Annotated in this window: 32 protein-coding genes, 1 tRNA gene and 3 pseudogenes (1 of these 36 only partly in view); 12 read left to right on the top strand and 24 right to left on the bottom strand. The window is 70.1% G+C overall.

What is annotated here, in order from left to right:
- Window positions 1-501: 501 nt before the first annotated feature.
- Complete coding sequence (locus tag J7E89_RS41810) at window positions 502-1,296, top strand: FCD domain-containing protein (RefSeq protein ID WP_308315475.1); 795 nt, start codon at window positions 502-504, stop codon at window positions 1,294-1,296.
- Window positions 1,297-1,451: 155 nt separating this feature from the next.
- Window positions 1,452-2,849, top strand: a complete 1,398-nt coding sequence (locus J7E89_RS14740) for an aspartate aminotransferase family protein (protein WP_214973643.1) — start codon at window positions 1,452-1,454, stop codon at window positions 2,847-2,849.
- Here J7E89_RS14740 and J7E89_RS14735 read toward each other — a convergent pair.
- A complete protein-coding gene (locus J7E89_RS14735; protein WP_214973641.1) occupies window positions 2,834-3,313 on the bottom strand; it encodes a VOC family protein in 480 nt (159 codons plus the stop codon). The genes J7E89_RS14740 and J7E89_RS14735 overlap by 16 nt on opposite strands.
- A gap of 160 nt (window positions 3,314-3,473) precedes the next feature.
- Here J7E89_RS14735 and J7E89_RS14730 point away from each other — a divergent pair, with 160 nt between their 5' ends.
- A complete protein-coding gene (locus J7E89_RS14730) occupies window positions 3,474-4,004 on the top strand; it encodes a SigE family RNA polymerase sigma factor (RefSeq protein WP_214973639.1) in 531 nt (176 codons plus the stop codon).
- On the top strand, window positions 3,997-4,665 hold the full coding sequence (locus tag J7E89_RS14725; protein WP_214973637.1) for a hypothetical protein: 669 nt from the start codon (window positions 3,997-3,999) through the stop codon (window positions 4,663-4,665). Before J7E89_RS14730 ends, J7E89_RS14725 begins: the two co-directional genes overlap by 8 nt.
- A 36-nt stretch (window positions 4,666-4,701) precedes the next feature.
- Here the strand turns inward: J7E89_RS14725 and J7E89_RS41805 are convergent, their stop codons facing one another.
- Window positions 4,702-5,874 (bottom strand): amidase domain-containing protein, encoded by a 1,173-nt coding sequence (locus tag J7E89_RS41805; RefSeq protein ID WP_214973635.1) that lies wholly within the window; start codon window positions 5,872-5,874, stop codon window positions 4,702-4,704.
- A 225-nt stretch (window positions 5,875-6,099) separates the two neighbouring features.
- Window positions 6,100-6,187 (bottom strand) — tRNA-Leu (locus J7E89_RS14715).
- A gap of 181 nt (window positions 6,188-6,368) precedes the next feature.
- Here J7E89_RS14715 and J7E89_RS14710 point away from each other — a divergent pair.
- On the top strand, window positions 6,369-7,697 hold the full coding sequence (locus J7E89_RS14710; RefSeq protein WP_214973633.1) for a DUF2254 domain-containing protein: 1,329 nt from the start codon (window positions 6,369-6,371) through the stop codon (window positions 7,695-7,697).
- A 12-nt stretch (window positions 7,698-7,709) separates the two neighbouring features.
- Here J7E89_RS14710 and J7E89_RS14705 read toward each other — a convergent pair whose 3' ends face one another.
- From J7E89_RS14705 to sucC, 3 genes and pseudogenes are all read right to left on the bottom strand, one after another.
- Entirely contained in the window at window positions 7,710-9,248 is a 1,539-nt protein-coding gene (locus J7E89_RS14705) for an aldehyde dehydrogenase family protein (protein ID WP_214973631.1), read from the bottom strand.
- A 373-nt stretch (window positions 9,249-9,621) separates the two neighbouring features.
- Complete coding sequence (gene sucD / locus J7E89_RS14700) at window positions 9,622-10,500, bottom strand: succinate--CoA ligase subunit alpha (protein ID WP_214973630.1); 879 nt, start codon at window positions 10,498-10,500, stop codon at window positions 9,622-9,624.
- 12 nt (window positions 10,501-10,512) lie between these two features.
- A pseudogene (sucC, locus tag J7E89_RS14695) lies at window positions 10,513-11,645 on the bottom strand (ADP-forming succinate--CoA ligase subunit beta).
- Window positions 11,646-11,796: 151 nt separating this feature from the next.
- Between sucC and J7E89_RS14690 the strand changes: the two are divergent.
- From J7E89_RS14690 to J7E89_RS14675, 4 genes and pseudogenes are all read left to right on the top strand, one after another.
- Entirely contained in the window at window positions 11,797-13,479 is a 1,683-nt protein-coding gene (locus J7E89_RS14690; RefSeq protein ID WP_214973629.1) for a thiamine pyrophosphate-binding protein, read from the top strand.
- A gap of 16 nt (window positions 13,480-13,495) precedes the next feature.
- Window positions 13,496-14,725 (top strand): formyl-CoA transferase, encoded by a 1,230-nt coding sequence (gene frc, locus J7E89_RS14685; protein ID WP_214973628.1) that lies wholly within the window; start codon window positions 13,496-13,498, stop codon window positions 14,723-14,725.
- Window positions 14,725-16,862 (top strand): annotated as a pseudogene (locus tag J7E89_RS14680) (acetate--CoA ligase family protein). The gene frc and the pseudogene J7E89_RS14680 overlap by 1 nt, the downstream one beginning before the upstream one ends.
- 120 nt (window positions 16,863-16,982) lie before the next feature.
- A pseudogene (locus J7E89_RS14675) lies at window positions 16,983-18,372 on the top strand (OFA family MFS transporter).
- Window positions 18,373-18,384: 12 nt separating this feature from the next.
- Here the strand turns inward: J7E89_RS14675 and J7E89_RS14670 are convergent.
- The 18 genes from J7E89_RS14670 to J7E89_RS14585 form a co-directional block, all read right to left on the bottom strand.
- Complete coding sequence (locus tag J7E89_RS14670; protein ID WP_214973627.1) at window positions 18,385-19,434, bottom strand: sugar phosphate isomerase/epimerase; 1,050 nt, start codon at window positions 19,432-19,434, stop codon at window positions 18,385-18,387.
- A 17-nt stretch (window positions 19,435-19,451) separates the two neighbouring features.
- Complete coding sequence (locus tag J7E89_RS14665) at window positions 19,452-20,843, bottom strand: nucleotide pyrophosphatase/phosphodiesterase family protein (RefSeq protein ID WP_214973626.1); 1,392 nt, start codon at window positions 20,841-20,843, stop codon at window positions 19,452-19,454.
- Window positions 20,840-22,009: a metabolite traffic protein EboE gene (gene eboE / locus J7E89_RS14660; protein WP_214973624.1), complete on the bottom strand. Its 1,170-nt coding sequence runs from the start codon at window positions 22,007-22,009 to the stop codon at window positions 20,840-20,842. The genes J7E89_RS14665 and eboE overlap by 4 nt, the downstream gene beginning before the upstream one ends.
- A 17-nt stretch (window positions 22,010-22,026) precedes the next feature.
- A complete protein-coding gene (locus tag J7E89_RS14655) occupies window positions 22,027-22,878 on the bottom strand; it encodes a TatD family hydrolase (RefSeq protein ID WP_214973620.1) in 852 nt (283 codons plus the stop codon).
- Window positions 22,879-22,884: 6 nt separating this feature from the next.
- Window positions 22,885-23,646, bottom strand: coding sequence for an EboA domain-containing protein (locus J7E89_RS14650; RefSeq protein WP_214973618.1), 762 nt, complete (start codon window positions 23,644-23,646; stop codon window positions 22,885-22,887).
- Window positions 23,640-24,575, bottom strand: coding sequence for a sugar phosphate isomerase/epimerase (locus J7E89_RS14645; protein WP_214973615.1), 936 nt, complete (start codon window positions 24,573-24,575; stop codon window positions 23,640-23,642). The genes J7E89_RS14650 and J7E89_RS14645 overlap by 7 nt, the downstream gene beginning before the upstream one ends.
- Window positions 24,572-25,711 carry an SCO3242 family prenyltransferase gene (locus tag J7E89_RS14640; RefSeq protein WP_214973612.1) on the bottom strand — a complete coding sequence of 380 codons (1,140 nt, stop codon included), beginning with the start codon at window positions 25,709-25,711 and terminating at the stop codon, window positions 24,572-24,574. Before J7E89_RS14640 ends, J7E89_RS14645 begins: the two co-directional genes overlap by 4 nt.
- On the bottom strand, window positions 25,708-26,850 hold the full coding sequence (locus J7E89_RS14635; protein ID WP_214973610.1) for an inositol-3-phosphate synthase: 1,143 nt from the start codon (window positions 26,848-26,850) through the stop codon (window positions 25,708-25,710). Before J7E89_RS14635 ends, J7E89_RS14640 begins: the two co-directional genes overlap by 4 nt.
- A gap of 118 nt (window positions 26,851-26,968) precedes the next feature.
- On the bottom strand, window positions 26,969-30,661 hold the full coding sequence (locus J7E89_RS14630; RefSeq protein ID WP_308315474.1) for a ThuA domain-containing protein: 3,693 nt from the start codon (window positions 30,659-30,661) through the stop codon (window positions 26,969-26,971).
- 379 nt (window positions 30,662-31,040) lie between these two features.
- Window positions 31,041-32,045, bottom strand: coding sequence for a sugar phosphate isomerase/epimerase (locus J7E89_RS14625; protein WP_214973608.1), 1,005 nt, complete (start codon window positions 32,043-32,045; stop codon window positions 31,041-31,043).
- 14 nt (window positions 32,046-32,059) lie between these two features.
- Window positions 32,060-33,292, bottom strand: a complete 1,233-nt coding sequence (locus J7E89_RS14620; protein WP_214973606.1) for a Gfo/Idh/MocA family protein — start codon at window positions 33,290-33,292, stop codon at window positions 32,060-32,062.
- Window positions 33,293-33,350: 58 nt separating this feature from the next.
- The gene (locus tag J7E89_RS14615; protein ID WP_214973599.1) at window positions 33,351-34,391 is read right to left on the bottom strand and encodes a substrate-binding domain-containing protein; all 1,041 of its coding nucleotides are present in this window, start codon (window positions 34,389-34,391) and stop codon (window positions 33,351-33,353) included.
- A 69-nt stretch (window positions 34,392-34,460) separates the two neighbouring features.
- Complete coding sequence (locus J7E89_RS14610) at window positions 34,461-35,507, bottom strand: ABC transporter permease (protein WP_214973597.1); 1,047 nt, start codon at window positions 35,505-35,507, stop codon at window positions 34,461-34,463.
- Window positions 35,504-37,036, bottom strand: a complete 1,533-nt coding sequence (locus tag J7E89_RS14605) for a sugar ABC transporter ATP-binding protein (protein ID WP_214973590.1) — start codon at window positions 37,034-37,036, stop codon at window positions 35,504-35,506. The genes J7E89_RS14610 and J7E89_RS14605 overlap by 4 nt, the downstream gene beginning before the upstream one ends.
- Before the next feature lie 172 nt (window positions 37,037-37,208).
- Window positions 37,209-38,390, bottom strand: coding sequence for an ROK family transcriptional regulator (locus J7E89_RS14600; protein ID WP_138901409.1), 1,182 nt, complete (start codon window positions 38,388-38,390; stop codon window positions 37,209-37,211).
- Window positions 38,391-38,585: 195 nt separating this feature from the next.
- Window positions 38,586-38,870 (bottom strand): hypothetical protein, encoded by a 285-nt coding sequence (locus J7E89_RS14595; RefSeq protein ID WP_214973588.1) that lies wholly within the window; start codon window positions 38,868-38,870, stop codon window positions 38,586-38,588.
- 54 nt (window positions 38,871-38,924) lie between these two features.
- The gene (locus J7E89_RS14590) at window positions 38,925-39,599 is read right to left on the bottom strand and encodes a GntR family transcriptional regulator (RefSeq protein WP_214973586.1); all 675 of its coding nucleotides are present in this window, start codon (window positions 39,597-39,599) and stop codon (window positions 38,925-38,927) included.
- Between the two features lie 185 nt (window positions 39,600-39,784).
- On the bottom strand, window positions 39,785-40,732 hold the full coding sequence (locus J7E89_RS14585; protein WP_214973584.1) for a beta-ketoacyl-ACP synthase III: 948 nt from the start codon (window positions 40,730-40,732) through the stop codon (window positions 39,785-39,787).
- Between the two features lie 261 nt (window positions 40,733-40,993).
- Here J7E89_RS14585 and J7E89_RS14580 point away from each other — a divergent pair, with 261 nt between their 5' ends.
- The 3 genes in view from J7E89_RS14580 to J7E89_RS14570 are tightly spaced (each overlapping or abutting the next) and all read left to right on the top strand, a layout consistent with a single transcriptional unit that may run on beyond the window.
- Complete coding sequence (locus tag J7E89_RS14580; RefSeq protein ID WP_214973582.1) at window positions 40,994-41,986, top strand: 2-dehydropantoate 2-reductase; 993 nt, start codon at window positions 40,994-40,996, stop codon at window positions 41,984-41,986.
- Window positions 41,983-43,914, top strand: a complete 1,932-nt coding sequence (locus tag J7E89_RS14575; protein ID WP_214973580.1) for a molybdopterin oxidoreductase family protein — start codon at window positions 41,983-41,985, stop codon at window positions 43,912-43,914. Before J7E89_RS14580 ends, J7E89_RS14575 begins: the two co-directional genes overlap by 4 nt.
- Window positions 43,905-45,915 carry the 5' portion of an NAD(P)H-dependent oxidoreductase subunit E gene (locus tag J7E89_RS14570; RefSeq protein WP_214973574.1) on the top strand. Its footprint extends 107 nt past the window's final position, so the window shows 2,011 of its 2,118 coding nt (coding positions 1-2,011); it begins with the start codon at window positions 43,905-43,907; its stop codon lies off the right edge, out of view. Before J7E89_RS14575 ends, J7E89_RS14570 begins: the two co-directional genes overlap by 10 nt.

Below are 45,915 nucleotides of genomic sequence, written 5' to 3'. Positions count from 1 at the left end.
CTGCGGGGGGCTTGTTCCCCGACCCGCCCCTTCCCGAACTGGGGCGCTGCCCCAGACCCCCCTCAAACGCCGGAGAGGCTGGGTCGTGCGGCGGAGTTCAGCCCGTCCGGCGTTTGAGGACACGCCCGCAGGGCGTCCCGGGGGTCTGGGGGCTTGCCCCCAGTTTCGGGAAGGGGCGAGGTGGGGAAGGAGCCCCGCGCAGCGGCCGGCACTCAACCACCCACGGTGGTCAGCCGGCAGCCGAGCCCTCTGCCACCGCCCCAGCACCCCGACGCGCCGGGTCGCAGGCCACACCTGTGGCTGTGCTCATGCGCGTACTCCTTCACGGCCACCCCAATGCGGAGTCAAACATTGGGTTCAGCGGGGACCCGAAACGAATGCGGCGACGCGATGAGCCACCTGTACGGTGCGTCAATAGGGTCCGGCCAAAGTCCAATAACATGGCTGCGAGAGGGGCACGACGGGAGGCGCGTGGCCCAGGCGACCGGGGAGCGCGCGCACGTGAGCGGTAGCAAGAGCAGCGACGAGCAGACGACACCGCAAACGCCGCCGCAGGCGCCGGCGAACGGCAGTCGGCACGCGGCGTCGCACGCGGTGGTGGCCGAGGCCCTGCGCCAGCGCATCGCGCTCGGCGGTTTCGAGCCGGGCGACCGGCTGCCGACCGAGCGCGAGCTGGCCGCCACTTTCGGCGTGGGCCGCAATACCGTGCGGCAGGCGCTGCGCGAGCTTGCCGAAGAAGGCCTGGTCACGACGACCCTGGGGCGCTCCGGCGGCACCCGGGTGACGCCCGCGCGGCCGGGCGGCCGGGACGGCGCGCGGGCCACGATCAGCGCGGGCATCCGGGCATCGCTGCGGGACTACATGGAGTACCGGCAGGCGATCGAGCCGTTCGCGGCGCGGCTGGCGGCCGAACGCGGGGCGGGGGCGGACCGACGCAAGCTCGTATCGCTGCTCGACACCAAGGTCGCGGACCTGGGCGAGTACCACCGCGTCGACACGGCCTTCCACCTGGGCATCGCGGCCGCGGGCGGCAATGAGGTGCTGACGGAGGCGGTGACTCGGGCGCGCACGGAGATGTTCGTGGGCGGCAACGCACTGTGGCTGGGCTCTGACTGGAGCCGGGTCTACCCGACGGACCGTGACTTCGGCTTCGCTTTCCGCGAGGAGCACGAGGCGATCGCGCTGGCCGTACTGTCGGGCGACGGGGACGCCGCCGAGGCCCGGATGCGGGAGCACCTGCGCGACTCGCACCGCCAGTTTTTGACGCTGCTGGAGCAGTTCGCCGCCCAGGACTGAGAGCCCGTCCGCCCGCCTCGACGATTGACGCACGCGCCGAAGCCACCTAGCATCCATCAAAATGGATCCACTCCAAACCCAATAAATCCCCGGCAGCGCCCCGACAGACCGACCAGCCAGAACAGCCAGAACAGACCGACAGGAGAGGCCGCCCCGTGCACTCTTACGACGAGGACCTCACCCAGCAGGTCATGGACCACCTCCTGCACCGGCTCCGGCTGGACCCGCCGCCGCTCGGCCGCCTGGGCGACCACCAGGAACTGACGCTGGCTCTGAAGGACGCGATCGGCCCGGCCCCGCAGCCCCCGGCCGACGTACTGCGCACGTACACCGGCGCACTCGAACCCACCGTCGTCTCCTGCGACCACCCGGCGTTCCTGGCCTTCATACCCGGCGCCCCGACCAAGGCGGCGGCCCTGTTCGACATGGTGCTGTCCGCGTCCTCCCTGCACGGCGTCTCCTGGCTGGAGGCCTCGGGCGCGGTCGCCGCCGAGAACCAGGTGCTGGCTCTGTTCGCGGACCTGGCGGGCATGCCGCCCTCCGCCGGCGGCTGCTTCGTCAGCGGCGGCTCGGCCGGCAACCTGTCGGCCCTCGTCGTCGCGCGCGACACCGGGCGTCACCGGCTGGGCCTGGACGAGCGCGCGCCGGTCCGGGTCGCGGTGAGCGACCAGGTCCATTCCTCGGTCGGCAATACGCTGCGCATCCTCGGCGTAGAGGCGCTGGTGGTCCCGACCACGGATCACCGCCTGACCGGCGAGGCCCTCCGCTCAGCCCTGGACGCCGCGGAGCGGGACGGCGGCGCACCGGTAGTGGCCGCTGTCGCGACAGCGGGCACCACGAACGCCGGCATCATCGACGACCTGGCGGGCGTGGCCGAGCAGACCCGGGCCCGGGGCCTGTGGCTGCACATCGACGCGGCGTACGGCGGCGGAGCGCTCTTCGTCCCCGAGCTGCGGGAGCGTCTGGGCGGCATCGAGCACGCGGACTCGCTGGTGGTCGACCCGCACAAGTGGATGTTCGCCCCCTTTGACTGCGGCGCGCTGCTCTACCGCGACCCGAAACTGGCCCGCGCCGTGCACACGCAGGACGCCTCGTACCTGGACGCCATCCACGGCGCCGACGACGAAACGGAGCCGTGGAACCCGAGCGACTACGCCTACCACCTCACGCGCCGCCCGCGCGGCCTGCCCCTGTGGTTCTCCCTGGCCGTACACGGCACCGACGCCTACCGCGACGCGGTGGCCAAGGGCGCGGCCATGGCGCAGCGAACGGCCCGCCTGGTAGACGGAACGCAAGGCCTGGAACTACTCCGCGAACCCGAACTGACGGTGGTCCTGATCCGCCGCACAGGATGGCAGCCCGAGGACTACTACACCTGGTCGAAGAGGCTCCTGTCCGCGGGCACGGCCTTCATCACCCCCACCGTGTGGGAGGGCGAGACGATAGCCCGCCTCGCCTTCCTCCACCCGGACATAACCGAGGAAACGGTCCGCGAAATCCTCGCCTCACTGCTCACCGAGGACCCCTCCCGTACGGACTACTCCCCCGCATAGGCCCTGTTCAGCGCCGCGATGTCGAACTTGACCATCGAGAGCATCGCCTCGGTGGTCCGCTTCGCCTTCTCCGGATCCGGGTCACTGATCCTCTCCTGGAGCCCGTCGGGGACGACCTGCCAGGACACCCCGTACTTGTCCTTCACCCACCCGCAGGCGACCTCCGCGCCGCCCTCGGAGAGCCTGCTCCAGTAGTAATCCAGCTCGTCCTGGTCACCGCAGAAGATCTGGAACGAGATGGACTCGTTGAAGGTGAACTGCGGCCCGCCGTTGAGCCCCATGAACTTCTGCCCGTTGGCCTCGAACTCGACGAACATGACGTCGCCGACAGGCCCGGGCCCGGCCTCGGAGTAGCGCCCGACCCGTCCGAGCTTGGAGTCCTTGAAGACCGAGACGTAGTGGTTCGCCGCCTCCTCGGCCTGCCCGTCGAACCACAGACAAGTGGTGAATCCCTTGCTGACCATCGGTTCCTCCAGCACATGAACGGTGTGTACCCATAGAGACCGGTCCCGCGCCACACAAACTCATCGGCCCCAGCCGGACCCATGGAACCTCATCGCACCCCCAGCGCCTCTGATGAGTGAGGGTGGCCCGTGTTGGTGTCGGCGAGTGAGGGGCGTAGGGATGCGGAACGGCAGGGATGAGGCGTTCACGGCCTTCATGGCCGCGCGCTACGGCTCGCTTCTGCGTACGGCCACGCTGCTGACCGGCGGTGGCCGTACGCGGGCCGAGGACCTGGCGCAGGAGGCATTGCTGCGCACGTACCGCGCCTGGAACCGGATCGGGCGGCTGGAGGCGGCCGAGGCGTACACGCGTACCACGATGGTCCGGCTGCTCATCAAGGACCGCCGCAGGCAGTGGAGTGCGGAGATACCGGCCGAGCAAGTGCCGGAGACGCTCCGTCCGGGCCACGAGGAGCAGGTGACGACCGCCGTCGCGGTGCGTGAGCTGTTACGGACCGTCCCTCCGGCGCAGCGGGCAGTCCTCGTACTGCGCTTCTACCACCAGCTCACCGAGCGGGAGATCGCCGACGTGCTGGGCTGCTCACCCGGCACGGTCAAGAGCCGTTCCGCCCGCGCCCTGTCCACCCTGCGCGACCAGGGCTTCCTCAGTGCATCCTTGCTCGACCGCGAGAGGGGTTCCGCCGATGACTGACCAGCAGCTTCCGAGCGAGGACGAGCAGATTCGGCGGCTGCTGGCGGCCGCCGCCGAGCCGCCGCAGGGCCAAGTGGTCACACCCGGCGCGGCGTTCACCGCCCGCGCCCGGCGCGGGCTGCTGCGCCGCCGCCTCGCCGTCGCGACAGCCGCGGCCGCTGTCGTCGCTGCCGCGGTGGCCGTCCCCGCCGTGTTCGGGGGCTTCGGCAGGGACGACGAGCCGGCCCCGACCGCCTCCGCCGACTGCCTGCGGACCGCCGCGCAGAAGATCAGGGACCGTCAGGAGCAGGGCTACCGACCGGTGTACGGCACGCTGCGCGCCGGACGCATTGATGTCGACGACGGCGTCACCAAAAGCTCCGCCTTCCGCTTCGACGTCGAGGGCGCGCTGACGGACGGCGGCACCGGCGTGCCGTCCTCCGGGTCGGTCACCGTCTGGTACCCGGTGGCACAGGTCCAACTCCCGCCCTCCGGCCGCTACGTACTGCTCCTCGACCCGGCGGAACGCCCCGACAGCCGGAAGGGAAACGACCTCTTCCACTTCGCCCCGGAGCAGGCGCTGCCGCTCGGCGACGACGGCCGGGTGCTGCTGAAGTGCGCCGACGGCGGGAAGGGCGCCGTGGAACGGGAGCGGCTGCGCGCCGCGGTGACCGAGCCGTAGCCGCGCCCACCGCGGCGCACGCGCCGCGCGCCGGGATCAGGTACGGAAGTACCAGAACTTCTCACCGGTGCTGTGCTCCGCGATGATCTCGCTGAGCGGTTTGTTGAGCGTGTCGTTGGAGTGGTAACTCATCTTCGGCATCCAGTCGGACGTGAAGTCCGTGACCATCATGGTGTGACCCGGCTGCCCCGGAGGGCTGTAGTCGAAGATCTCGAACTGCACCACGTCGGCGATGGCGAGGCTGGAGGGCCCGGACAGCTCGTACACCCGCTCGGACTCGTCGCGCGCGAAGCGCTGCCAGTTGGGCGCGCCGCCCCAGGTCCAGCTGTGCCTGGGGAGCGGCCACGGATTGCCGGTGTACCACCAGGCCGAGTCGCTCCGGTACCAGCCGAGGACCCGCTCCCAGCCGCCGGCTTTCAGCGCGTGCGAGATGAAGTTTGTGCAGTCGTTCGTGTCCCGCTCGTAGGGGACGTTGTCCTCCGGCACCGGCTTGGCGTACTTCGTGGCGAAGTCCACCATCGCGCTGTAGTCGTACGCCGCGGCCACCCGCACCCCCGTCCCCGAGGACGCCTTCTTCGCCGGGTCGGTGATCTTCTCTCCCTTGGCAGCCCCGGCGCGGAGCTCCTTGGCCGCCTTCCGGGCCGCGCTCAGCTCCGCCGGGTCGAGCTTCTCCGGGGTGGAGAGGTTCGCCGGGCCGTCCTGCGTCGCGATCTTCGAAAGGACCCAGCCGCCGTCGGCTCGCGCGAAGGACAGGTCGTGCCGCACGGTGTAGCTGTACGGCTCGTCCTTGCTGCCCGCGAAGGTGTACTGCGTGTCCTCGCGCACGCTGAGGCGCGCGGTGTCCCCCTGGGTACGGGCCCGGCCGACCGGAGTGAGCTCCGTATCGACGGCCGAATAGCGCACGCCGGCCAGTTCGTTGATGCCGTGCAGCTGCTCGCGGGCCTCCATGCGGTTGTCCCGTACGGCGCGGAAGGTCGCGGCCACCTGAAGGTCCTGGGCCTCGCGGGTCGCGTTCGCGGCGGTAGCACCACCCTCCACGGTGATCGCGTTCTCCCCGGCGAAGTAGGTCCTGGCAGCTTCGATCAGTGCCTTGTCGTCTGCGGGCGCGGCCTGCGCGGCCTGCGCCGGGCTGCTCGCGAGGACGGAGGCGGCCAACCCCGTAACGGCAGCGGCAATGGCCGCCCGCCGCATAGCTGTGCGGATGATCACTGGTACTCCCCTGTGTCGACTGCGTCCCGCTGCGCGGCGCCTGCGCCACGGGAGTTGACGGCGTACGCCAAGTGGTCGGGCACGACGCTAGCGACACCAGGGGCCACCTTGAGGTGCACTCATCAATCGGGGCTGAAAAGCAGCGGTGCTGCTCGCTGGGGCTGTGGAACACGCATGACCCGGAAACGCAAAAAGACCCCAGATGAACTGGGGTCTCTTACTTGCTGGTGTCCGAGGGGGGACTTGAACCCCCACGCCCGATAAAGGGCACTAGCACCTCAAGCTAGCGCGTCTGCCATTCCGCCACCCGGACTAGGTGGTCGGCCCCGGTTTCCCGCGGCGACATGGAAAACAATACCAGGGGTTGGGGGCGCGTTTCACCCGCGTATCCCGTGGTCAGTGGCTTGCGGAGGCCTTGATCGGTGGGAGCTGGCCGGCGCCGGGCGGTGGCGCGCACGGAGTGTTGCCATGCGTGTACGCGTAGCGTTCGCGGGGTGAGTTTCGGATACGGATTCGGGCGGCGCGGGCGTGGGTTTCGGCGGCCGCGAGCGCTGTCGCCGTTGCGGGAGCATCTGCGGGATACGTTCTGGTTCGCGCCCACGCTGGGCCTGGTGTGCGTGTTCGCCGTGTGGTGGGCGGCCTCGGCGCTCGATGCGGAGATCGTCGAGTATCTGCAGGGCGAGGAGGCGTACGACGCGGTCAGCGATCTGATCGGGATCGTCGAGGACACCAAGACGATCGTCACCACGATCAGCTCGGCGATGATGACCTTCATCGGTGTGGTCTTCAGCATCTCGCTGGTGGCGGTCCAGATGGCCAGCGGGGGCTTCACGCCCCGGGTTGTGCGGATCTTCGTCCGGAGCCGGATCACCAAGCTCACGCTCACGGTGTTTCTGGCCACGTTTCTGTTCTCGCTGCTGGTGCTGACGCAGTACGACAGCAAGTCCGATCCGCGGCTGGTGACCACGGTGCCGCTCGTGCAGAGCGTCCTGGTGATGACCATGGTCGTGCTGAGTTTGTTGTTGTTCATCGCTTATGTGTCTTCCACGCTGCGGCTGATGCAGGTGGGTCCCGTCGTCGACCGTATTGCGCGAGAGGCGTTCCGGGTGCTGGGCAGGCAGCCGGGCGGGGAGTCAGGTTCGCAGCCGCTCGTGCCCGAGAGTCGACGGATCGCGTATCAGGGGCGGGCCGGTGTGCTGCGGGATGTGAATGTCGCTCGGCTGGTGCGGGCCGCCAGGCGGGAGGGGGTGGTTTTGCGGCTCATTCCCCGGATTGGGGATTTTGTCGTGCCCGGGACGCCGGTGCTGGCTGTGCACGGTGAAGGCGCGCCGTCGCGGCGGGCGCTTCGGTACACCGTGCACGTCGGGGTGGAACGCACTTCTCATCAGGATCTCGGGTTCGGGCTGCGGCAGCTGTCCGATATCGGGCTGCGGGCGCTCTCGCCCGCCGTCAATGATCCGACGACCGCCGTGCAGTGCCTGGACCGGATCGTTCAGTTCCTCGCCGCGGTGGTGGAGATGCCGCTGGGGGCCGTGCATCACCGGGACGGCCGGGGTGCGGTGCGGTTGGTGCAGGACGTACCCGAGTGGGGTGATCTGGTGGATCTCGGGTTCGCCGAGATCAGGGGGTACGCGGTCGGCAGTCCGCAGGTGTCGCGGCGGCTGCTCGCCGGGATCGACGATCTGTTGCTGCTGGCGCCGGAGAGCAGGAGAGAGCCGCTGGTGCGGCACCGTACGCTCCTCGTTCAGGCCGTGGAGCGTACGGTGCCGGAGGCGGCCGAGCGGGCATTCGCCCTGCTTCCCGATCACCAGGGCATCGGCTAGCTAGGGCATCGGCTAGGGCATCAGGTGGTAATCGGGGAAGTTGCCCGGGAGGCGTTCGTCGTCCTGTGGGCCCTCGGTCACCGATCGGATCAGGAGCTCTCCGCCTACGAACGCGCCTCGCCAGGATGCGCCGAAGCCGCCGAAGAGTTCGTCGCGGTCACCTCGCGAACGGGGTTTTCCGTGGCCGACCTTGAAGGAACGGATCTGGGGAGCCAGCCGTTCATACGTCGAGGGGTCGTCGGTGGAAAGCGTCGCCACCAGGGCTCCGTTGGAGGCGTTCATCGCGGCGAGGAGTTCCGCCTCCGTGTCTACGAGGACGATCGTGTCCACCGGGCCGAAGGGCTCCGCGTGGTGGAGGGGGGACGATGGGGGCGGGTTCAGGAGGGTGACGGGCGGCAGGTAGGCGCTGGTGTCCTGGCCGGGCAGGAAGCGGGCGTCGGTGAGGGAGCCTCGGTGGAGCGGGACCGCGCCCCGGTCTATGGCCTCGGTTACCTGGTCGGCCAGTTCCTTCGCCTTGGCCGCGTTGATGAGCGGGCCGAAGTCCAGGGTGGGGAGCGGGTCTTCGGGGTTCTCGACGGCCAGGGGGTGGCCGGTGCGGACGGAGCGTACGGCGGGCAGGTACGCCGCCAGGAACTCGTCGAACAGCGTCCGCTGGACGACGAAGCGCGGGTAGGCGGTGCAGCGCTGCTTGCCGTAGTCGAAAAGCTTGGGGATGAGGGAGGTCAGGGTGGGCCAGTCCGAGTAGTTCCAGATGCCCCAGGTGTTCAGGCCCTCCTGTTCGAGGATGTGGCGCTTGCCGAGGTCGGCCACGGCGGTGGCGATACGGGCGCCCGTGTCGCGGCCTCCTACGAACGAGACGCAGCCGATCTCCGGCGAGCGGACCAGGGATGCGGAGAGTTCACTTCCGCTGCCGCTGAGGAGGGTGACGGGGATGCCTTCGCGGGCTGCCAGGGCCGAGGCGAGGGTGAGGCAGGCCACGCCGCCGTCGGTGGGGGTCTTGGCGATGACCGCATTGCCGGCGAGGGCCTGCACCAGCATGGCGTGGACCAGGACGGACATCGGATAGTTCCAGCTGGCGATGTTCGAGACCGGGCCGGAGAGCGGGGTGCGGTCGGCGAGCATGGGCTCGATGCCGTCGACGTACCAGCGCACACCGTCGATCGCGCGGTCGACGTCGGCCTGGGCGAGGCGCCACGGCTTGCCTATCTCCCAGACGAGGAGGAGCGCGAGGAGCTCGCGGTGTTCGGTGAGGGCGTCGAGAGTGGCCGCCACGCGGGCGCGGCGTTCGGGCAGTGGGACGTGGCGCCAGGCTCGGTGCTGATCGAGTGACGCGCGTACGGCCTGGTCGGCGGTGGGGGCGTCCAGGCGCGGCGGGCCCGCGATGGGACTGCCGTCCAGGGGTGAGGTGGCCGGGAGTGCGCGGCCGTCGGCCTTCCAGGCGGACGCCCAGAGGTTGAGCACGCGGTCGCCCTGGAAGGCCTCGGGGGCGGTGGCCTGGCAGCGCTGCCAGGTGTCCGACCATGCGGTGCCGGGCTTGAGGGTGGATGCCATCTGTTCTCTCCGCTCTGTATGGGGCGGGGCTGAGTGGCGCGGGACCGCGCGGGCGTGTGAGTGTGTCCGGCGGAGCCTTTCCCCTACCCGCCCCTTGAGGGTTGCCGCAGGGCGGGCTGGACCGTCCCGCAGGCGGGAGTTTTGCGGCCCTGGCCGCAAAACTCGCCCCTGCCCTGCAACTCCAGCCGCTGCGGCGTTTGAGGAGCGGGGTCTGGGGCAGCGCCCCTCACGCGGCGGATCCGCAAAATGTCACAGCGGGAAGGGGCGGGTAGGGGAAAGAGCACTCTGCCGGCACGCCCTCGGGGCGGTCCTGCTTGGACCGTAGTGACGTCGGCCGGACCGAGGTATCACCGGCGCTCAACTGTGCGCGAAGTCACGCCAGTTGGGACAGTGCGAGCAACGCCGTCTCGGAGGGGGTCGAGCCGACCCGTACACCCGCTGCTTCCAGGGCTTGTTTCTTCGCCTCTGCCGTGCCCGACGATCCCGAGACGATCGCGCCCGCGTGGCCCATCGTCTTGCCCTCAGGGGCGGTGAAGCCCGCTATGTAGCCGATGACCGGCTTCGTGATGTGGGAGGAGATGTACGCCGCCGCCCGCTCTTCCGCGTCGCCACCGATTTCGCCTATCAGGATGATGAGTTCGGTGTCGGGGTCGTCCTCGAAGGCGGCCAGGCAATCGATGTGGGTGGTGCCTATCACCGGGTCGCCGCCGATCCCGACCGCCGTCGTGAAGCCCGTCTCGCGCAGTTCGTACATGAGCTGGTAGGTGAGCGTGCCGGACTTGGAGACCAACCCTATGCGGCCGGGCTTGGTGGCGATGTCCGCCGGGATGATGCCGGCGTTGGATTGGCCGGGACTGATCAGGCCAGGGCAGTTGGGGCCGATGATGCGGGTGCCACGTGTCTTCGCGTACGCGTGGAAGGCGACCGCGTCGTGGACCGGGACGCCTTCCGTTATGACTACCGCCAGGCCGATTCCGGCGTCCGCCGCCTCGATGACGGCAGCCTTCGCGAAGGGTGGAGGGACGAAGATGATCGTGACGTCGGCCGCTGTGGCGGCCATCGCTTCGGACACCGCGGCGAAGACCGGGACCGTACGGTCGTCGAAGTCCACGACCCGGCCGGCCTTGCGCGGGTTGACGCCGCCCACGACATCGGTGCCCGCCGCGAGCATGCGGCGGGTGTGCTTCATGCCCTCGGCCCCGGTCATGCCCTGGACGAGGACCTTGCTCTCCTTGGTCAGGTAGATGGCCATGTCGGTCTCTCCTCAGGCAGAGATGGCTAGTTGGGCGGCTTGGCGGGCGGCGCTGTCCATCGTGGTGGCCTGGTGGACGAGGGGGTGGGCGCGGTCGTCGAGGATGGCGCGGCCCCGGGCGGCGGCGTTGCCGTCCAGGCGTACGACCAGGGGGCGGGTCAGCCGTACCGTCTCCAGGGCCTGGACTATGCCGTCGGCGACCGAGTCGCAGGCGGTGATGCCGCCGAAGACGTTGACGAAGACGGACTTCACCGCCGGGTCGGAGAGGATGACGGACAGGCCGTCGGCCATGACCTGGGCGGACGCCCCTCCCCCGATGTCGAGAAAGTTCGCGGGGCGGGCGCCGCAGCCGGCGACCACGTCCAGGGTCGACATGACGAGGCCCGCACCGTTGCCGATGATGCCGACCTCGCCGTCGAGCTTGACGTAGTTGAGGCCCTTCGCCGTCGCCGCGGCTTCCAGCGGGTCCGAGTGCTGGTCGGACGCATAAGGCCCCACCGCGCCTGGCGGAAGCGGGCGTTGTCGTCGACCGTGACCTTGCCGTCGAGCGCGAGGATCCGGCCGTCGGTGGTCCGTACGAGCGGGTTGACCTCCACCAGGAGGGCGTCCTCCTGGGTCAGGACCTGCCACAGCTGCTGGAGTACGGGCGCCGCCTCCGGCGGGAGTTGCGCCGCCGCGGCGATTTCGGCGGCCTTGGCGGCGGTGACGCCCTCGTCCGGCTCCACGGGAATGCGGGCCACCGCGTCGGGGCGGGTCGCCGCCACCTCCTCGATGTCCATGCCGCCCTCGGCCGACGCGATGGCCAGGAAGCGGCCGACGGTGCGGTCGAGGACGTACGAGGCGTAGAACTCCGTCTCGATGCCGACGGGTTGCGCCAGCATGACCTTGCGGACCGTGTGGCCCTTGATGTCCATGCCGAGGATCTGGCGGGCGGTCAGTTCGGCCGCCGCCGGGTCGACTGCGAGCTTCACCCCGCCCGCTTTGCCGCGGCCCCCGGTCTTCACCTGCGCCTTGACGACGACGCGGCCGCCCAGGCGCTCCGCCGCGTCACGCGCCTCGCGTGGCGTGTCCACCACCTCGGCGTCCGGCACCAATACGCCGTACCGCGCGAAGAGTTCCCTTGCCTGGTGCTCGTACAGGTCCATACCGGCTCCTCAATCCTCGTCGGAAAGTGCCGCACGCCCCCTGGACACCACCCACCGGATGCGGGATAACAAGCTTCATACAGTATTCGTCGACTGTATGCAATCTACGTGTCATCGCTCCAGGACCCCAACGAAGGGAACGGACTTCGCCATGCCCGACGACAGCCAGGAACTCATCTCCGGTGGGCATTTGGTCGCCAAGGCGCTCAAAGCAGAAGGGGTCGAACGCATCTACACCCTCTGCGGCGGCCACATCATCGACATCTACGACGGCTGCGTCGACGAGGGCATCGACGTCGTCGACGTACGCCACGAGCAGGTCGCCGCCCACGCCGCCGACGGCTACTCCCGCATCACCGGAAAGCCGGGCTGCGCCGTCGTCACGGCCGGTCCCGGTACGACCGACGCCGTCACCGGTGTAGCCAATGCCTTCCGCGCGGAGTCGCCCATGCTGCTGATCGGCGGCCAGGGCGCCCTCACCCAGCACAAGATGGGGTCACTCCAGGACCTGCCGCACGTGGACATGATGGCGCCGATCACCAAGTTCGCCGCCACTGTGCCGGACACCGCGCGGGCCGCCGACATGGTGTCCATGGCGTTCCGCGAGTGCTACCACGGCGCCCCCGGGCCGTCATTCCTGGAGATCCCGCGCGACGTCCTCGACGCCAAGGTGCCGGCCGGCAAGGCACGGGTGCCGCTGGCAGGGCAGTACCGGGCATCGACACGCGCCGCCGGCGACCCGGACGCGATCGAGAAGCTGGCCGATCTGCTCGTACACGCCGAGAAGCCGGCGATCCTGCTCGGCAGCCAGGTCTGGACGACGCGGGCGACGGACGCGGCGACCGAGCTCGTACGGACGCTGAATGTGCCCGCGTACATGAACGGCGCGGGGCGCGGAACGCTGCCGCCCGGCGACCCGCACCACTTCCAGCTCTCGCGGCGCTACGCGTTCGCCAACGCCGACCTCATCATCATCGTCGGTACGCCCTTCGACTTCCGGATGGGGTACGGCAAGCGGCTCTCGCCGAGCGCGACCGTCGTACAGATCGACCTGGACTACCGGACCGTCGGCAAGAACAGGGACATCGACCTGGGGATCGTGGGTGACGCCTCACTGATTCTGCGGTCCGCCACTCAAGCGTCGTCGGGCCGGCTCAACGGCGGCTCCGTCAAGCGAAAGGCCTGGCTGGAGGAACTGCGCACAGCCGAGCAGACGGCCATCGAAAAGCGCCTGCCGCAGCTGAAGTCGGACGCGACGCCCATCCACCCGTACCGGCTGGTGAGCGAGATCAACGACTTCCTGACGGAAGACTCGATCTACGTCGGGGACGGCGGCGACATCGTCACCTTCTCCGGGCAGGTCGTCCAGCCCAGGACCCCGGGGCATTGGATGGACCCCGGACCGCTCGGCACGCTCGTCGTCGGAGTGCCCTTCGTGCTCGCCGCGAAGCAGGCGCGGCCCGACAAGGAAGTCGTGGCGCTCTTCGGGGACGGCGCGTTCTCCCTCACGGGCTGGGACTTCGAGACGCTCGTCCGCTACAACCTCCCCTTCGTCGGCATCGTCGGCAACAACTCCTCGATGAACCAGATCCGTTACGGCCAGAAGGCCAAGTACGGCGACGAGCGCGAGCGGGTCGGCAACACCCTCGGCGACGTCCACTACGACAAGTTCGCGCAGATGCTCGGCGGTTACGGCGAAGAGGTCCGCGACCCCGCCGACATCGCGCCAGCCCTGCGCCGCGCCCGCGAGTCGGGGCTGCCGTCACTGATCAACGTGTGGCTCGACCCGGACGTGTACGCCCCCGGAACCATGAACCAGACCATGTACAAGTGACGGAGGCCAGCCAGCCATGACCAAGGCCCTTGAGGGCGTGCGCGTCCTCGACATGACCCACGTACAGTCCGGCCCCTCCGCCACCCAGCTCCTCGGCTGGCTCGGCGCGGACGTGGTCAAGCTGGAGGCGCCGACCGGCGACATCACGCGGGGGCAGCTGCGTGACCTGCCGGACGTCGACTCCCTCTACTTCACGATGCTCAACTGCAACAAGCGCAGCATCACCCTCAACACCAAGACCGAGCACGGCAAAGAGATCCTGACCGAGCTCATCCGCCGCTCCGACGTGATGGTGGAGAACTTCGGCCCCGGCGCCGTCGACCGCATGGGCTTTACCTGGGAGCGCATCCAGGAGATCAATCCCCGCATCGTCTACGCCTCGATCAAGGGCTTCGGGGACGGCCCGTACACCAACTTCAAGGCGTACGAAGTCGTCGCCCAGGCCATGGGCGGGTCCATGTCCACCACCGGCTTCGAGGACGGACCGCCGCTCGCCACCGGCGCGCAGATCGGTGACTCCGGGACGGGGATCCATGCCGTCGCCGGCATCCTCGCCGCGCTCTTCCAGCGGGAGAACACCGGGCGCGGGCAGCGCGTCAACGTCGCCATGCAGCACGCCGTGCTCAACCTCTGCCGCGTGAAGCTGCGCGACCAGCAGCGGCTCGCGCACGGCCCGCTCGCCGAGTATCCGAACGACGACTTCGGCGACGACGTGCCGCGCAGCGGCAACGCGAGCGGCGGCGGGCAGCCCGGCTGGGCGGTCAAGTGCGCGCCAGGCGGCCCCAACGACTACGTGTACGTCATCGTCCAGCCCGTCGGCTGGCGGCCGCTGGCCGAGCTGATCGGCCGGCCCGAGCTGGCCGACGACCCCGAGTGGGCGACTCCGGCGGACCGGCTGCCCAAGCTCGGCAAGATGTTCCAGCTGATCGAGGAGTGGTCCTCGACCCTGCCCAAGTGGGACGTACTGGAGCAGCTCAACGCCCACAACATCCCGTGCGGCCCGATCCTCTCCACCAAGGAGATCTTCGAGGACACGTCACTCGCCGCGAACGAGATGGTCGTGGAGGTCGAGCACCCCGAGCGCGGCCGCTTCACCACCGTCGGCAACCCCATCAAGCTGTCCGACTCCCCCTTCGACGTGGTCACCTCGCCGCTGCTCGGTGAGCACAACGCGGAGGTGTACGTCGGTGAGCTCGGCCTCGGCGACGAGGAGCTGCGGCTGCTCAAGACGAACGGAGTGATCTGATGGCCGCCCTCCCCCATGACACCGCTGCGGTACGGGCCGTGCTCGACGCGGCGAGCCGCGAGGGCCGCAGCGCGCTCACCGCCCCCGAGGCGAAGCTCATCGCCGACGCGTACGGCATCCCCGTGCCGGCGGAGGCGCTGGCCGAGACCGTGGACGAGGCCGTCGCCTTCGCCGACCGGATCGGCTTCCCGGTCGCGCTGAAGATCGTCTCGCCCGAGATCGTGCACAAGACGGACGCGGGCGGAGTACGGATCGGGCTGAAGTCGCCGGGCGAGGTCCGGGCGGCGTACACGGAGATCGTGGCCAATGCCCGTGCGTACGATCCGAAGGCGCGCATCCAGGGCGTCCAGGTCCAGCAGATGGTGCCGGCGGGGCAGGAGGTCATCGTCGGTGCCGTCACCGATCCGACCTTCGGGAAGATCGTGGCGTTCGGTCTCGGCGGGGTGCTGGTGGAGGTGCTGAAAGACATCACCTTCCGGCTCGCGCCCGCCTCCGAGGACGACGCGCTGTCCATGCTCGACTCGATCCGTGCCGCCGAGATCCTGCGCGGCGTGCGCGGCGGGGCGGCCGTGGACCGTACGGCGCTCGCCGGGCTCATTGTGCGGGTCTCGGAGCTGGCCGCCGACTTCCCCGAAATCGCGGAGGTCGACCTCAACCCCGTGTTCGCGACGGCGGGCGGGGTGATGGCGGCCGACGTACGCATCCTGCTCGGCGGCCCCTCCCCCGCGCCCCGGCGCAAGTACAGCCGGGATGAGATCCTCACCTCGATGCGGCGGCTGATGCAGCCGCGGTCGGTCGCCGTCGTCGGCGCCTCCAACGAGCAGGGCAAAATCGGCAATTCGGTGATGCGCAACCTCATCGACGGCGGATTCCCCGGCGAGATCCATCCGGTGAACCCCCGGGCCGATGGCATCTTGGGCCGCAAGGCGTACAAGAGTGTCACGGACGTTCCGGGTGAGGTGGATGTGGCGGTCTTCGCGATCCCCGCCAAGTTCGTTGCGGCGGCGCTGGAGGAGGTGGGGCGCAAGGGGATTCCCAATGCCGTGCTCATTCCGTCCGGCTTCGCCGAGACCGGCGAGCACGCGCTCCAGGCGGAGATCGTGGCCATCGCCGAGCGTCACGGCGTACGCCTGCTCGGGCCGAACATCTACGGCTACTACTCGACGTGGCAGGACCTGTGCGCGAACTTCTGTACGCCGTACGACGTCAAGGGCGGGGTGGCGCTGACCTCCCAGTCCGGCGGCATCGGGATGGCGATCCTCGGGTTCTCGCGGGTGTGTCGGCGATCGTCGGGCTCGGCAACAAGTCGGACCTCGACGAGGACGACCTGCTGACGTGGTTCGGTGAGGATCCCAACACCACGTGCATCGCGATGCACTTGGAGGATCTGAAGGACGGGCGCGCCTTCGTCGACGCGGCGCGGGCGACCGTACGGAAGAAGCCGATCGTCGTGCTGAAGGCGGGCCGTACGAGCGCGGGCGCGAAGGCGGCAGGCTCGCACACGGGGGCGCTCGCAGGTGACGACGCGGTGTACGAGGACATCCTGCGGCAGGCCGGGGTGATCAGGGCGCCGGGCCTGAACGAAATGCTGGAGTACGCGCGGGCCTTGCCGGTGCTGCCGACACCGCAGGGCGACAACGTCGTGATCATCACGGGGGCGGGGGGCTCCGGTGTGCTGTTGTCGGACGCGATAGTCGACAACGGGCTTTCGCTGATGGAGATCCCGGACGACTTGGATGCGGCGTTCAAGGCTTTCATCCCGCCTTTCGGGGCGGCGGGCAACCCGATCGACATCACGGGGGGCGAGCCGCCTTCGACGTACGAGGCGACCATCCGGCTGGGGATGGAGGACCCGCGGATTCACGCGCTGGTGCTCGGCTACTGGCACACGATCGTCACGCCTCCGATGGTCTTCGCGGAGCTGACGGCCCGGGTGGTGGAGGAGTTCCGGGCGCGCGGCATCGAGAAGCCGGTGGTGGCGTCGCTGGCGGGCGATGTGGAGGTCGAGGAGGCGTGCGCGTACCTCTACGAGCGGGGCGTCGTGGCGTATCCGTACACGACGGAGAGGCCGGTCGAGGTGCTCGGTGCGAAGTACCAATGGGCCCGCGCTGCCGGGTCGTTGGGGGGCGGTCGATGAGCTGAGCAGCGGCTCGAACCACCGGGGCCCCGCGGCGTCCGCTCGCCGCGGGGCCCCGGCACGAAGAGAACGGACAGGGGGCGCTGCCCAGGCTTCTTCGACGCAAGGGGTTCGATCGACATGGCGACAACAGACATCTCATCGTCCGTCCCCTACAGGGAGGTGACGGACGCCAACGGCCGGATGTACCGGCTCGGCGAAACCGATGTGGACATCATGGGCCGACCACGCAAGTGGATGGTCATCCTGCCGTGGGTGGGAATGATGGGCATCAGCTCGGCGGAGTACGCGTTCGCGTCCGCCGAGGAGACCTTGCACACCGCGCACGGTTGGGGCAGCCAGCACATCTTCTGGATGCTCGGTGTGTGGGTGTTCTTCCAGGCGGCGGTGGCCTTCCCGGCCGGAAAGCTGCGGGAGAGCGGGAAGCTGCCGGCCCGCTGGGCGATGATGCTGGGCGCGGTGGGCACTCTGCTCGGCTATCTTTCGCTGGCCTTCGCGCCGCATGTGATCGTGGCGTACGTCGGCTTCGGCATGTTCAGCGGCATGGGCGCCGGCATGGTCTACGCGACCTGCGTGAACATGGTCGGCAAGTGGTATCCGGAGCGCAAGGGCGGCAAGACGGGCTTCGTCAATGGCGGTTTCGCCTATGGCTCCGTGCCGTTCGTGTTCATCTTCACCGGCTACATGGACCTGACGAACTTCCGGTGGGTGCTGGTCGCCGTCGGCGTCTTCCTCGCCGGTGTGGTGGCCTTCGCCGGGTACTTCTTCCAGGACCCGCCGAAGAACTGGTGGCCCGCTGAGATCGACCCGCTGCGCAAGCCGGACGACCCGCGGGCGCGGCGCGCGCTGGAGAAGAACCCACCGGCCGTGAAGCAGTACACGCCGAGGGAGGCGTGGCAGACGGGGCGCGTGGGATTGATGTGGTTCTGCCTGCTGTGTACGTCGGGTGTGAACATATTCGGCATCGCCTTCCAGGTGCCGTTCGGTGACGAGGCGGGGTTCGCGGGCGGCATCGTGGCCACGGCGATGTCCCTGAAGGCGATCGTGAACGGGACCGGACGCGGGGTGATCGGCTGGCTCTCCGACCGGTACGGCCGCAAGCAGTGCCTGATCTTCGTCTGCGTCGTGCTGGGGCTTTCCCAGTACGGGATCCTGTTCTCGGGAAATATTGGGAATCTGCCGCTGTTCCTGCTGTTCTCCAGCATCTCCGGATTCGGGGGCGGCGCGATCTTCCCGATGTTCGCGGCGATGACCGCGGACTACTTCGGCGAGAACAACAACGCCTCCAACTACGGGCTCGTCTACAGCTCCAAGCTGGTGTCCGGGCTGCTCGGCTCGGGCATGGGCGCGGTGGTCGTGGGCGCGTGGGGGTACGGCGGTGCGTTCGTACTGGCGGGGTCGATTTCCCTGTTCGCCGGCTTCATCGCGATCTTCCTGCACCCGCCGGGGCGGCCGCGGGCCCCGGCACATCAAGCCGAACCCGCAGCCGATCAGCCGCGACGCGATCTGACTGCTACCGCTCTCAGCAGTCCTTCTCGCGCAGTGAGTGCAGGTGCGCGCTCGACTTGCGGGCGAAGGCGAACGACTCGACCGGGTTGTCGTGTTCCGCCTGCCAGTGGTGGTCACGGTGCCCGCCGCGGGTCTTCGACACAGCGGATATGAAGCGCTGGTAATCGATGTCTCCGTCCCCGACGTCCGCCATCCGGTAGCCGTCGCGGGCGGATGCGTCGTGTTCGCCGTCCTTGACGTGGAAGAGCGGGTAGCGGTCCGGCTGCTTCAGTACGTAGTCGAGGGGCTCGAAGGGGGCGGGTGTGCCGTCGGCGCGCTTTCCGAAGCGGAACTGGGCGGCGTACGCCCAATAGATGTCCATCTCCAGATAGACCAGGTCGGGATCGGTCTCGGCGAGGAGTACGTCGTAGAGGCGGACGCCGGGCTTATCGGTCGCGAAGGAGAACTCCTCGGCGTGGTTGTGCTGGTAGAACTTCATGCCGCGCGCCCTGGCCGCCGCTCCGTACGTGTTGAAGTCCTGGGCGGCCCGCTTCCAGCCGTCGACGGTCGCGCCGTAACGCCAGGGGCCGGACGCGGTGCCGATGTGCTTGAGGCCGAGGGCCTGGGCGTCGTCGAGGACCTTGGTGAGGTTCTGGGCGAAGGTGTACGCGCTGGGGTTGCCGTCGGAGTAGTAGCCGACGTGGCTGCCGATGCCGCGCAGACCGTGGTCACGGGTGAGCTGCCGGAGCTGGGCCAGGGTGATGGGGCCCGCGGAGCCCTGGGTGTAGCCGGCGTACTCCACCTCGTCGTAACCGAAGCGCTCCAGCTCGGCCAAGACCTTGGCGAAGCCGAGGGTGGAGACCTTGTCGCGGAGCGAGTAGAGCTGGATGCCGAGGCGGCCGGGGGGCAGGACGGGGCGGCCGCGGCCGGTGGCCGTCTGTTCGGCAGCGGCAGCGGCGGGCGCCGCGGCGCCGAGGAGGGCGGCCGCGGTGGCGCCGGCGGCTACGCCGAGCATGCCTCGTCTGGAGAGCTTGTGGGTGAGCTCGGGGTCGGTGCTCGTGCTGGTGGTGGTCTTGCGGCTCATGCGTGGAACTCCCTTTGTCAGTGCAGTCCGGCAAGATGAAGGAGCAGGGCTTTCACATCGGTGGCCGCCAGGCGGCCGCTTACAGCGCGGGGGGTGGAGCACAGGATGAGCGGACCTTCTTCGTCGCGCTCGGGGAGGCGGCCGTGGCTGCCGCGAATAGGTGAGGGGTCGAGGGGCACGACCGCCATGCGGTAGCGCATGCCGAGCTTCTTGCGGGCGAGGGCCTTGGCTGCCTTGAGGCGTACGTACGGGTCGAGGGGGTCCATGAAGAGCTCGACGGGGTCGTATCCGGGCTTGCGGTGGATCTCGACGAGCTGGGCGAAGTCGGGGGCCTTCGCGTCGTCGAGCCAGTAGTAGTACGTGAACCACGCGTCGGGTTCGGCCACGGCGACCAGTTCGCCGGAGCGGGGGTGGTCGAGGCCGTGGCTCTTCTTGCCCTCGTCGTCGAGGAGTTCGGCGATTCCGGGGAGGTCCGCGAGGGCCGCACGGGTGGGTTCGAGGTCCTCGGGCCGACGTACGTAGACGTGCGCGAGCTGGTGGTCGGCGACTGCGAACGCCCGTGAGGTCATGGGGTCGAGGTACTCCATGCCGTCCTGGGTGTGGACCTCGACGAGTCCGGCGCGGCGCAGGGCCCGGTTGATGTCGACGGCGCGCGAGACGCGGGTGATCCCGTACTCGGAGAGCGCGACGACGGTACGGCCCTCGGCCCTCGCGTCGTCGAGCAGCGGCGCGACGGCGGCGTCGAGGTCTGCTGCGGCGCGGTACGCGCGGGGGTCGTCGGGACCGTAGCGCTGGAGGTCGTAGTCGAGGTGCGGGAGGTAGCACAGGGCCAGGTCGGGGTGGCGCGTGCGCAGGATGTGGCGGGTGGCATCGGTGATCCACTGTGAGGAGACGATGTCGGCGCCCGGGCCCCAGAAGTGGAAGAGGGGGAAAGTACCGAGTTTCTCGGTGAGTTCGTCGTGGAGGGACGGGGGGCGGGTGTAGCAGTCGGGTTCCTTGCGGCCGTCGGCGTAGTAGACGGGGCGGGGGGTGACCGTGAAGTCGGTGTCGGCTCCCATCGCGTACCACCAGCAGATGTTGGCGACGGTGTAGCCGGGGTGGGCGCGGCGGGCGGCGTCCCAGATCTTGTCGCCGGAGACGAGGCCGTTGTGCTGGCGCCAGAGGAGGACTTCGCCGAGGTCGCGGAAGTACCAGCCGTTGCCGACGATTCCGTGCTCGGCGGGGGTGGTGCCGGTGAGGAATGTCGACTGGGCGGCGCAGGTGACGGCGGGCAGGACGGTTCCGAGGGCCGCCTGGGAGCCGGACTGGGCGAGCCGCTTGAGGTTCGGCATGTGGGCGAGCAGCTGGGGGGTGAGGCCGACGACGTCCAGGACGAGGAGGGGGGTGGGTGAGGTCTCTGTCTCTGTCACGGCAGCTCCTTGAGGCCGAGGTCGACCAGGAGGTCGCGGGCGAGAGTGAGTTCGGCGGCGATTCCGTCGGCGAGCTGGGTGCGGTTGCGGGGTCGCAGCTCGGGCGGGAGTGCCTGCCAGGTGTACGTCTCGACTTCGAGGTGGCGGGTGAGCGGCGCCGGGCCGCCGACGAGGCGGGCGAGCGCGTCCTGGAGTACGGGAAGGGTCGAGGCGAGCGGCGGGGCGGGCGGGGCGTGGAGGGGGACGTGGAAGTGGGCGCGCCAGGGGGCGCCGTCGGGGAGCACCGCTCCGGTCAGGGCCTCGTCGAGGTCGTCGGTGCCTCGCAGGCCTGCGCTCGTACGGGTACGGGTCTGGTGGAGGAAGCGGGGTTCGGCGAAGGCGGCGAGCGCTTCGCGTACTTCGGGGAGGTGGGGGTGTTCGGCGTGCAGGGCCGCGGAGAGCTGTGCTTTGGGGATGGTGACGCCGGCGGCGGTGAGGGCGCCCAAGGCGTTCGCCGGGTCCTCGAAGGAGGTGGCGAGGTGGCAGGTGTCGACGCAGATACCGATGCGCGAGCCGGCCAGGGCGGTGAGGGGGCCGATGGCGTCGGCGGTCGTCTCGACGGTGCAGCCCGGCTCGGGTTCGAGGCCGATGCGGATGGATTTGCCGGTGAGCTCCTCCAGCGCGTCGAGGCGTTCGGCGAGCGTGGTGAGCGCGGTGCGGGCGGCGTCGGCGCGGGCCGTGTCGAAGGGGGTCCGCCAGGCGATGGGGAGGGTGGAGATGGTGCCTTCGGTGACGTCTTCGGGGAGCAGCGCGGCGAGGAGGTGGGCGAGGTCGGTGGTGTGGTCGAGACGCGCGGGCTCGGTCCAGTCGGGCCGGTAGACGCGGTACTTGACCTCTTCTGCGCCGAACCCTTCGTACGGGAAGCCGTTGAGGGTGACGACTTCCAGACCCCGCCGTTCCAGCTCGGCGCGCAGGCCGCGCAGGGCGGCCGGGTCGGTGATCAGCGCGTGCGCGGCGTCTTTCGCGAGCCACAGGCCGATGCCGAGGCGGTCCCGGCCGAGGCGTCTGCGTACGGGCTCGCAATGGTCGCGGAGCTGGGCGAGTACGCCGTCGAGCGTCTCGGCGGGATGGACGTTGGTGCAGTACGCGAGGTGGACGGTGGAACCGTCGGGGTGGCGAAAGCGCATGGTGGCTCTCCTCCCCCTCATTCCCCGCCGCGGAGGATGGAGTTGCCCTCGTGGAGCGGCTCGGGGGCGTCGGACACGTCGAGGTGGAGGCGGCCGCTGAGGCCGTAGAAGGCGACGGGGTTTCGCCACAGGACCTGGTCGACGTCGTCCTCGGAGAAGCCTGCGGCGAGCAGGGCGTCACCGACTTTGCGGGTCTTGAGGGGGTCGCTCTTCCCCCAGTCCGCGGCGGAGTTGACCAGCACCTTTTCCGTGCCGTGGTCCTTGATGACGGCGACCATGCGGTCCTCGTCCATCTTGGTGTCGGGGTAGATGGAGAAGCCGAGCCAGCAGCCACTGTCAGTGGCGGCCTTTACGGTTGTCTCATTGAGGTGATCGAGGAGGACGCGGTCCGGGGGGAGGTTCGATTCGCGGATGACATCGACGGTGCGGTGGAGGCCGGCGAGTTTGTCGCGGTGCGGGGTGTGGACGAGGGCGGGCAGTCCGTGGTCGGCGGCGAGCTGGAGCTGGGCGGCGAGCGCGGTGTCCTCGGCGGGGGTCATGGAGTCGTAGCCGATCTCGCCGACGGCGACGACGGAGTCCTTGACGAGGTAGCGGGGAAGCGCGTCGAGAACGGGGGTACAGCGGGGGTCGTTCGCCTCTTTGGGGTTGAGGGCGAGCGTGCAGTGGTGGGCGATGCCGTACTGGGAGGCGCGGAAGGGCTCCCAGCCGAGGAGCGCGTCGAAGTAGTCGAAGAAGCTGGCGGGCGAGGTGCGGGGCTGGCCCAGCCAGAAGGACGGCTCGACTACGGCGCGGACCCCGGCGGCGTACATCGCCTGGTAGTCGTCGGTGGTGCGGGATGTCATGTGGATGTGGGGGTCGAAGATGCGCATCAGAACTCAGGACTCCTCTGTGGGGGCGGCCGTGAGGTACGGGCGTGCCGTGAGGGCGAGGACGCGGTGGAGATCGTCCGGGACGGGGCGGCCTGCGGCGGTGCGTTCGGCGGCGTAGTCGCGGAGCATCCGGGCGAGTTCGCTGTCGGCGCGGGCGCGCGGGGCCAGGCCGTCGATGGCGTCGACCGGTACGCCGGTGAACAGGCACTTGAGGACGGCGTGCCGCCAGGCGTGCTGGTCGAGGTGCTCGGCGGCGTACGGGCCTACTGCGGCGGCGACGAGGCGGGTGTCGTTGGTACGCAGAGCGTCTTCGACGAGCGGGAGGAGCGTCGCGGGACCGGCGGACGGGGCGTTGAAGTGCGGCAGGGCGAGCAGCACCGCGCGGCGTTCGGCGGCGGTGCCGTGGGTGTAGAGCCGGGTGATGGTGGCGTGGTCGGCTCGCACGGCGTGCAGGAGGAGGACGCGGGCGGCGTCGGCCAGGTCCTGGGCGCTATGGAGGTCTGGCGTGGACTCGGTGCCTTGGACGGGACGGCAGTGGCGGCCTGCTTCCGCGAAGCGGAGCTCCCAGGTGGGCAGGGTCCAGCGGGGGCGGTCCGCCGGCTCGGCGAAGTGCCCCTTGGCGTTGGCCTTGGCGGCCTTGGCCTTCGCCTCCGCTTCCGCCTCGGCCAGGGCCTCGTGGAGCCAAGCGCGGGCCGCTCCGGTCAGCTGTTCTTCGAGTGCGGCCTGAAGGGCGGAGAGCGGGGCGCCGTTGGTCAGTTCGGTCAGCATCGGGCGCCTCCTGCCGGGATCGCCGGTTCGGTGGGCAGCGCCCGCGTCGCCTTGCGCAGGAAGTCGAGGGAGCGTTCAGCCAGGTCGGGGCCGGCGTGCGAGTGGCGGGGGAGTTCGACGACTGTCAGGCCCTGGTAGCCGGTGGCTGCGAGTGCGTCCAGGACGGGCGGGAAGTCGATCTCGCCGTCGCCGAACGGCAGATGCTCGTGTACGCCGCGGCGCATGTCTTCGATCTGGACATGCCGCAGCCACGGCGCTGCCTCGCGTACGCAGTCGGCGGGCGACGACGGTTCCAGGCACTGGCAGTGACCGATATCGAGGGTGAGGCCGAGAGGGGAGGGGTCGCCGAGGGTGCGGCGCAGGTGATGGAAGTCGGCGAGGGTGGCGAGGAGGTGACCGGGTTCGGGCTCGACGGCGAGCGGTACCCCGGCGGTGGCGGCGGCTTCGATGACGGGGGCGAGTGACTCGGTCAGCCGCTGCCAGGCGGTGTCGGGCGAGGTTCCGTCCGGGGTGACGCCGCTGAAGCAGTGGACGGCGTGGGCTCCGAGGTCCGCGGCGACGCGTACCGCCGTGACGAGCAGCTCGGCGCGGGCGGCGCGGCCTTGCGGGTCCGGGTCGAGCAGGGACGGGCCGTGTTTGCGGCGCGGGTCGAGGACGTACCGTGCGCCGGTCTCGATGGTCACGGCGAGGCCAAGCTGGGACAGCCTGCGGCCGACTTGGCGGGTGCGGGCGGACAGTTCGGCGGCGAGGGGGTCGAGGTGCATGTGGTCGAGGGTCAGGCCGACGCCGTCGTAACCGAGGTCGGCCAGGAGGGCGAGGGCGTCGTCCAGACGGAGGTCGGTGAGGCCGTTGGTGCCGTAGCCGAAGCGGATGGGGGTGGCGGTGTGAGTGGCGGTGTGAGCGGGGGTGTGAGCGGGGGTGGCGGTCATGTGGGGCTCACCTTTCGCGACAGCTTCCGGGCGATGGGTACGAGCCCCATGAGCGCCGCCCCGGCCCCGGCCGCGCCGCTGCGGGCCGCGAGCGCGGCCTGCAGCGGGATCATGGCCCGGATCCCGCCGCCCACGGCGCGCTGGGTGAGGGGCGGGGAGGGATTGAGTGCGGCGTGGAGGAGGGGCTTGGCCGCGGTGCGGAAGTAGGCGGTGGCCGCGAGGGTGGCGGGGGTTGCCGAGTGGCTGACGATGCGGACCGCTTTGTGGCGGGTGGGCGCGGGCGCCGGGCGTTTGCGGGCGACCAACCCGGCCAGTACGGCGGCTGCCGCGAGCGCGGCGAGTGGCGTCGCCGTCGAGCCGCCCTGCGTTTCGCGGCGCGAGACCGCCGTGACGGCGTAGGTGTGCGCGCCAAGCATTGCCGCGGCGGCCAGTGCGTCGCGCACACCGGGTGCACGAGCCACGACCACCGCCGGGCCCGGGCGACCCTTCCCCCACCTGGGGCTCCGCCCCAGACCCCGGTCCTCAAACTCCCCCATAGCCTTAAGGGCATGGGAGGGACCCCCTGGACGGGCTGGATGTGCCAGGAGAGGCTGCTCAGCCCCATCAAGCCCGGCCGGCGTTTGAGGCCTTCGGGAAGGGGCGGGGTGGGGAAAGAAGAGCTCGGCCCGCGCCCCCGTCGCCGTCGCCGTCGCGCCCAGGAGCAGATCCAGGGCCCGGGCCGTGGCCATCGCCGCGGGGGCTGCCGCCGTGTACTTCAGGGCCAAGTCGTACGCCCAGACCGTCGCCGCAAGGCCCGTGGCCACCGCCAGGGCCGGGCGGCCCGCCCCCGCCGCCAGGGCGAGGCCTGCCGCCGTCAGGGCGCCCGAAGCGGCCAGGGCCCCGGCCGGGGTGATGCGGCCCGACGGGATCGGGCGGTGCGGGCGGTCCACCGCGTCCTCCGCGCGGTCCGCCCAGTCGTTCAGGGCCATGCCCGCCTCGTACAGGCACAAGGAGGACCCGACCGCCAGGGCCGTGCCCCGGTTGGGGCGTACGCCGATGGACGCCGCGCCCGCCACCGCGTCACCCGGGACGGTGAACAGGGCGGACACGCGCAGGAGTTCCGCCCAGGCGGTGAGGCGATGAGCGGGCGCCGTCATCGGGCCGCCCGCAGGCGCGACCCGAAGGCCAGCAGCGCCTCGTACTGTTCCGCCAGCGCCGCCGGGCCGCCGTCCGGGTCCTTGAAGTAGAAGCCGAGCTCCGGGAGCGGTCCCGAGATGCCCACCTCGTGGGCGCGCGCCAGCAGTTGGGCCAGGTCGAGAACCAGCGGCGCCGCGAGCGCCGAGTCGCAGCCCTGCCACGTCGTCTGGAGCGTCATCCGTGAGCCCAGGAAGCCGTCGAAGGCGATGTGGTCCCAGGCCGTCTTCCAGTCACCGAGCGCCGGTACGTCGTCGATGTGGACGTCGCCCTCGGGAAGCGCGCCGAGGGTGTCCGTCAGGACACGGTTCTTGCCCGCGTTCTTCGCCGCCGCGGCGGCCGGGTCGGCCAGCGCTGCTCCGTCCCCGCCGCCGAGCAGATTCGTACCCGACCATGCCCGTACGGACAGGGCGCGCTGCACGAACATCGGGGCGAGTACGGAACGGAGCAGCGTCTGGCCCGTCTTGCCGTCGCGTCCCGCGTGGGGAAGGCCGCCGGCCGCGACGGCGTCCTGGAGGGCCGCCGCGCGCAGCCCGGTGGAGGGGGTGAAGTTGACGTACGGGCAGCCGGCCCGCAGCGCCGCCGCCGCGTAGAGGGAGCTGGGCGGGAGGGACGACTGGGGGTCCGTGGGAGCGGGTTCTGTTGAGGCGACGTTGACGACCACCACGCGGTCGAGACGCTGCCGGCGCGCGACCAGCAGGTGTGCGGCGAAGGCGTCGATGAGTTCCTCGTCGCCGCGCGTGTCGCCCGGCAGTGGGCCGCCGGTCCTGATCTCCCGGTCCGCCGTCGCCAGTTCGCTTCGTACGGCCGAGGACAGGCCGTGCGGCAGGACGCCGCCCGCCTCCAGTTCCTCGGCCCGTTTGGGCAGGGGGCAGCTCACCGTGTCGTGTCCGCCGAAGACGAGCGAGGAGAGCGGCGCCAGGCCGCTCCCGGCGAACGGCGGGGTCTCGGTGACCATGCCGTCCGGCGCGTGGAGGCCCGCGCTGAGGGCCGCACAGCCGGCTACGGCGGTCGTGGCGACGGAGCCGCGCGCTCCGACGAACCACACTCCGGTCCGTGCCGTGTGCGCCGTCGTGTCTTCGGAATGGGTCGTGGTCGTCACGGGCTGCCTCCCTGCCAGAGAGATGGAGAGACGAACATGTAGAGACGGGCATATACAGACCAGAGGGCGGCGGGCGGGGGCTCGGCGTGCTCCCGCCCGCCGCCGGTCCTGGTGGTCGTCAGGAGCCTGCGGACAGTTCCTTGACCTTGATGTTGCGGAAGGAAACCTGGTCGCCGGCGCCGTGGTTCTGGATGCCGATGTGGCCCTGGGCCAGGCTGCGGGCAGGGTCGGTGTTCGTGAAGTCGTTGATCTTCACACCGTTGAGGAAGACGCGGAGCCGTTCTCCCTCGACCCTGATCTCGTACGCGTTCCACTCCCCCGGCGGGTTGAGCGCGGCGTCCCGGGCGGTGATGTTCGCCGCCTTGAAGCCGTACACGGACCCGGTGGTGCGGTCGGGGGCGTCGGTCGCGTCGATCTGGATCTCATACCCCTTGTTGACGGCCGACCACGGGTCGTCGGAGGCCGGGAAGCCCACGAAGATCCCCGAGTTGTCGTCACCGGCCATCTTCCAGTCGAGCTTGAGGGAGTACGACTTCAGTTCCTTGGCCTGGTGCCAGAGGAGGCCCATGCCGCCGACGGAGTTCAGCGTGCGGTCCTTGACTTCGAAGGAACCGGGGCCTGCCTGCTTCCATCCGTCGAGGGTCTCGCCGTTGAAGATCGACCGGTAGCCCTTGGAGGGCGTGCAGCCGGCCTTGGCGATTCCGGTGGCGTACAGCATTCCGCCCAGCAGGTGCTTGCGGAAGGCCGGTTCGGCGTACGACTCCTTCGTGTGGCCGCCGCCCGTGTAGAAGGAACGCCTGCCCTCGTACGGCTGGCACCAGGCGATCGGGTGGTCGCCCTTCATGTTGCCGCCGGTGTAGCTGGTCTCGTCGAGGGTGGCCAGGACGCGGGCCTGCTCACGTGGGTTGGTGCGGTAGTTGTACCACTCGTCGGTGCGCTGCCAGGTGGTGTCGAGGTGCGCGGTCGACGGGTGGTCGTGGTCCTCGACGCGTACGGTCGCCGGCTGGATCTGCGGGTGCGAGTGGAAGTACGCGCCGACGAGTCCGCCGTAGAACTTCCAGTCGTACTCGGTGTCGGCGGCGGCGTGGATGCCCATGTAGCCGCCTCCGTCGGCGACGTACTGCTCGAAGACCGTCTGCTGGTTGGTGTTCAGGACGTCACCGGTCGTGGAGAGGAACGCGACAGCGTCGTAGCGCGCGAGGTTCTCCGGTGTGAACTGCTTCGGTTCTTCGGTGGCGTCGACGGCGAGGCCGCGCTCCGCGCCGAGTTCCTTGAGCGCGGTGATGCCCGTCCCGATGGAGTCGTGGCGGAAGCCGGCGGTCTTGGAGAAGACCAGGACCCGCTTCTTGGGGGTGGCGTCGCTCTTCGCCGTGGAGAAGGTGAAGTCGTCGATGTCGTAGAGCGCTCCGGCGCCGCCCTTGAAGACCAGGTAGAGGGTGGTGGTGCCGGCCGGGGGCCGCTTGATGGTGGTGGTGACGTTCTGGAAGACGTCCCAGCCGCCGGTCACGGGGACGACGGTCGAGCCGATCAGCCTGCCGTCCGGTGACCCCGTACGGACTTCGAGTGTGCCGCCCGCTCCACCAGACGAGACGCGTGCGGTGAGGGACGTGGCGTCGCCTACGCGGTACGGCTTGAAGGCGATCCAGTCGCCATTGCTGATGTCGCCCACGGTCTTGCCGCCGTGCGCGGTCGGCTTGCTCTGCGGTGCTACGCCGCTCTGGGTGGAGTAGTGCTCGGCCTGGCGCTGCTTGGGCTGGAGCACCTTTTGGTCGTGGCTGGTCAGCGGGGCCTGGCCGCCGCCTCCGCCGTCCGTGTACTCGGCGTCGAAGACCGCGAAGATGTTGGCGTTGGGGTCGTGGCTGCTGTCGGCGGGGGTCTTGATGGTGCCGGTGCAGCCGTTGGCCGAGGTGATCGGGTGGCCGTGGCTGTCGTGGCCGAGGATGTACGTCACCTTGACCTTGGCGCAGTCGACCGTGCCGTCCTCGGGGTCGGTGACCTTCACCCTGAAGGGCACGTCGTCGCCGAAGTCGAACAGCTGGCCGTCACCGGGCAGTTCGAGCGTCACCTTGGGCGCGGTGTTGCCGACGACGATCTGTACGCTCGCCGAACCCGTCCGCCCGGTGGTGTCCTTGGCGGTGACGGTCGCGGTGTACGTGCCGTTCTTCTTGTACGTGTACGTGGGGTTGGCGGCGGTCGACTTTCCGCCGTCACCGAACGTCCACGAGTAGGTGAGCGCGTCGCCGTCGGAGTCGGCGGTGCCTGCGGATGAGAACTTCACGCGCAGCGGGGCCTGGCCCGATGTCCTGTCGGCCTTGGCCTCCGCGACCGGCGAGTGGCCGTCGGTGGCGTTCTCGATGCGGTAGAGACCGGAGTGCTCGTTGCCGCCGAACCAGGCGGTGCCGTAGTCGAGTACGTACAGCGCCCCGTCGGGGCCGAAGGCCGAGTCCATGACCTGGGTTCCGGTCCACGGCACGGGATTGATGGACTGTACGGCGCCGTTGGCATCCTGCTCGATGCGCTTGATCCAGCGCCGGCCGAACTCACCGGCGAAGAAGTCGCCGTCGTACGCCTCGGGGAACTTCACCGGGGAGTCGAGGTTGGCGTCGTACCGGTAGACGGGGCCGCCCATCGGGGACTCGGATCCGGTGCCGAACTCGGGGACGGATCCGCCGTCGTACGGGATCCAGGCCTCTTGGGCCGGCGGCAGGTCCGTTAGGCCGGTGTTGGACGGCGAGGTGTTCTCCGGGGCTGCGCAGTCGAACTTGGCGCCGGACTCCTTCGTCGCGAAGTCGTAGTCGACGTACGCGTCGTTCTTGCCGGTGCAGAAGGGCCAGCCGAAGTTGCCGGGCTTGGTGACGCGGGCGAACTCGACCTGGCCCGCCGGGCCGCGCGCGGGGTCGGCCGCGCCTGCGTCGGGGCCGTAGTCGCCGACGTACAGCACGCCGGTGGGCTTGTCGACGCTGAAGCGGAAGGGGTTGCGGAAGCCCATGGCGTAGATCTCGGGGCGCGTCTTGGCGGTGCCGGGGGCGAAGAGGTTGCCTTCGGGAACCGCGTAGGAGGCGTCCTCGTTCACCTTGATACGGAGGATCTTCCCGCGCAGATCGTTCGTGTTGCCGGAGGTGCGGCGTGCGTCGTACGCCGGGTTGCGGTTCGGGCGTTCGTCGATGGGGGTGAAGCCGTCGGAGGCAAAGGGGTTGGAGTCGTCGCCGGTCGAGAGGTAGAGGTTGCCCTGCGCGTCGAAGTCGATGTCGCCGCCGACGTGGCAGCAGATGCCGCGGGTGGCGGGTACGTCGAGGATCTTCTTCTCGCTGGCGTTGTCGAGGGTGCCGTCGGCCTTGAGTACGAAGCGTGAGAGCCGGTTGACGCCGTCGAACTTGGCGAAGTCGGCGGCCGTGCCCTCGTTGGGGGCGTCGCCCGGCGGGGTGTCCAGCGGGGGTGCGTAGTAGAGGTAGATCCGCCGGTTCTCGCTGAACTTCGGGTCTATGCCGATGCCCTGGAGGCCTTCTTCGTCGTGCGAGTAGACGGGGACCGTGCCGACGACGCGGGTGTTGCCGGCGCTGTCGGTCATGCGGAGTTCGCCGTCGCGCGAGGTGTGCAGGACGCTGCGGTCGGGGAGCACGGCGAGCGACATGGGCTCGCCCGTCTCGGGCTCGCCCTTGGCGAGGGTGACCTGCTGGAAGTCCTCGGCGGCGGCAGTTGCGATGGCGGTCGTTGTGGCGGTGAACGTCATTGAGGTGGCAGCCAGGAGGCCGCCGGTGAGGAGTGCGAGTGTCTTTCGGGCCGATCCGGCTCTGAGCCGATTCCTGTGCACGAGTGTCCTCCGGAAGTGGGGAAGCTCTCTGATTCGGGAAGCGGAACCGGAGTGCGCCGTCACGCCGGGACCAACTCATGTCCTGTACACCTCAGGGACGTTAGCTGCGTTCGTCCGGGACGGAAAGCCCTTGTGCGGGAGGGAAGTTGAACTTTCTCCCGCCGCAGGACAAAGGGTCATCCGGGCAGCGGCGACCGCCCCGGCGGCGGTGCGTTCCGCCGGGCTGCCCTGCGGGGCTGTTCCCCTACCCGCCCCTTCCCGAGCTGGGGCTCCGCCCCAGACCCCGCTCCTCAAACGCCGGAGGGGCTGCTGGAAGGTGCCGGGCAGGGGCTGGTTTCGCGACCCTGGCCAGTCGGGAAGGGGCGGGCAGGGGAAAGACCTAGTCGGCGCCCCCGAACGCCGCGTCGAACGACGCGCTCGGTGGGTCGAAGTCGTACCGCTTCAGCGTGGCAAGCGCTTCCGGGGCCCCGGTGAGTCGGTCCATCCCGGCGTCCTCCCACTCCACCGACACCGGCCCCTCGTACCCGATCGACCGCAGCATCCGGAATACGTCCTCCCACGGCACATCGCCGTGTCCCGCCGACACGAAATCCCACCCCCGCCGAGGATCTCCCCACGGCAGGTGCGAGCCGAGCCGGCCGTTGCGGCCGTCGAGACGCCTGCGGGCCTCCTTGCAGTCGACGTGGTAGATCCGGTCCCGGAAGTCGTACAGGAAGCCCACCGGGTCCAGGTCCTGCCACACGAAATGGCTCGGGTCGAAGTTCAGACCGAAGGCCGGTCGATGGCCCACCGCCTCCAGCGCCCTGTGCGTCGTCCAGTAGTCGTACGCGATCTCGCTCGGGTGCACCTCGTGCGCGAAGCGCACGCCCTCCGCGTCGAAGACGTCCAGAATCGGGTTCCAGCGCTCGGCGAAGTCCTCGTAACCCCGCTCGATCATGTGCGGCGGTACGGGAGGGAACATCGCCACCAGGTGCCAGATCGACGACCCGGTGAAGCCGATGACCGTACGGACACCGAAGGCGGCCGCCGCCCTGGCCGTGTCGGCCATCTCGGCCGCCGCCCGCTGCCGTACGCCCTCGGGCTCCCCGTCGCCCCAGATCCGCGACGGGAGGATGGCCTGGTGCCGCTCGTCGATGGGCGCGTCGCAGACCGCCTGGCCGACCAGGTGGTTGGAGATCGCCCAGCACTTCAGTCCGTACTTGTCGAGCAGTTGGTGGCGACCCTCCAGATAACCCGGGTCGTTCAGCGCCTTGTCGACCTCGAAGTGATCGCCCCAGCAGGCGAGTTCGAGCCCGTCGTAACCGAAGTCGCGGGCCAGTCGGCAGACCTCCTCCAGCGGCAGATCGGCCCACTGGCCGGTGAAGAGCGTGAAGGGACGTGGCATACGGAAACGACCTCCTACGGGAGTACGGGCGTGTAGATCGCGTTCTTCTCGGCGCTCTCCTCCACCGCCGCCAGCACCCGCTGCACCTGCAGCCCGTCCGCGAAGGACGGCTCCGGCGAGGTCCCGGTGGCGATGGCGTGCAGCAAGTCGCGCGCCTGGTGGACGAAGGTGTGCTCGTACCCCAGGGCGTGGCCGGGCGGCCACCACGCCTCCAGGTACGGATGGCCGGGCTCGGTCACCAGGATCCGCCGGAAGCCGGAGGAGACGGCGGGCTCGGTGTGATCGTGGAAGGACAGTTCGTTCAGCCGCTCCAGGTCGAAGGCCAGCGAGCCGCGCTCGCCGTTGAGTTCGATGCGCAGCGCGTTCTTGCGGCCGGCCGCCGTACGGGTCGCCTCGAAGGAAGCCAGCGCGCCCGAAGCGAGCCGTCCGGTGAAGAGCGCCGCGTCGTCGACGGTCACCGCCCCGCGTTCGGAGCCCCCGGCCCCCGAAAGCCCCGCCGTCGCACCCGCCGGCAGCGGCCTCGACCGTACGAACGTCTCCGTCATGGCCGAAACCCCCACCAGCGGCTCCCCCGCCAGGTACTGCGCGAGGTCCACGATGTGCGCGCCCAGGTCGCCGAGCGCGCCCGAGCCCGCGTACTCCCGCTGGAGGCGCCAGGTCAGCGGGAACTCCGGGTCGACGAGCCAGTCCTGGAGGTAAGTGACCCGTACGTGCCTCAGCGCCCCCAGCCTGCCCTCCCCGATCAGCCGGCGGGCGTACGTCATGGCCGGCACCCGGCGGTAGTTGAAGCCGACCATCGCCACCTGGCCGCGCCCGCGGGCCCGCTCGGCGGCGGCCGTCATGGCCTGCGCCTCGGCGACCGAGTTGGCCAGCGGCTTTTCGCACAGCACGTGCTTTCCCGCGTCAAGTGCGGCGACCGCTATCTCCGCGTGGCTGTCACCCGGCGTGCAGATGTCGACGATCTGCACGTCGTCGCGTGCGATGAGGTCCCGCCAGTCGGTCTCCGCCGCCGCCCACCCGTGCTTGTCCGCCGCCGCCCGTACGGCGGTGGCGTCGCGTCCGCAGACGGCCGCGAGGACCGGCCGCGCCGGCAGGTCGAAGACGCGGCCCGCGGTGCGCCAGCCCTGTGAGTGGGCGGCTCCCATGAACGCGTATCCGACCATGCCGACACCGAGCGTCGGCGGGGCGTCGGCGACCGCCTCCGCACCTGTCTCCGTCGCCGTCTCCGTCTCTTCCTTACGGGCCATACGGATTCCTCCTCGTCGAACTGGTCACTCGCACGGTGGGGGCGGGCGGGCGGCCCGGTCAGCTGAAGCCCGTCGGCAGGTATTCGTCGACGTTGTCCTTGGTGACGACGGCCGAGTAGAGGGTGATCGAGGCCGGAATCTCCAGCTCCGCCATGCCGCCGACGCCCTTGCCCTGGCCGAGGGCACGCGCCAGGTCGATGGCCGAGGCGGCCATGGTCGGCGGGTAGAGGACGGTGGCTTTCAGCACGCTGTTGTCGGCCTTGATGGCGTCCATCGCGGCCTTGGCGCCCGCCCCGCCGACCATCAGGAAGTCGTCGCGCCCGGCCTGCTGGATGGCGCGCAGGGCGCCCACGCCCTGGTCGTCGTCGTGGTTCCACAGCGCGTCGAACTGCTTCTGAGCCTGCAGCAGTTGCGCCATCTTCGCCTGGCCCGACTCGACGGTGAAGTCGGCAGCCTGGCGGGCGACGCGCTTGACGTTGGGGTAGTTCTTGAGGGCGTCCGCGAAGCCCTGGCTGCGCTGCTTGGTCAGCTCCAGGTTGTCGAGCCCGGCGAGCTCCACCACCTTGGCGTTCGGCTTGTCCTTGAGCTGCTCGCCGATGTAGTTGCCCGCGTTGAGGCCCATGCCGTAGTTGTCGCCGCCGATCCAGCAGCGGTAGGCCTGCGGCGAGGCGAAGATGCGGTCCAGGTTGATGACGGGGATGCCCGCCTTCATCGCCTGGAGGCCGACCTGGGTGAGCGCCTTGCCGTCGGCCGGCAGGATCACCAGTACGTCGACCTTCTTGTTGATCAGCGTCTGGACCTGGCCGATCTGCGCCGCGGTGTCGTTCGACCCCTCGGTGATCTCCAGGGTCACCTCGGAGTACTTCTCGGCGCGCGACTTGGCGTTCTCGTTGATGGCGTTGAGCCATCCGTGGTCTGCCTGCGGGCCGGCGAACCCGATGGTGACCTTCTTGCCGGGCTTGTCGTCGGCGGCGGCCGGCTCGCTGTTGGCGGCCGGCGGCTTCTCCTTGGGCTCGTTGCTGGTGCATGCGGTGAGCAGGGCGCCCGCGGAGACGGCTGCGGTGCCGAAGAGCAGCCCTCTGCGACTGGTTTGTGGCATGGCGGTTCCAATCCTTCGGTCAGGGAAGACGTGGACGTACGGAAGAAGCGGGGTGGAGTGCGAGGCCGGTCAGGCCTCGCCGTCACGCGCCGTTCGGCGCTGGACCAGTACGGCGGCGACGATGATCGCGCCCTTGGCGATCTGCTGTACGTCGCTCTGCAGGTTGTTGAGCGCGAAGATGTTGGTGATCGTGGTGAAGACGAGGACACCGAGTACGGAACCGACGATCGTGCCCCGCCCGCCGCTGAGCAGCGTCCCGCCGATGATCGCCGCGGCGATGGCGTCAAGTTCGTAGAGGTTGCCGTTCGTGTTCTGGCCGGACCCCGACAGGATGATCAGCAGGAAGGCCGCGATTCCGCAGCACAGTCCGGACAGCAGGTAGAGGTAGAGGCGCTGGCGGCGTACGTCGATGCCGGCGAGCCTGGCCGCTTCCGCGTTGCCGCCGACCGCGACCGTACGCCGCCCGAAGGTGGTGCGGTTGAGCAGCAGCCAGCCGACGACGGTGACCACCGCGAAGACCAGGACGAGTGGCGGAATGCCCAGGACGTACGAGTCCGGGATGCCGAGGTCGAGTACGGACTCGACGGTGACGATCTGCGTCTTGCCGTCGGTGATCTGGAGGGCGAGTCCGCGGGCCGAGGCCAGCATGGCGAGCGTCGCGATGAAGGGCACCATCCCGCCGTACGCGATGAGCAGCCCGTTGACGAGTCCGCAGCCCAGGCCGACGACCACCGCCGTGAAGAGGATGCCCGCGAAGCCGTACTCCTGGGTCGCGAGCGTTGTCGCCCACACCGAGGCGAGCGCCACGATCGCGCCCACCGAGAGATCGATGCCGCCGCTGGTGATGACGAAGGTCATGCCGACGGTGACGACCCCGATGACTGAGGCCTGGGTGAGGACGAGCTGGAGGTTGCTGCTGTCCAGGAACTGCTCGGGTTTCGTGAAGCCGCCGACCGCGACAAGCACCGCGAGCACGCCGAGCAACGACATGTTACGCACGTCGAGGCGCATCCCGAGCTTGCGCCAACCCGGCCGGTCCGTGGGCGTCTTGGCCGTGGCGAGGGCCGGTCCGTCCTGCTGATGCTGTTGCTGCGCCGGCGAGACAGGCTGCGTCATGGCGTCGGGCTCCCTTCCATCACGAGGTCGAGTACGCGGTGCTCGTCGAGCTCCCGGGCGGCCGCCGTGTGGACGACTCGCCCTTCCCTGAGCACCAGCACGCGGTCGGCGAGGCCCAGGACTTCCGGGACTTCGCTGGATACGAGAAGTACGGCGAGGCCTTCGTCGGCCAGCCTGCGGATCACGGCGTACAGCTCCGCGCGCGCCCCTACGTCGACGCCGCGCGTCGGCTCGTCGAGCAGCAGGACGCGGCAGCCGCGCAGCAACCAGCGTGCGAGTACGGCCTTTTGCTGATTGCCGCCGGAGAGGGTGCGGATGCGGGCGTCGGGGTTGCCGGGCCGCAGGGACAGTTCGCGGGTGGCGGCCTGGGCGGCCTTGCGTTCGGCCGTACGGTCGAGCCAGCCGCCGCGCGAGAAGCGGGACAGGGTCGACACGGACACGTTGCGGGTGACGGATTCGAGCATCAACAGGCCCTGTGCCTTGCGCTCTTCGGGAGCGAGGCCGATGCCGGCGCGTACGGCGGCGCGGACGCTGCCGGGGCGCAGGGGGCGCCCGTCGACGAGGACGCGCCCGGCGGTGGGTTTGCGCGCCCCGTAGATCGTCTCCAGGACTTCGGAGCGCCCGGAGCCGACGAGGCCGGCGAGGCCGACGATCTCACCGGGCCGGATGTCGAGATCGAGCGCCGTGAACTCCCCTTCCCGGGCGAGCCCTTCAACCCTGAGCACGGGCTCGGTGGCCGAGGGGTGTTCCGCGCGGCGCTCGGGAAAGACGTACTCCACATCTCGCCCGGTCATCAGCGCGACGACGTCACGCGTCGGGGTGCTTCTGGCGGGCAGTCCGACCGCGACCGCGCGTCCGTCCTTGAGTACGGTCACGCGGTCGCCGATGCGCCGGATCTCTTCGAGCCGGTGGGAGATGTAGACGACGGCGACGCCGTCCGCCGTGAGCCCGGCGACGATACGGAAGAGGTTGTCGACCTCGTCCGGGTCGAGGGCGGCGGACGGCTCGTCCATCACGATGAGGCGTACGTCGTGGGAGAGCGCCCGGGCCATGGAGACGATCTGCTGCTGGGCGGCGGAGAGCGTACCGACCAGACTGCCGGAGTCGATCTCGCAGTGCCCGAGCCGCTTCAGCAGGGCAGTGGCGGACGCGCGGGCCTCCCTGCCGCGTACGACAAAGCCGGCGGTGGTCGGTTCGTGGCCGAGGAAGATGTTCTCGGCGACCGACAGGCCCTCCACCAGGTCGAGTTCCTGGTAGATGGTGGCGACACCGAGGCGCATGGCGGCGATGGGCGACTTGAGGGAGACCGTGGCGCCCTGCCAGGTGATCTCGCCGCCGTCGGGCTGGTGTACGCCCGCGAGCACCTTGATGAGGGTGGACTTTCCGGCGCCGTTCTGGCCGAGCAGGCAGTGGACTTCGCCCGCCTGGACCTCCAGGTCCACGCCGTCGAGGGCGCGGACGCCGGGGAAGGACTTGGTGATGCCGGACATCGTGAGAAGAAGGGGTGGAGCTGCTTGTGGTGGTGCCATGACGGTTCCCCTCGGCTGGTGCGGCGGCCGGTGAGCGAGCAGGGCAGGCAGAACAGGACAAGATGGACATGGCTGGGCAGGGCAAAGCTGGGCAGGGCAAAGCTGGGCACGGCGAAGCCGGTCATGTGCGTTGGTGCTTTACGGGTCGTACGGTCGTGCGCGCCGGCCGGGGTCAGGCAGGCGAGAACAGATGGTCGCTGATGAGCCTGGCCGCGCCGATCACGCCGGCGGCGGGCCCCAACTCGCCCAGGACGATGGGCAGATTGCCGGTCGCGAGCGGCAGCGACTGGCGGTAGACCTGGGTGCGGACGCTCGCGAGCAGGGTGTGACCGAGGCCGGTAACCCCGCCGCCGATCACCACGAGCCCGGGGTTGAAGAAGCTGACGAGTCCGGCGATGACCTGGCCGACGCGGTTGCCGCCCTCCCGGATGAGGTCGAGCGACGTGGCGTCGCCGGCGGCGGCCGCCGCGGCGACGTCGGCGGCCGTGAGCCGTCCGGCCGCTTCGAGCCGCGCGGCCAGTTCGGGCGAGCGGCCGGAGCGGGCCGCGTCCTCGGCGTCGCGGGCGAGCGCGGCGCCGCTGAAGTGGGCTTCCAGGCAGCCCTTGTTGCCGCAGGCGCAGGCGCGGCCTTCCGGTTCGACCTGGATGTGGCCGATGTCGCCGGCGCTGCCGGTCGTGCCTCGGTAGACCTCGCCGCCGACGACGATGCCGCAGCCGATGCCGGTGCCGATCTTGACGCAGAGGAAGTCGCCCACGGAGCGTGCGACGCCCGCGTGCTGCTCCCCCATCGCCATCAGGTTCACGTCGTTGTCGACCATGACGGGGCAGCCCAGCTCCTGGCTGAGAGCCTCCCGTACGGGAAAGCCGTCCCAGCCGGGCATGATCGGCGGCGCGACCGGCACACCTTCGGGGAAGCGGACCGGGCCCGGCACCCCTATGCCCGCCCCGTCGAAACCCTCGGCGAGGCCGGACGCCTTGAGTTTGGCGGCGAGTGCGAGCGCCTGCTCGAAGACCGCGACCGGGCCTTCCCGTACGTCCATGGGGTGGTTGAGGTGACCGAGTACCTCCAGCTCCGCGTTGGTGACGGCCACGTCGATCGAGGTGGCGCCGATGTCGATGCCGAGGAAGCGCAGGGCGGGTGCGAGCCGGATGTTGTGCGAGCGGCGGCCACCGCGCGAGGCGGCGAGGCCGTCGGCGACGACCAGACCGGTGTCGAGCAGCCGGTCGACCTCAACGGCGAGTTTGGAACGGGAGAGATCGATCTGATCGCCGAGCTGGGCGCGGGAGTTGGGTCCGCCGTCACGCAGCAGGCGGAGCAGCCGCGCCTGATGCGCGTTCGCGGGTCGAGCCGTCATCCGTCTCACGTGCCCCTCCCTGCCTCATCGGCCATTCATGCCTGGCTTTGGAGGGGAACGTAGCAGCGGCTGCCGGGAGTGGGAAGAAGTTGCGCAGGAATCCACTACAACTTTCTCCACAGCGAGGACAAAGAACGACCTGCCCTCATGCCGAATGCGCCCGGCCATGGCCGGGCGCATTCGGAGTGCAGGTGCTTACTGCCCCTGGACGGGAGGCTGTTGGGTGTAGGGGTTGGGGGTGTGCGGGGGCTGGTTCGGCGGAGGCGTGGGATACGCCTGGCCCTGCGGCACCGGCTGGTACGGGGGCTGGTTCGGGGCCTGGTTCGGCGCTGCCTGATACCCGGGCTGGTACGGGTAACCGCCCGGTGCGGGGGCCGGGCCGGCACCCTGACGGTTGCGTCGGCTCGCGACCACGGCGATGACGACACCGAGGACTACCAGGCCCACGACGACGACACCGATGAGGATCATCAATAGCATTGGGCTGCTTCCATCCTTGGGGAGTTGCTGGTGGGGAGGGTGGTGCGGCGCGCCCTACGCCACGCGCTGATGGTAGGTGGTGCGGGTGTGCTCCGTGTGGGCGCGCATGATCTCGGTGGCCCGCTGCTCGTCGCGGTCCGAGATCGCCGCGATCAGCGCGCGGTGCTCGACCCAGGACTGCTTGCCGCGCTGCCGGGCGACCGGCGTGTAGTACCAGCGGACCCGCCGGCCCACTTGCGCCGCCAGTTCGGCGAGGACGACGTTGCCCGCCAACTCCATGACCTTGGCGTGGAATTGGGCGTTGAGCGACACGGCGAGGTCCACGTCGTCGTCCGCGACGGCCTGCTCACCCTTCGCGCACACCTCTTCGAGCGCGGCGATCCCCGCGGACCCGGCGTTGGCGGCGGCGAGTCTGGCCGCCTCCGCCTCCAGGAGCGTACGCACGGAGAGCAGCTGGTCGGCCTCTTCCTCGGTCGGCTCGTGCACGAACGCGCCCTGCGCGGGCCGCAGGTCGACCCACCCCTCGGTATTGAGCCGCTGCAACGCCTCGCGCACGGGCTGCCTGGACACTCCGAGGTGTCCGGCGAGCTCGCTCTCGATCAGGTGCTGGCCGGGCCGCAGGGCCCGGGTGGTGATGAGTTCGAGCAGCGCCTCGTACACGCGCTCGCGGAGCGGTCCGGGCCTCTCCAGCTTGGGTACGGTCCCTTGCGGCAGTCCTGCGGACAACATCGCGGTGTCCCCCTTCGGGCCAACATCGGCGAGCGTCGCCAACGCTAATTGGCTATCGTCTACAGTCTACCGAGCGCAATCGCCCCTGTGCCGAGATCCCCCTCACCCCCGGCACAAGTCTGGGCCCCGGCGTGACACCACCGAGGCCCAGTCACCATTCCACGGAGACGGTCAGAGAGAGCCGGTCAGGGACAGCGGATGACCTGGCCCGCGTACGACAGGTTACCTCCGAAGCCGAAGAGCAGCACCGGCGCGCCGGATTCGATCTCGCCGCGCTCGACCAGCTTGGACAGAGCCATCGGGATGCTCGCCGCCGAGGTGTTGCCCGAGTCGACGACATCGCGGGCGATCACGGCGTTGACCGCGCCGATCTTCTGCGCGACGGGCTCGATGATCCGCAGGTTCGCCTGGTGCAGGACGACCGCCGCCAGCTCCTCCGGCGTCACGCCGGCACGCTCGCACACCTTGCGCGCGATGGGCGGCAGCTGGGTGGTGGCCCAGCGGTAGACCGACTGGCCCTCCTGGGCGAAGCGCGGGGGCGTGCCCTCGATCCGTACGGCGTGCCCCATCTCCGGCACCGAGCCCCACAGGACCGGGCCGATCCCCGGCTCCTCGTCCTCGGCGCAGGCCTCGACGACCGCCGCGCCGGCGCCGTCGCCGACGAGCACGCAGGTGGTGCGGTCGGTCCAGTCGGCGATCTCGGCCATCTTGTCGGCGCCGATGACCAGGGCGCGGGTGGCCGATCCGGCGCGTACGGCATGGTCGGCCGTGGCGAGTGCGTGAGTGAAGCCCGAGCAGACGACGTTGAGGTCCATCACGGCGGGCGAGCCCATGCCGAGGCGGGCGGCGACGCGGGCGGCCATGTTCGGGGAGCGGTTGATCGCGGTGGAGGTGGCGACCAGGACGAGGTCGATGTCGGCGGGCGTGAGACCCGCCGCGGCCAGTGCCTTGGCTCCGGCGTGCGCGGCCAGCTCGTCGACGGGCTCGTCGGGTCCCGCGACGTGGCGGGTCCTGATGCCGACGCGGCTGGTGATCCACTCGTCGCTGGTGTCGACCATGGCTGCCAGATCGTCGTTCGTGAGCACCTTGGCAGGCTGATAGTGCCCGAGCGCGACGACTCGTGAGCCGGTCATTGGCGGTTCCACCCCTCTTTGCGGACAGTCGGAACGGTCCAGTCTTCTTTGCGACTCACCAGTACGACGGCAGGTGAATCGACAGGATTCGCCCCCGACTCTTTGGAGCTTCCTGCTGACGGCGACCCTTGACCCCCTTGAAGGCATACTGTAGACAATATTCTGTCGACTCTTCGGAACCCTTCCCGCACTTTCCAGCGCCTTCTGCGCTCCCCCTTCCCCGCTCCCCCTTACTCGGTCCCTCACCGATCGGAGAGCCCCGTGAAAGTCGCAGTTGTCGGCGCCGGAGCCATCGGCGCGTATGTCGGGGCCGCGCTCCACCGCGCGGGCGCCGAGGTCCACCTGATCGCCCGTGGCGCACACCTCACGGCCATGCGCCGTGACGGCGTACGCGTCCTCAGCCCGCGCGGCGACTTCACCGCGCGGCCCGCCGCGACCGACGACCCCGCCGAGGTCGGGCCCGTCGACTACGTCTTCCTCGGCCTGAAGGCCAACTCGTACGCGGCGTCCGGCCCCCTCGTCCACCCCCTCCTGCACGACCGTACGGCTGTGATCGCCGCCCAGAACGGCATCCCCTGGTGGTACTTCCACGGCCTGCCGGGCCCGTACGCCGGCCGCCGCATCGAGAGCGTCGACCCGGCGGGCGCGGTCAGCGCGACTCTGCCGCCGGCACGCGCCATCGGGTGCGTCGTGTACGCCGCGACCGAGCTGGAGGCGCCCGGCGTCGTACGGCACCTGGAAGGCACCCGCTTCTCGATCGGCGAGCCGGGCCGTGACGTGTCGCGACGCTGCCTGGACTTCAGCGAGGCGATGCGGGCGGGCGGCCTGAAGTGCCCCGTCGAGCCGGACCTCCGCAACGACATCTGGATCAAGCTGCTCGGCAACATCTCCTTCAACCCCATCAGCGCGCTGGCCAGGGCCACCATGGGCCAGATCTGCCGCCATCCGGACACCCGCGCACTGGTCGACTCGATGATGCGCGAAACGCTGGAGGTGGCGGCCGCCGTCGGCTGCCACCCCGAGATCTCCGTGGAGCGGCGCATCGCGGGCGCCGAGCGCGTCGGCGACCACAAGACGTCCACCCTCCAGGACCTGGAGAAGGGCAAGCCGCTCGAACTCGACTTGCTGCTGGCCGCCGTCGTAGAACTCGCCCGCCTGACCGGCACGTCCGTACCGACGCTGCGCGCGGTGCACGCGCTGGCGGACCTGCTGGCCACCACCTCCTCCCCCACCTCAACCGGGAGCGCACAGTGAAGAAGAAAGACAGGCAGCCGAAGCAGTACACCCGGCTGACTCACCCGCTCGTACGCGACGCCAACGGCACGCTGCGGCAGGCGACTTGGGACGAGGCGCTGGAGCGGGCCGCGGCCGGCTTCCGGCGGGCGACGGACACCTACGGCCCGGACGCCTTCGCCATGCTGTCCTGCGCCCGCGCGACCAATGAGATGAACTACGTCGCCCAGAAGTTCACGCGGGTGGTCATGGGCACCAACAACGTCGACTCGTGCAACCGGACGTGCCACGCGCCGAGCGTCGCCGGCCTCTCGGCCGCCTTCGGCTCGGGCGGCGGCACCTCGTCGTACGAAGAGGTCGAACACACCGACCTCATCCTGATGTGGGGCTCCAACGCCCGCTTCGCACATCCGATCTTCTTCCACCACGTCCTGAAGGGCATCAGGAACGGCGCGCGCATGTACGCCGTCGATCCGCGCCGCACCTCGACCGCCGAGTGGGCGGAGGGCTGGCTCGGCCTGGATGTCGGCACCGACATCCCGCCGGCCCACGCGATGGGACGCGAGATCATCCACGCCGGGCTGGTGAACCGGTCGTTCGTGGAGCGCGCCACGACAGGCTTCGCGGAGTACGCCGAACTGGTGGAGCCATGGACTCTCTCGGCGGCGGAGAAGGTGACGGGCGTTCCGGCGGCCGCGATCCGGGAGCTGGCGCACGCGTACGCGGGCGCCGAACGGGCGCAGCTGTGCTGGACGCTGGGCATCACGGAGCACCACAACGGCACGGACAACGTACGAGCGCTGATCAATCTCTCCCTGCTGACGGGCCATGTCGGCCGGTACGGCGCCGGGGTGCAGCCGCTGCGCGGTCAGAACAACGTGCAGGGCGGCGGCGACATGGGCGCCATCCCCAACCGGCTGCCCGGCTTCCAGGACATCCTCGACCCGGCGGCGCGGGGCAAGTTCGAACGTACCTGGCGGACGGTCATCCAGCCGCGGTACGGCATGACGCTGACCGAGATGTTCGAGGCGATGGAGAGCCGCGAGCTGCGAGCCGTCTACTGCATCGGTGAGAACCCGGCCCAGTCGGAGGCCGACAGCGAACAGGCGATGCGGCGGCTGGCGGCGCTGGACCACCTGGTGGTGCAGGACATCTTCCTGACGAAGACCGCGCAGATGGCGGACGTGGTCCTGCCGGCCACGGCCGCGTGGGCGGAGACGGACGGGACGACGACGAACAGCGAGCGGCGCGTGCAGCGGGTACGGGCGGCGGTGCAGCCGCCGGGCGAGGCCCGGGAAGACATCGACATCATCTGCGCACTGGCGCAGCGGTTCGGCCACGACTGGAAGTTCGCGGATTCGGAGTCCGTCTGGAACGAACTGCGGTCTCTGTCCCCCGACCACTACGGCATGACGTACGACCGCTTGGAGGAACACCAGGGGTTGCAGTGGCCGTGCCCCGACACGGACCGCCTCCCCTCCACCTTCCTGCACGCGCGACTGTGGGAGACGGACCCGGAGCGGCGTGGCCCGGCCGCTCCCTTCGGCCTGGTGGCACACGACCCGCCGGTCGACCTGACGGACGAGGATTACCCGCTGCGGCTGACCACAGGCCGCCGGCTGGACTCGTACAACACCGGTGTCCAGAGCGGAAGTTTCGCGTCCCCGCTGCGGCGCGGCGAGTACATCGAACTCTGCCCGGAGGACGCGGCGGCGTACGGCGTCGAGGTGGGCGAGGAGGTCCGGGTCTCGTCACGGCGGGGCGCCGTGACCGCCCCGGTGTGGGTGGACGCCGGGCTGCGGCCGGGACTGGCCTTCATGACGATGCACTTCCCCGACGAGGTCGACACGAACCAGCTGACGATCGAGGCGAACTGCCCCATCGCGGGGACGGCCGAGTTCAAGGCGTCGGCGATCCGGATAGAGAAGCTGGTGCCGGCATGGACCTGAAGTACACGAACGCGGAGCCGTCCGAGGACGAACGGGCGGCGGTCGATGGCCTGTTGGGCCCACCGGAATCGGCCTGGGAGGGCGCGGACCGCTCCCGAACCGACCTCCGCTGGGCGAGGGGCGGGGCGGCGGCCCGGGAGCGCCGGGACCTCCTCCTTCCGGCACTGCACGCGGTGAACGACCGGGTGGGGTGGCTGAGCGAGGGCGCACTGGACTACATCTGCCGCCGGCTGACGGTGCCGCCGGCGGAGGCGTACGGGGTGGCGACGTTCTACGCGATGTTCTCGGTGAAGCCGCGCCCGGCGAAGGTTCTGTACGTGTGTACGGACCTGGCCTGCGCGGCACGGGGGGCGGGGGCGGTGTGCGCGGGCCTGGAGGAGCGGGTGGGGGCGGCGGGCTCGGCTGCGGATGGTGCGGTATGGCAGCCGAGCCCGTGCCTGGGCCTGTGCGAACGGGCCCCGGCGGCGCTGCTGTTGCAGGCAGGGGCTCCGGCAGAGGAGCGGGAGGCTTTCCCCATCCCCGCCCCTTCCCGCAACCCCGGCCCGGAGGACGGCGTACGCCAACCCGCGAACCCAGCCCGTCCAGGGGGTCCCTCCCATGCCCTCAAGGCTATGGGGGAATTTGAGGACCGGGGGTCCAGGGGGCGGAGCCCCATGGTTACGAGAAGGGGCGGGGTGGGGGAAGAGCCCGCCGCAGGCGCGGACGTGGCTGGTGTGACGCGGCCCGGCCAGGCACAGACCGCCGCGCCGCACCCCGCCGCACCGCGCCACCGCGCCGCCGCCGTCATCGCCCCCGCCACGGCAGACGCACTCGTCGCCGCCGTCGCGGCGCCGGAGGCCGCAGCGCCCGAACCCCCCGCCACCGCCGCCGTACCGCAGGCCGGCGGCCCGGGCCTCGTCCTGCTGCGCCGGGTCGGCAGCATCGACCCGTACAGCCTCGACGCCTACCGCGCCGCCGGCGGTTACACCGCCCTGCGCCGCGCCTTCGCCCTCGGCCCGGCCGACGTCATCCGGGAGGTGCTCGACGCCGGACTCGTCGGGCGGGGCGGTGCCGCGTTCCCCACAGGACGGAAATGGGAAGCCACCGCCCGGCAACCCGACCACCCCCACTACCTCGTCTGCAACGCGGACGAGAGCGAGCCCGGCACCTTCAAGGACCGCGTCCTGATGGAGGGCGATCCGTACGCCCTCGTCGAGGCGATGACCATCGCCGGATACGCCACCGGAGCCCACCAGGGCTACCTCTACCTCCGCGGCGAATACCCCCGCTCGTACGAACGCCTCACCCACGCCATCACCCAGGCCAGGCACCGCGGCCTCCTCGGCCCCGACGTCCTCGGCCACGGCTACGCCTTCGACATCGAGATCCGGCGCGGCGCGGGCGCGTACATCTGCGGCGAGGAGACCGCCATCTTCAACTCGATCGAGGGGCAGCGCGGCGAACCCCGCAGCAAACCCCCCTTCCCGGTCGAGAAGGGCCTCTTCGGCAAGCCGACCGCAGTCAACAACGTCGAAACACTCGCCAACGTCCTCCCGATCCTCACCGAAGGTGCCGCGGCCTACGCCCGTACCGGCACCGAATCGTCCACCGGAACCAAACTCTTCTGCGTCTCCGGACAGATCGAACGCCCCGGCATCTACGAACTCCCCTTCGGCGCCCGCCTCCGCGACCTCCTCGAACTCGCGGGAGGCCCACCCCCCAACCTCCGCGCCGTCCTCCTCGGCGGAGCAGCCGGCGGCTTCGTACGCCCCGACGAACTCGACATCCCGCTCACCTTCGAAGGCACCCGCGCCGCCGGCGCCACCCTCGGCTCCGGAGTCGTCCTCGTCCTGGACGACCCCGTCGAACTGCCCGCGATCCTCCTCCGCATAGCCGAGTTCTTCCGCGACGAATCGTGCGGGCAGTGCGTGCCCTGCCGGGTCGGGACCGTACGCCAGGAGGAGGCGCTGCACCGGATCAAGGACCGTACGGGCGCTGCCGCCGCCGGCGACATAGCGCTGC

Source organism: Streptomyces sp. ISL-100, from assembly GCF_018614615.1.
Lineage (GTDB): Bacteria > Actinomycetota > Actinomycetes > Streptomycetales > Streptomycetaceae > Streptomyces.
This window is presented reverse-complemented; position numbering and strand designations above follow the sequence as displayed.

Excerpts from the sequence above, each read along its gene's own strand:
- J7E89_RS14735 (WP_214973641.1), bottom strand. The coding sequence starts at position 3,313 with ATGGTCAGCAAGGGATTCACCACTTGTCTGTGGTTCGACGGGCAGGCC.
- J7E89_RS14730 (WP_214973639.1), top strand. The coding sequence starts at position 3,474 with ATGCGGAACGGCAGGGATGAGGCGTTCACGGCCTTCATGGCCGCGCGC.
- J7E89_RS14725 (WP_214973637.1), top strand. The coding sequence starts at position 3,997 with ATGACTGACCAGCAGCTTCCGAGCGAGGACGAGCAGATTCGGCGGCTG.
- J7E89_RS14705 (WP_214973631.1), bottom strand. The coding sequence starts at position 9,248 with ATGGCATCCACCCTCAAGCCCGGCACCGCATGGTCGGACACCTGGCAG.
- sucD (WP_214973630.1), bottom strand. The coding sequence starts at position 10,500 with ATGGCCATCTACCTGACCAAGGAGAGCAAGGTCCTCGTCCAGGGCATG.
- J7E89_RS14690 (WP_214973629.1), top strand. The coding sequence starts at position 11,797 with ATGCCCGACGACAGCCAGGAACTCATCTCCGGTGGGCATTTGGTCGCC.
- frc (WP_214973628.1), top strand. The coding sequence starts at position 13,496 with ATGACCAAGGCCCTTGAGGGCGTGCGCGTCCTCGACATGACCCACGTA.
- J7E89_RS14670 (WP_214973627.1), bottom strand. The coding sequence starts at position 19,434 with ATGAGCCGCAAGACCACCACCAGCACGAGCACCGACCCCGAGCTCACC.
- eboE (WP_214973624.1), bottom strand. The coding sequence starts at position 22,009 with ATGCGCTTTCGCCACCCCGACGGTTCCACCGTCCACCTCGCGTACTGC.
- J7E89_RS14655 (WP_214973620.1), bottom strand. The coding sequence starts at position 22,878 with ATGCGCATCTTCGACCCCCACATCCACATGACATCCCGCACCACCGAC.
- J7E89_RS14650 (WP_214973618.1), bottom strand. The coding sequence starts at position 23,646 with ATGCTGACCGAACTGACCAACGGCGCCCCGCTCTCCGCCCTTCAGGCC.
- J7E89_RS14645 (WP_214973615.1), bottom strand. The coding sequence starts at position 24,575 with ATGACCGCCACCCCCGCTCACACCCCCGCTCACACCGCCACTCACACC.
- J7E89_RS14640 (WP_214973612.1), bottom strand. The coding sequence starts at position 25,711 with ATGACGGCGCCCGCTCATCGCCTCACCGCCTGGGCGGAACTCCTGCGC.
- J7E89_RS14625 (WP_214973608.1), bottom strand. The coding sequence starts at position 32,045 with ATGCCACGTCCCTTCACGCTCTTCACCGGCCAGTGGGCCGATCTGCCG.
- J7E89_RS14620 (WP_214973606.1), bottom strand. The coding sequence starts at position 33,292 with ATGGCCCGTAAGGAAGAGACGGAGACGGCGACGGAGACAGGTGCGGAG.
- J7E89_RS14615 (WP_214973599.1), bottom strand. The coding sequence starts at position 34,391 with ATGCCACAAACCAGTCGCAGAGGGCTGCTCTTCGGCACCGCAGCCGTC.
- J7E89_RS14610 (WP_214973597.1), bottom strand. The coding sequence starts at position 35,507 with ATGACGCAGCCTGTCTCGCCGGCGCAGCAACAGCATCAGCAGGACGGA.
- J7E89_RS14605 (WP_214973590.1), bottom strand. The coding sequence starts at position 37,036 with ATGGCACCACCACAAGCAGCTCCACCCCTTCTTCTCACGATGTCCGGC.
- J7E89_RS14600 (WP_138901409.1), bottom strand. The coding sequence starts at position 38,390 with ATGACGGCTCGACCCGCGAACGCGCATCAGGCGCGGCTGCTCCGCCTG.
- J7E89_RS14595 (WP_214973588.1), bottom strand. The coding sequence starts at position 38,870 with ATGCTATTGATGATCCTCATCGGTGTCGTCGTCGTGGGCCTGGTAGTC.
- J7E89_RS14590 (WP_214973586.1), bottom strand. The coding sequence starts at position 39,599 with ATGTTGTCCGCAGGACTGCCGCAAGGGACCGTACCCAAGCTGGAGAGG.
- J7E89_RS14585 (WP_214973584.1), bottom strand. The coding sequence starts at position 40,732 with ATGACCGGCTCACGAGTCGTCGCGCTCGGGCACTATCAGCCTGCCAAG.